Source organism: Cryobacterium fucosi (genome assembly GCF_004403515.1).
GTDB classification, from domain to species: Bacteria; Actinomycetota; Actinomycetes; order Actinomycetales; family Microbacteriaceae; genus Cryobacterium; species Cryobacterium fucosi.
In genome coordinates this window covers 1-53,917 of the sequence record NZ_SOHH01000071.1, presented here as the reverse complement: position 1 = coordinate 53,917, position 53,917 = coordinate 1, and the positions used below count along the sequence as shown (strand labels likewise).

Annotated in this window: 50 protein-coding genes; 13 read left to right on the top strand and 37 right to left on the bottom strand. The window is 69.3% G+C overall.

Annotated elements, in window-relative coordinates; translation table 11 throughout:
* Positions 1–1,091, bottom strand: a 1,091-nt coding sequence (locus E3T48_RS10550; protein WP_134524021.1) for a DEAD/DEAH box helicase, incomplete at its 3' end; no start/stop codon positions are given.
* 102 nt (positions 1,092–1,193) lie between these two features.
* On the opposite strand from E3T48_RS10550, the gene E3T48_RS10545 reads away from it, so the two are divergent.
* On the top strand, positions 1,194–1,427 hold the full coding sequence (locus tag E3T48_RS10545) for a sigma-70 RNA polymerase sigma factor region 4 domain-containing protein (RefSeq protein ID WP_134524014.1): 234 nt from the start codon (positions 1,194–1,196) through the stop codon (positions 1,425–1,427).
* Positions 1,427–1,759, top strand: a complete 333-nt coding sequence (locus E3T48_RS10540; protein WP_134524013.1) for a hypothetical protein — start codon at positions 1,427–1,429, stop codon at positions 1,757–1,759. The genes E3T48_RS10545 and E3T48_RS10540 overlap by 1 nt, the downstream gene beginning before the upstream one ends.
* 268 nt (positions 1,760–2,027) lie before the next feature.
* On the opposite strand, the gene E3T48_RS10535 is transcribed toward E3T48_RS10540, so the two are convergent.
* From E3T48_RS10535 to E3T48_RS10510, 6 genes are all read right to left on the bottom strand, one after another.
* Complete coding sequence (locus tag E3T48_RS10535; RefSeq protein ID WP_134524012.1) at positions 2,028–2,822, bottom strand: SseB family protein; 795 nt, start codon at positions 2,820–2,822, stop codon at positions 2,028–2,030.
* Positions 2,806–3,552, bottom strand: a complete 747-nt coding sequence (priA, locus tag E3T48_RS10530) for a bifunctional 1-(5-phosphoribosyl)-5-((5-phosphoribosylamino)methylideneamino)imidazole-4-carboxamide isomerase/phosphoribosylanthranilate isomerase PriA (protein WP_134524011.1) — start codon at positions 3,550–3,552, stop codon at positions 2,806–2,808. The genes E3T48_RS10535 and priA overlap by 17 nt, the downstream gene beginning before the upstream one ends.
* 55 nt (positions 3,553–3,607) lie before the next feature.
* Positions 3,608–4,240 carry an imidazole glycerol phosphate synthase subunit HisH gene (gene hisH / locus E3T48_RS10525; protein ID WP_134524010.1) on the bottom strand — a complete coding sequence of 211 codons (633 nt, stop codon included), beginning with the start codon at positions 4,238–4,240 and terminating at the stop codon, positions 3,608–3,610.
* Entirely contained in the window at positions 4,237–4,860 is a 624-nt protein-coding gene (gene hisB, locus E3T48_RS10520) for an imidazoleglycerol-phosphate dehydratase HisB (RefSeq protein ID WP_134524009.1), read from the bottom strand. The genes hisH and hisB overlap by 4 nt, the downstream gene beginning before the upstream one ends.
* On the bottom strand, positions 4,857–5,966 hold the full coding sequence (locus E3T48_RS10515) for a histidinol-phosphate transaminase (protein WP_134524008.1): 1,110 nt from the start codon (positions 5,964–5,966) through the stop codon (positions 4,857–4,859). The genes hisB and E3T48_RS10515 overlap by 4 nt, the downstream gene beginning before the upstream one ends.
* Before the next feature lie 76 nt (positions 5,967–6,042).
* A complete protein-coding gene (locus tag E3T48_RS10510) occupies positions 6,043–6,459 on the bottom strand; it encodes a LysM peptidoglycan-binding domain-containing protein (protein WP_241986762.1) in 417 nt (138 codons plus the stop codon).
* A gap of 281 nt (positions 6,460–6,740) precedes the next feature.
* On the opposite strand from E3T48_RS10510, the gene lexA reads away from it, so the two are divergent.
* Positions 6,741–7,445 carry a transcriptional repressor LexA gene (gene lexA / locus E3T48_RS10505; protein WP_134524007.1) on the top strand — a complete coding sequence of 235 codons (705 nt, stop codon included), beginning with the start codon at positions 6,741–6,743 and terminating at the stop codon, positions 7,443–7,445.
* 59 nt (positions 7,446–7,504) lie between these two features.
* Here the strand turns inward: lexA and metE are convergent, their stop codons facing one another.
* From metE to hflX, 3 genes are all read right to left on the bottom strand, one after another.
* Positions 7,505–9,838 carry a 5-methyltetrahydropteroyltriglutamate--homocysteine S-methyltransferase gene (metE, locus tag E3T48_RS10500; RefSeq protein WP_134524006.1) on the bottom strand — a complete coding sequence of 778 codons (2,334 nt, stop codon included), beginning with the start codon at positions 9,836–9,838 and terminating at the stop codon, positions 7,505–7,507.
* Complete coding sequence (locus E3T48_RS10495; protein WP_134524005.1) at positions 9,835–10,818, bottom strand: methylenetetrahydrofolate reductase; 984 nt, start codon at positions 10,816–10,818, stop codon at positions 9,835–9,837. The genes metE and E3T48_RS10495 overlap by 4 nt, the downstream gene beginning before the upstream one ends.
* Positions 10,819–11,265: 447 nt before the next feature.
* Entirely contained in the window at positions 11,266–12,804 is a 1,539-nt protein-coding gene (gene hflX, locus E3T48_RS10490) for a GTPase HflX (protein ID WP_134524004.1), read from the bottom strand.
* Between the two features lie 42 nt (positions 12,805–12,846).
* On the opposite strand from hflX, the gene E3T48_RS10485 reads away from it, so the two are divergent.
* Positions 12,847–13,458 carry a class I SAM-dependent methyltransferase gene (locus tag E3T48_RS10485; protein ID WP_134524003.1) on the top strand — a complete coding sequence of 204 codons (612 nt, stop codon included), beginning with the start codon at positions 12,847–12,849 and terminating at the stop codon, positions 13,456–13,458.
* A 24-nt stretch (positions 13,459–13,482) separates the two neighbouring features.
* Here the strand turns inward: E3T48_RS10485 and dapF are convergent, their stop codons facing one another.
* The 15 genes from dapF to dapA all read right to left on the bottom strand — a co-directional run bounded on the left by dapF (position 13,483) and on the right by dapA (position 32,038).
* The gene (dapF, locus tag E3T48_RS10480; protein ID WP_134524002.1) at positions 13,483–14,364 is read right to left on the bottom strand and encodes a diaminopimelate epimerase; all 882 of its coding nucleotides are present in this window, start codon (positions 14,362–14,364) and stop codon (positions 13,483–13,485) included.
* Between the two features lie 9 nt (positions 14,365–14,373).
* Positions 14,374–15,345 (bottom strand): tRNA (adenosine(37)-N6)-dimethylallyltransferase MiaA, encoded by a 972-nt coding sequence (gene miaA / locus E3T48_RS10475; RefSeq protein ID WP_134524001.1) that lies wholly within the window; start codon positions 15,343–15,345, stop codon positions 14,374–14,376.
* 4 nt (positions 15,346–15,349) lie between these two features.
* The gene (miaB, locus tag E3T48_RS10470) at positions 15,350–16,960 is read right to left on the bottom strand and encodes a tRNA (N6-isopentenyl adenosine(37)-C2)-methylthiotransferase MiaB (RefSeq protein ID WP_134524019.1); all 1,611 of its coding nucleotides are present in this window, start codon (positions 16,958–16,960) and stop codon (positions 15,350–15,352) included.
* A gap of 132 nt (positions 16,961–17,092) precedes the next feature.
* Positions 17,093–17,923 (bottom strand): regulatory protein RecX, encoded by an 831-nt coding sequence (locus tag E3T48_RS10465; protein WP_166789693.1) that lies wholly within the window; start codon positions 17,921–17,923, stop codon positions 17,093–17,095.
* 8 nt (positions 17,924–17,931) lie between these two features.
* Positions 17,932–19,062, bottom strand: a complete 1,131-nt coding sequence (recA, locus tag E3T48_RS10460; RefSeq protein ID WP_134523999.1) for a recombinase RecA — start codon at positions 19,060–19,062, stop codon at positions 17,932–17,934.
* A 275-nt stretch (positions 19,063–19,337) separates the two neighbouring features.
* Complete coding sequence (locus E3T48_RS10455) at positions 19,338–20,510, bottom strand: EAL domain-containing response regulator (protein WP_198417653.1); 1,173 nt, start codon at positions 20,508–20,510, stop codon at positions 19,338–19,340.
* 53 nt (positions 20,511–20,563) lie between these two features.
* Positions 20,564–21,772, bottom strand: a complete 1,209-nt coding sequence (locus E3T48_RS10450; protein WP_198417652.1) for a response regulator — start codon at positions 21,770–21,772, stop codon at positions 20,564–20,566.
* A 25-nt stretch (positions 21,773–21,797) separates the two neighbouring features.
* Complete coding sequence (locus E3T48_RS10445; protein WP_198417651.1) at positions 21,798–24,404, bottom strand: PAS domain-containing sensor histidine kinase; 2,607 nt, start codon at positions 24,402–24,404, stop codon at positions 21,798–21,800.
* A gap of 88 nt (positions 24,405–24,492) precedes the next feature.
* The gene (locus E3T48_RS10440; protein WP_134523997.1) at positions 24,493–24,711 is read right to left on the bottom strand and encodes a DUF3046 domain-containing protein; all 219 of its coding nucleotides are present in this window, start codon (positions 24,709–24,711) and stop codon (positions 24,493–24,495) included.
* A gap of 28 nt (positions 24,712–24,739) precedes the next feature.
* Positions 24,740–25,048 carry a helix-turn-helix domain-containing protein gene (locus E3T48_RS10435; RefSeq protein WP_134510496.1) on the bottom strand — a complete coding sequence of 103 codons (309 nt, stop codon included), beginning with the start codon at positions 25,046–25,048 and terminating at the stop codon, positions 24,740–24,742.
* Between the two features lie 168 nt (positions 25,049–25,216).
* The gene (locus tag E3T48_RS10430; protein WP_134523996.1) at positions 25,217–25,723 is read right to left on the bottom strand and encodes a CinA family protein; all 507 of its coding nucleotides are present in this window, start codon (positions 25,721–25,723) and stop codon (positions 25,217–25,219) included.
* Between the two features lie 5 nt (positions 25,724–25,728).
* Positions 25,729–26,328, bottom strand: coding sequence for a CDP-diacylglycerol--glycerol-3-phosphate 3-phosphatidyltransferase (pgsA, locus tag E3T48_RS10425; protein ID WP_134523995.1), 600 nt, complete (start codon positions 26,326–26,328; stop codon positions 25,729–25,731).
* Between the two features lie 3 nt (positions 26,329–26,331).
* Positions 26,332–29,181: an FtsK/SpoIIIE family DNA translocase gene (locus E3T48_RS10420; protein ID WP_134523994.1), complete on the bottom strand. Its 2,850-nt coding sequence runs from the start codon at positions 29,179–29,181 to the stop codon at positions 26,332–26,334.
* 174 nt (positions 29,182–29,355) lie between these two features.
* Positions 29,356–31,032: a ribonuclease J gene (locus E3T48_RS10415; protein WP_134523993.1), complete on the bottom strand. Its 1,677-nt coding sequence runs from the start codon at positions 31,030–31,032 to the stop codon at positions 29,356–29,358.
* Between the two features lie 28 nt (positions 31,033–31,060).
* Positions 31,061–32,038, bottom strand: coding sequence for a 4-hydroxy-tetrahydrodipicolinate synthase (dapA, locus tag E3T48_RS10410; RefSeq protein WP_134523992.1), 978 nt, complete (start codon positions 32,036–32,038; stop codon positions 31,061–31,063).
* Positions 32,039–32,156: 118 nt separating this feature from the next.
* Here dapA and E3T48_RS10405 point away from each other — a divergent pair, with 118 nt between their 5' ends.
* The 4 genes from E3T48_RS10405 (at position 32,157) to E3T48_RS10390 (ending at position 34,525) form a co-directional block, all read left to right on the top strand.
* On the top strand, positions 32,157–32,606 hold the full coding sequence (locus E3T48_RS10405; RefSeq protein WP_134523991.1) for a TlpA family protein disulfide reductase: 450 nt from the start codon (positions 32,157–32,159) through the stop codon (positions 32,604–32,606).
* Positions 32,587–33,108, top strand: a complete 522-nt coding sequence (locus tag E3T48_RS10400) for a DUF4395 family protein (RefSeq protein ID WP_134523990.1) — start codon at positions 32,587–32,589, stop codon at positions 33,106–33,108. The genes E3T48_RS10405 and E3T48_RS10400 overlap by 20 nt, the downstream gene beginning before the upstream one ends.
* Before the next feature lie 85 nt (positions 33,109–33,193).
* A complete protein-coding gene (locus E3T48_RS10395; RefSeq protein ID WP_134523989.1) occupies positions 33,194–33,619 on the top strand; it encodes an OsmC family peroxiredoxin in 426 nt (141 codons plus the stop codon).
* 15 nt (positions 33,620–33,634) lie between these two features.
* Positions 33,635–34,525: a TIGR01777 family oxidoreductase gene (locus tag E3T48_RS10390; protein WP_134523988.1), complete on the top strand. Its 891-nt coding sequence runs from the start codon at positions 33,635–33,637 to the stop codon at positions 34,523–34,525.
* 16 nt (positions 34,526–34,541) lie between these two features.
* Here the strand turns inward: E3T48_RS10390 and E3T48_RS10385 are convergent, their stop codons facing one another.
* Together E3T48_RS10385 and dapB are read right to left on the bottom strand one after the other, a co-directional pair.
* Entirely contained in the window at positions 34,542–35,003 is a 462-nt protein-coding gene (locus E3T48_RS10385; RefSeq protein ID WP_134523987.1) for a hypothetical protein, read from the bottom strand.
* Positions 35,000–35,872 (bottom strand): 4-hydroxy-tetrahydrodipicolinate reductase, encoded by an 873-nt coding sequence (gene dapB, locus E3T48_RS10380; RefSeq protein ID WP_134523986.1) that lies wholly within the window; start codon positions 35,870–35,872, stop codon positions 35,000–35,002. The genes E3T48_RS10385 and dapB overlap by 4 nt, the downstream gene beginning before the upstream one ends.
* Positions 35,873–35,935: 63 nt before the next feature.
* Here dapB and E3T48_RS10375 point away from each other — a divergent pair, with 63 nt between their 5' ends.
* Positions 35,936–36,442, top strand: coding sequence for a GNAT family N-acetyltransferase (locus tag E3T48_RS10375; protein ID WP_134523985.1), 507 nt, complete (start codon positions 35,936–35,938; stop codon positions 36,440–36,442).
* A 265-nt stretch (positions 36,443–36,707) separates the two neighbouring features.
* Here the strand turns inward: E3T48_RS10375 and E3T48_RS10370 are convergent, their stop codons facing one another.
* The 3 genes from E3T48_RS10370 to E3T48_RS10360 all read right to left on the bottom strand — a co-directional run bounded on the left by E3T48_RS10370 (position 36,708) and on the right by E3T48_RS10360 (position 39,915).
* The gene (locus tag E3T48_RS10370; protein ID WP_134523984.1) at positions 36,708–37,310 is read right to left on the bottom strand and encodes a histidine phosphatase family protein; all 603 of its coding nucleotides are present in this window, start codon (positions 37,308–37,310) and stop codon (positions 36,708–36,710) included.
* Positions 37,311–37,403: 93 nt separating this feature from the next.
* Positions 37,404–38,759 carry a M16 family metallopeptidase gene (locus E3T48_RS10365; RefSeq protein ID WP_134523983.1) on the bottom strand — a complete coding sequence of 452 codons (1,356 nt, stop codon included), beginning with the start codon at positions 38,757–38,759 and terminating at the stop codon, positions 37,404–37,406.
* A gap of 85 nt (positions 38,760–38,844) precedes the next feature.
* The gene (locus E3T48_RS10360) at positions 38,845–39,915 is read right to left on the bottom strand and encodes an aldo/keto reductase (RefSeq protein ID WP_134523982.1); all 1,071 of its coding nucleotides are present in this window, start codon (positions 39,913–39,915) and stop codon (positions 38,845–38,847) included.
* Between the two features lie 206 nt (positions 39,916–40,121).
* On the opposite strand from E3T48_RS10360, the gene E3T48_RS10355 reads away from it, so the two are divergent.
* Complete coding sequence (locus E3T48_RS10355; RefSeq protein ID WP_134523981.1) at positions 40,122–41,741, top strand: peptide chain release factor 3; 1,620 nt, start codon at positions 40,122–40,124, stop codon at positions 41,739–41,741.
* Between the two features lie 31 nt (positions 41,742–41,772).
* Here the strand turns inward: E3T48_RS10355 and E3T48_RS10350 are convergent, their stop codons facing one another.
* Both E3T48_RS10350 and E3T48_RS10345 read right to left on the bottom strand, forming a co-directional pair.
* Entirely contained in the window at positions 41,773–43,878 is a 2,106-nt protein-coding gene (locus tag E3T48_RS10350; protein ID WP_134523980.1) for a transglycosylase domain-containing protein, read from the bottom strand.
* 67 nt (positions 43,879–43,945) lie between these two features.
* A complete protein-coding gene (locus tag E3T48_RS10345; protein ID WP_198417650.1) occupies positions 43,946–45,652 on the bottom strand; it encodes a ribonuclease J in 1,707 nt (568 codons plus the stop codon).
* Positions 45,653–45,998: 346 nt separating this feature from the next.
* Here E3T48_RS10345 and E3T48_RS10340 point away from each other — a divergent pair, with 346 nt between their 5' ends.
* The 3 genes from E3T48_RS10340 to E3T48_RS10330 all read left to right on the top strand — a co-directional run bounded on the left by E3T48_RS10340 (position 45,999) and on the right by E3T48_RS10330 (position 47,297).
* The gene (locus E3T48_RS10340) at positions 45,999–46,502 is read left to right on the top strand and encodes a glutathione peroxidase (RefSeq protein ID WP_134523979.1); all 504 of its coding nucleotides are present in this window, start codon (positions 45,999–46,001) and stop codon (positions 46,500–46,502) included.
* A 205-nt stretch (positions 46,503–46,707) separates the two neighbouring features.
* On the top strand, positions 46,708–46,989 hold the full coding sequence (locus E3T48_RS10335; RefSeq protein ID WP_134523978.1) for a type II toxin-antitoxin system RelE/ParE family toxin: 282 nt from the start codon (positions 46,708–46,710) through the stop codon (positions 46,987–46,989).
* 11 nt (positions 46,990–47,000) lie between these two features.
* Positions 47,001–47,297: a HigA family addiction module antitoxin gene (locus E3T48_RS10330; protein WP_241986761.1), complete on the top strand. Its 297-nt coding sequence runs from the start codon at positions 47,001–47,003 to the stop codon at positions 47,295–47,297.
* Positions 47,298–47,455: 158 nt separating this feature from the next.
* Here the strand turns inward: E3T48_RS10330 and E3T48_RS10325 are convergent, their stop codons facing one another.
* The 5 genes from E3T48_RS10325 to E3T48_RS10305 are packed head-to-tail and all read right to left on the bottom strand — an operon-like array spanning position 47,456 to position 53,695.
* Positions 47,456–48,289 carry an HpcH/HpaI aldolase/citrate lyase family protein gene (locus tag E3T48_RS10325; RefSeq protein WP_134523976.1) on the bottom strand — a complete coding sequence of 278 codons (834 nt, stop codon included), beginning with the start codon at positions 48,287–48,289 and terminating at the stop codon, positions 47,456–47,458.
* The gene (locus E3T48_RS10320) at positions 48,286–48,771 is read right to left on the bottom strand and encodes a MaoC family dehydratase (RefSeq protein WP_134523975.1); all 486 of its coding nucleotides are present in this window, start codon (positions 48,769–48,771) and stop codon (positions 48,286–48,288) included. Before E3T48_RS10320 ends, E3T48_RS10325 begins: the two co-directional genes overlap by 4 nt.
* Before the next feature lie 12 nt (positions 48,772–48,783).
* Positions 48,784–49,950, bottom strand: a complete 1,167-nt coding sequence (locus E3T48_RS10315) for an acyl-CoA dehydrogenase family protein (protein ID WP_134523974.1) — start codon at positions 49,948–49,950, stop codon at positions 48,784–48,786.
* Positions 49,947–52,079 carry an acetyl/propionyl/methylcrotonyl-CoA carboxylase subunit alpha gene (locus tag E3T48_RS10310; RefSeq protein ID WP_134524015.1) on the bottom strand — a complete coding sequence of 711 codons (2,133 nt, stop codon included), beginning with the start codon at positions 52,077–52,079 and terminating at the stop codon, positions 49,947–49,949. Before E3T48_RS10310 ends, E3T48_RS10315 begins: the two co-directional genes overlap by 4 nt.
* Before the next feature lie 8 nt (positions 52,080–52,087).
* The gene (locus tag E3T48_RS10305; RefSeq protein ID WP_134523973.1) at positions 52,088–53,695 is read right to left on the bottom strand and encodes a carboxyl transferase domain-containing protein; all 1,608 of its coding nucleotides are present in this window, start codon (positions 53,693–53,695) and stop codon (positions 52,088–52,090) included.
* Positions 53,696–53,917 lie beyond the last annotated feature (222 nt).

Below are 53,917 nucleotides of genomic sequence, written 5' to 3'. Positions count from 1 at the left end.
GCGCTCCGGCCGCTGGCGCCCATGAGCTCGGCCGGCCGGCGGTGCGCCGCCTGCTCGGCGGCGCGGGCATCCGTTGCCGCCGTGGCCTCGGCCGTCTGATCGGTGCCCTCGTCGCCAGCCTCGGCGTCCCGCAGCAGCCCGGCATAGATCTCGTTGAAGCGTGCGGTGAGGCGTTCGGCCAGCCGCCGGGAGTTCGCGAACACGATGGAGGAGGAGTGCGCGAGCACCTCGTCGACGATCGCCTCCTCCACGTGCGGCCAGATCGACCCCGTCTGCGGTGCGGATGCCGCGGTCTGGCCCTCCCTCGGCTCGACCGGGCCGACCTGGCTCATGTCGTCCACGGGGACCACGACGCGCAGGTCGAACCGTTTCCCGGCGGCCGGGGAGACGATCTCCACCGCCGCGGAGCCGCCGAGGAATCGGGCGACCTCGGAGGCGGGGCGCACGGTGGCGGACAGCCCGATCCGCTGGGCCGGGGCGGCCAGCAGATCGTCGAGCCGCTCGAGGGAGACGGCGAGGTGCGCTCCGCGCTTGCTGGCGGCGACGGCGTGCACCTCGTCGATGATGACCGTGTCGATGCCGCGCAGCGATTCCCGCGCAGCCGAGGTGAGCATCAGGAAAAGGGACTCCGGTGTGGTGATCAGGATGTCGGGCGGCACCTTGACCAGGCGGCGCCGGTCGGCGGCCGGCGTATCTCCGGAGCGCACGCCGACGCTCACCCGCGGCGGTTCGAGGCCGAGCCGAAGCGCGGCCTGGGTGATGCCGACGAGCGGGGCACGGAGGTTGCGTTCGACGTCGACGCCGAGGGCCTTGAGCGGGGAGATGTACAGCACGGTCGTTGTGGGCGCCGGCACCGTTGCTGCAGGTGCGGCGCCGGTCGGGCCGGCTTCTCCTGCCCGGGAGGCCAGCCGGTCGATGGCCCAGAGGAAGGCCGCGAGTGTCTTGCCTGAGCCGGTCGGCGCCACGACGAGCGCGTGCGAGCCGCGGGAGATGGCGTCCCACGCGCCGAGCTGGGCCGGGGTGGGCGCCGCGAATGCCTCGCCGAACCACGCCCTGGTGGCCGGTGAGAATCGTTGCAGCACCTCGGTCATGGCACCATCATCCACGATCCGACTGACATCAACCACGAGCCGATCGACGAGAATCATCAACTTTGGTTGACAGACGATGGAATCATCAACTAGAGTTGATGCATGTTCGATTCGGCAGACATCCCCACCCCTGACCAGCCGGTGGAGGCCTTCGCCGCGGTCATCGCCCTGCGGCGACTCGCGAGCACCCTTGAGCGGTCCACCGTCGACCACGCCCTGACGCAGGGCTGGACCTGGAACCAGATCGGCCAGGCGCTTGGAATGACCGCCCAGGCCGCACACAAACGACTATCCCCCACTCGACGAACCGCACGCGACCAGAAGGGAACCACCTGATGGACTTCCGAAACAAGATCCGGGACATCCGCTTCATGAAGGCGCTGCTCACAGCGGCTGAAGCGGAGACACGCGAACTGGGCGAGGATCTGCAACGCGGCCGGACGCCGAAAGGTCCGTTTCAGACCTCGGGCAGCGCACAGCTCGTGTTCCAGCGGGCACTCGCGCTCTCCAAACTGGATCGTCCTCGCATGCTCAGGAGCGCCCATGTCGTTCACGCGGTCGCGGAGCTGGAGCAGGGGACCAGCAGTCGCGTCCTGGGCCGGCTCGGCATCGACCGGACCCGGCTCCAGGCCGCCGCCCGCGAGGCCGCGCGCACGCCAGGTCGGTGACCCTGGACCAAACGAATCAAGGAGTGCCGACCGGGGTCGACGGACTCGACCACCGCGGGCGAGGTCGGTGATCGAGCTTGTCGAGATCCGGGGTCTCGACAGGCTCGACCACCGACGGTAAGGCTCGACCACCGGCGGTAAGGCTCGACCACCGGCGGTAAGGCTCGACCACCGGCGGTAAGGCTCGACCACCGGCGGTAAGGCTCGACCACCGGCGGTAAGGCTCGACCACCGTGGGTGAGGCTCGACTGCCGCGGTCCCGAGCGGCCTAGGAGGACCCGCTGAGCTGCACCCGGAGGGAATCGACCTGGGTGGCGATGACATCGCTGGCCGACCAGCGCGCGGCGAGCCGGGCGAGGGTGGCGTCGAGTTCGGTTTGGGTGAGCCCGTCGACCAGTTCCAGCCGGACCGTCAGTTCGGGGCCGGCCAGGCGGGACTGCGGGTCCCCCGCACTGAGCTCGACGCCCAGGACCGTCAGCTCGGTGGCGATCGAGGCGGCGAAGGCATCCGCCACCTGCCTGCTGGCATAGCTGGGCGTCCACGGTTGCGACTGGGCGATGGCCCAGAGGGCGGGGCGCCGGATGACGAATTCGGTGTCGGTGGTCGGATCGAGCACGACCAGGTCCGTGTCTTCCTGGGCCGCCGCCAGCGCCACCCGCACCCCGTCGGACGGCACCGGACGGGCCTCGGGGTTCCAGGACCGCATCGCGGCCGCCGAGGAGAACACGGGCAGCACGCCGCGGCCGTCCGGGCCGGCCACGGTGATGATCGAGAGCTCCTGGGTCTTGTCGATGACGAGCCCGGTCGGGCCGACGCCGGCGTCGCCGAGCGCGGTCATGAGCGGGATGAGCAGCCGGGCCGTGCGGATGGCGTCGACGACGCTCTCCTCCCCTGCCTCGCGGGTCCGGAAAAGCGCGAGGGCGGCGAGTAGCGGCTCGGGCGCCGCCCCGTCGTCGGCCGCGTGGGTGTTCTCCTCGAATTCCCGGCCGGCCCACGGCTGCCCGGCGGAATCGGCGGGACCGGCCGGTTCGCCCGTGGAGCCGAGGTTATGCGCCGGCGACATCCAGTGCCTCGCCCAGGGTGAAGGCGCCCGCGTAAAGGGCCTTGCCCACGATCGTGCCTTCGAGGCCGAGCGGGACAAGCTCGCGCAGCGCGGCGATGTCGGCGAGGCTGGAGATTCCTCCCGACGCCACGACCGGGCGGTCGGTGCGTTCCATCACCTGGCGGAGCAACTCGATGTTGGGGCCCTGCAGGGTGCCGTCCTTGGTGACGTCGGTGACGACGTACCGGGCGCAGCCGGCATCGTCCAGACGGGCGAGGACCTGCCAGAGGTCGCCGCCGTCCTTGGTCCAGCCGCGTGCCGCGAGGGTCGTTCCACGCACGTCGAGACCGACCGCGACCGCGTCGCCGTGCTCGTTGATCACCCGGGCCGCCCATTCGGGGTCTTCAAGCGCCGCGGTGCCGAGGTTGATCCGGCTGACGCCGGCGCCCAGCGCGGCCGCGAGGGACGCGTCGTCGCGGATGCCGCCGGAGAGTTCGATCCGCACGCCGGGCAGCGAGCGGATCACGTTTCGGATCACCTCGGTGTTGTTGCCGCGGCCGAACGCCGCGTCGAGGTCGACCAGGTGGATCCACTCGGCGCCCTGCCGAGCCCAGTCGAGGGCGGCGTCGACCGGGTCGCCGTAATTGGTCTCGGTGCCGGCCTCGCCCTGGGTCAGGCGCACGGCCTTGCCCCCGGCCACGTCGACGGCGGGCAGGAGAACGAGACGCGGGGTGGGGGAATGCTCAGTCATGGGAGTCCTCAGATCGGGTGGGCGCGCGGCGCCCAGGGTCAGGCAACGGGACCGGCTAGTCGCGGAGCGAACCGAGCCAGTTGGAGAGCAGACGGATGCCTGCCTCCCCGGACTTCTCCGGGTGGAATTGGGTGGCCGACAACGGTCCGTTCTCGACTGCGGCGAGGAACGGGACGCCGTGTTCGGCCCAGGTCAGCCGGGGCTTCGGGAACGGCGGCATGACCTCGAGGGTCCATTCCTGCGCGGCGTAGGAGTGCACGAAGTAGAACCGTTCCTCTTCGATGCCCCGGAACAGCACCGAATCCTCGGCGGCCGTGACGGTGTTCCAGCCCATGTGCGGGAGGATGGGTGCCTCGAGGCGGGTGACGGTGCCGGGCCATTCGCCCAGACCCTCGGTGTCGACCCCGCGCTCGACGCCGTGTTCGAAGAGCACCTGCATTCCGACGCAGATGCCGAGGACGGGACGTCCGCCGGCGATCCTGCGGTCGACGATCTCGTCTCCGCGCACGGCCTTCAGCGCGGACATGACCGCACTGAACGCCCCCACCCCCGGAACGACGAGGCCGTCGGCCTCGAGAGCCACCTTCCGGTCGCCGGTCAGGGTGACCTCGGCCCCGGCCAGCTCGAGCGCCTTGACGGCCGAGTGCACATTGCCGGTGCCGTAGTCGAACACGACGACACGGCTCACAGCGCGCCCTTGGTCGACGGGATGCCGGAGACGAGCGGGTCGAGCGCCTTCGCCTGACGGAACGCGCGCGCGAACGCCTTGAATTCGGCTTCGGCGATGTGGTGCGGATCGCGGCCGCCCTGCACGGTGATGTGCACGGTGAGGCCGGCATTGAATGAGATCGCCTCGAAGACGTGACGCACCATCGACCCGGTGAAGTGGCCGCCGATCAGGTGGAACTCGAAGCCGGCCGGCTCGCCGAGGTGCACCAGGTACGGGCGGCCCGAGATGTCGACGACGGCCTGGACGAGGGCCTCGTCAAGCGGCACGAGAGCGTCGCCGTAACGGGAGATGCCCGACTTGTCGCCGAGCGCCTCGCGGATCGCCTGGCCGAGCACGATGCCGATGTCTTCCACCGTGTGGTGCACGTCGATCTCGATGTCGCCGCGGGCGCGAACGGTGAGGTCGGTCAGCGAGTGCTTCGCGAACGCTGTCAGCAGATGATCGTAGAAGGGGACGGAGGTCTGGACGTCCGAGACTCCCGTGCCGTCCAGGTTGAGCGTCAGGTCGATGCTCGACTCGCTGGTCTCCCGCTGAAGGTGGGCGACGCGGGGCGAGGATGTCGTGGAAGTCAGGCTCATTCCAACAGTTTATTGGGCTGGACGACGGAGTGCTGGCCGAGCCCGGCCAGCGCCGTGAGGAACACGCTCGTCTCCGCCTCGGTGCCGGCCGTCACGCGCAGGTGCCCCGGTATCCCGACGTCACGCACCAGGATGCCCTCCGCCAGCAGCGCCTCGAAGGTGCCCCTGGGGTCGTCCACCCCGCCGAACAGCACGAAGTTGCTCGCGCTCCGCAGGGGACTGTAGCCGAGCACGGCGAGCTCCGCCACGAGGCGGTCCCGCTGACCGCGGATGTCGTCGACCATGGCGAGCATCTCGGCAGTGTGCGCCAGGGCCGCGATTGCGGCGGCCTGGGTGAGGGCGGACAGGTGGTACGGCAGGCGTACCAGGCGGAGGGCGTCCGTCACCGCAGGGTCGGCGGCAAGGTAGCCGACCCGCGCGCCGGCGAACGCGAACGCCTTGCTCATGGTGCGGGAGACGAGGAGCCGCTCCCGCCCGGGCAGCAGGGTGAGGGCGCTCGGCGCGCCGGACGGGCCGAACTCGGCGTAGGCCTCGTCGACGACGACGACTCCGTCGGTCGCGTCGTACACCGCCGCGATCGTGTCGAGAGACAGCGGCGTGCCGGTGGGGTTGTTCGGGGAGCAGAGGAAGACGAGGTCGGGCGACACCGTGTCGACCCATCCTGTGGCGGTCGCCGGAGTGAGTTCGAAGTCGGCGTCGCGGGTGCCGGCGATCCACCGGGTGCCGGTGCCTGAGGCGAGCAGGGAGTACATCGAATACGTCGGCGCGAAGCCGAGGACCGACCGGCCCGGCCCGCCGAAGGCCTGCAGCACCTGCTGCAACACCTCGTTCGAGCCGTTGGCCGCCCAGATGTTCTCCCGGGTGAGACCGTGTCCGAGGTACCGGGCCAGCGACTCCCGCAACTCGGTGAACTCGCGGTCGGGGTAGCGGTTGATGGTGCGGATGGCCTCGGTCATCGCGGCGACGATGTCACGGGCGACGGCGTCGGGGATCCCGTGCGTGTTCTCATTCACGTTGAGAGCTACGGCCACGTGCAGCTGGGGTGCTCCGTAGGGGGTGAGTCCGCGCAGATTGTCGCGGAGGGGCAGGTCGTTGAGACTGGTCACTCCCCCAATGCTACCGGGGATGCCCGGGTGCCCTGGGGGGAGCAGCTCGGGGAGCCGCTCGGACCCCCGGGCGAGTTCAGAATCTGGCGGGCAGGGCCAGGCGCTGACCCGGCTGCACGCTCTCCGAGGGGAGCTGGTTCAGGCTCACGATCCCGGCGATCACGTCCCGCGGGTCGGAGGTGGGGGCGATGGTCTCGGCCAGCTGCCACAGGGACTGGCCCGACTGGATGGTGACGTAGTCGAAGACGGTGGCCGCGTCGGCGACGCCAGCGCCGACGTGCGTGCCCTCGGCGGCGGCGATTCCGCCGTTGAGGGCCAGGGCGAGTGCGACGGCGGCGAGGGGAATCGCTGCGAGCGTCGTGAACACGACGCGACCGCGTCGGGTGAGGTGCAGTCGGGTGCGGACGGGGGCCATGTCACTGGCCATGTCGGCGACGCCCAGGCCGAGTGCCCCGTTGCTTCCGATGGCGGTCATTCCCATTGCACTGCTCATGTCGTACCTCCTGTGTAAAAACGCATCCGGCTCTCGGCCGGGAGAGCCGGATGCGAACCTATGTTCCGAATGTATATTCGATTCTTCGAATAATCAAGGGAAATTTCCGGTGTTTCTCAAAAATAGTCACGACACACTCGAATGAATGTTTGTGAATCGTGCCTGGGATGGATACAGTTTCGATTGTCTGGATTGAATCAACCAGACACCACCGACATTCGGGTTGAGCGGCGGTTTCGACCGCCGCCCCGACCGGTTTCATTGAGACGAGGAGCGACATCGTGACGCAGGACACCAGCGGTTCCCGCGACAAGGGCGGCACCAGGCGGCGCAAGAGCCTCAGCGAGAAACAACTCGCCATCCTCGATGTGATCCAGCGCTCGGTGAGCCAGCGCGGCTATCCGCCGAGCATGCGGGAGATCGGCGACGCCGTCGGCCTGTCCTCGCTCTCGAGCGTCACCCATCAGCTCAACCAGCTCGAGCTGAGCGGTTACCTCCGACGCGACCCGAACCGGCCCCGCGCACTCGAGGTCCTGATCGAGATTCCGCATTCGCCGGAGGACGTGTCCGCAGGCGGTTCCGAAAGCTACCAGTCGGGCGTGCAGGTCGGCGATGCGGCCATGGTGCCGATGGTCGGCCGGATCGCGGCCGGCGTGCCGATCATGGCGGACCAGCAGATCGACGAGATATTCCCACTCCCCCGCCAGCTGGTCGGCAAGGGCGAGCTGTTCATGCTCAAGGTCGTCGGCGAGTCGATGATCGACGCGGCCATCTGCGATGGCGACTGGGTTGTGGTCCGCCAGCAGAAGACGGCCGAGAACGGCGAGATCGTTGCGGCCATGCTCGACGGTGAGGCGACGGTGAAGGTCCTCCGCCAGCGTGATGGCCACATCTGGCTGTTGCCGCGCAACAGCAACTTCGAACCGATCGTCGGAGACCACGCCGAGATCCTCGGCAAGATCGTGGCGGTGCTGCGCTCGGTCTGATCACCTGCTGCGGGAACGGCCCTGTCGGTTTTCCGGCAGGGCCGTTCTGCGTCCCGTGCCTACGCGGGGGCGTTCGCGCCGATGCGCGCGCGCACGGCACGGGTTGCCGTCACCATGTTGTGCAGCGATTCAACGGTCTCCGCATAGCCGCGGGTCTTCAAACCGCAATCCGGGTTGACCCAGACCTGTCGTTCCGGGATGGATTCGAGGGCCCGGTCGAGCAGCTCCGTGATCTCGGCGACGCTCGGCACTCGCGGCGAGTGGATGTCGTACACGCCCGGGCCGATGCCGTGGTCGAACCCGCCGGCCTCGATGTCCGCGACGACCTCCATCCGGGACCGCACGGCCTCGATGCTGGTGACGTCGGCGTCGAGGTTCCGGATGGCGTCGATCACCACCCCGAACTCCGAGTAGCAGAGGTGGGTGTGGATCTGGGTGGCGTCGGCCACCCCGGCCGTTGCGAGGCGGAAGGAGCCGACCGACCAGTCGAGGTAGTCGGCGTGGTCCTTCTTCTTCAGTGGGAGCAGTTCGCGCAGCGCCGGTTCGTCGACCTGGACGAGGCCGATCCCGGCCGCCTCGAGGTCGGCGATCTCGTCCCGGAGCGCCAGCGCCACCTGCCGGGCGGTGTCCCCCAGCGGCTGGTCGTCGCGCACGAACGACCAGGCGAGGATCGTGACCGGTCCGGTGAGCATTCCCTTGACCGGTTTCGCGGTCAGCCCCTGGGTGTAGGTCGACCAGTCGACCGTGATCGGTCGTGGCCGGGACACGTCGCCCCAGAGGATGGACGGTCGCGTGCACCGGCTGCCATAGGACTGCACCCAGCCGTTCTCGGTCACCTGGAAGCCGTCGAGCTGCTCGGCGAAGTACTGCACCATGTCGTTGCGTTCGGGTTCGCCGTGCACGAGCACGTCGAGGCCGATCTCCTCCTGCAGAGCGACGACCCGGGCGATTTCCGCCTCCATCAGGTCGCGGTAGTCGCCGGCGGACAGCGCACCGGTGAGGTGCCTGGCCCTGGCGCGCCGGATGTCCCCGGTCTGCGGGAATGACCCGATGGTCGTGGTCGGCAACAGCGGCAACCCGAGGGCGGCATCCTGGGCGACAAGTCTCGCCTGGTAGTCGCCACGGCTGAAGTCGTCGGCGGTGAGTGCTGCGGCCCGGGCGCGCACCGCGCCGTCTCGCACCCCGGGGGCGTTGCGCCGGGCCTCGAGCGCGACGGATGCTGCCGCCAGCTCGGCCGCGATGGCTGCCCGGCCCTCTGACAGGCCACGGGCCAGGGTGGCGACCTGTCCGACCTTCTGGTCGGCGAAGGCCAGCCAGCCGGGCAGCTCGTCTCCGAGCGCGCTCTCGTCGTTGACGTCGTGTGGAACGTGGAGGAGCGAGGTGGACGTGGACACGGTCACCCGCGGGGAGAGCTCGGCGAGCCGTTCGGCCTTGTCGAGGGCGCCGGCCAGATCGCCGCGCCAAATGTTGTGGCCGTCGATCACCCCGGCCACGAGGGTCTTCCCGGCCAGACCGGGGGCGTCGAGAGGGAGCGCCCCGCGCACGAGGTCGAGCCCGATCGCGTCGACCGGTGTCCCGGCGAGCACGGGGAGGGCGTCGTCGAGGCTGCCATAGGGCGCCGCGACGAAGATGGCCGGCCGCGTGGCAAGTCGGCCGAGGGTGTCGTAGGCCCAGCCGAGCGCGGCGACGGCCTCGGCCCTGGGCGCGTCAATGCTTTCGCTGACCAGGGCCGGCTCATCCAGCTGCACCCATTCGGCGCCGGCCTCGGCGAGTCGCTGGAGCAGCGCGGCGTAAACCGGGAGCAGATCGTCGAGGCGGTCCAGCGGGGAGAAGCCGGCGGGCGCTTCGTCGCTCGCCTTGCTGAGCAGGAGGAAGGTGACCGGGCCGACGATGACCGGGCGGGTGAGGTATCCGGCCGCCTTCGCTTCGGCGAACTCCCGCACGATGCGGTCGCTGGAGAGGGAGAAGACGGTCTCCGGACCGATTTCGGGGACGAGGTAGTGGTAGTTGGAGTCGAACCACTTCGTCATCTCGAGGGGCAGGTTCTCGCCCTCACCGCGGGCGAGGGTGAAGTACCCGGCCAGGTCGATGCATCCGTCTGCGCCCACCAGGGACGCGTACCGGGCGGGGACGGCCCCAACGGTGCACAGGGCGTCGAGCACCTGATCGTAGAAGGAGAACGAGCCCGGGATCGAGGAGTCGTCGGCGCCGAGACCCAGGGCGACGAGGCGATTCCTGGTGGCCTGGCGCAGTGCCGCCGCGGTGTCCTCGAGCTCGGCGGCGCTGATCGTGCCTGCCCAGAACGACTCGACGGCCTTCTTGAGCTGGCGGCGGGGGCCGATCCGCGGGTAGCCGAGGATGGTCCCGGAGGGGAAGACGGGTGAGGTGGTCATGCGGACTCCTTGACGAGGCGGGCGACGGGGGTGGACGGGTTGAGCAGACCGCAGCCGTCGAGCACGGCGAGCACGGTTTCGTGTTGGTTGAAGGCGTAGAGGTGGAGCCCGGGGGCGCCTCCGGCGATCAGCTCCCTGGCCAGGTCGGTGGCGTGACGGATGCCGATCTCCCGCTGGCCCTGGTCGGTGGGTTCGACCTCGAGCTGGATCGAGAGTTCGGACGGGAGGTCCTCCCCGGAGAGCTCGAGGATGCGCCGAAGCCGGGCCGGGCTGGTGACCGGCATGATCCCGGGGATGATCGGGAATTCGACGCCGGCCTGCCTGGCCCGCTGGATGAAGCTCAGGTAGTGGTCGGCGTGGAAGAACAGTTGAGTGATGGCCAGGTTCGCCCCGGCCGCCTGCTTGGCGAGGAGGGTGTCGATGTCCTGCTCGGCCGAGCGGGACCGAGGGTGGCCGTTCGGGAACGCCGCGACGGCGATCCGCACCTTCTCCCGCTCGGTTTTGACGTTCCGCGCGCCGGGCAGGCCGGGGATCACGGTCTCGCGGTAGGGCACCTTCTCGGCCTGAACCCGGTGGATGAGCTGCACGAGCTCGCCCGCGCTCCGCAGGTCGCCGAGGAGCGCCGCGCCCTCCGGCGTCCCCTGCGGCGGGTCCCCGCGCACCGCAAGGAAACTGCGCACGCCCGCATCGAGGAATTCGCGGATCAGCCGGCTTGCCTCGGCGTTCGAGGAGCCGACACACGTCAGGTGCGCCATCGGGTCGACGGTGGTGGTGCGGAGGATGTGGGTGAGCACGTCGAGCGACGATCGGCGTGACGATCCGTTGGCGCCGTAGGTGACCGAGATGAAGTCCGGGCCGGCCGCGGCGAGGCTGGCGATCGTCGTGTTCAGCGCGGAGGCCGCAGACTCCGTTTTCGGCGGGTAGAGCTCGAAAGAGAACGGGATTCGACCGGGACAGGCCGGGTCCGACGTCTTTTCCATGTGCACCTCATTCGACAGTTGCCCGCACCGGCGGGGGCCGGGCGGCCGCGGACCGCCAGGCAGGCCTGGCGGGTGTTCGCGGGCGGATGCCGGGCTCGGCTGTCGCTCCATGCCGCCAGGGTGAACCTCGGCGGCAACGATTGAATGAGACTCTAGCAACCCCGCTCGGGGGTCGCCGGACTGTGACTTTTTGTTTCGCGCCGTCCCGGTGATCGAGCCCGCCCCGGTGATCGAGCCCGTCCCGGTGATCGGGCCCGACCCGGTGATCGGGCCCGCCGAGATCCCCCGGCCCGGTCTCGACAAGCTCGACCACCGACTCCCTCGGCGATCGAGCCCGACCCGGTGATCGAGCCCGTCGAGATCCCCCGACCCGGTCTCGACAAGCTCGACCACCGGCGCCCCCGGTGATCGAGACAGTCCCGGTGATCGAGCTTGTCGAGATCCGGGTCAGGCGCTGACGGCGGGCCGCACGGCGAACGGGGTGAACTGGGTTTGGATACCCGGGGTGACCAGGGCGGTCACCTGGGTTCCCGTTTCGGCGTACTCCGTCGACAGGACCTGCCCCTGCTCGTGCAGAGCGGCGATCAGATCACCGCGCTCGTAGGGGATGAGCAGGGTGAGTTCGATCGTGGGGCGCGGCAGCCGTTCGGCGATGGCCGCGAGAAGCTCCTCGATGCCCTCCCCCGTGCGGGCGGAGACGAAGATGCCGTCGGGCCACAGGCCGCGCAGCACGAGCCGGTCGTCCTCGCCGACGAGGTCGCCCTTGTTGAAGACGACGATCTCGGGGATCTCCCTGGCGCCGACCTCGCCGATCACCTCGCGCACCGTTGCCAGCTGGCTCGCCGGATCCGGGTGAGAACCGTCGACGACGTGCACGATGACGTCGGCGTCGGCCACTTCCTCGAGGGTGGAACGGAAGGCCTCGACCAGCTGGTGCGGCAGGTTACGCACGAAGCCGACGGTGTCGGTGAGGGTGTACAGGCGCCCGTCGGCCGTTGTCGACTTGCGCACGGTGGCGTCGAGGGTGGCGAAGAGGGAGTTCTCGACGAGCACGCCGGCCCGGGTGATCCGGTTGAGCAGGCTCGACTTGCCTGCGTTGGTGTAGCCGACGATGGCGACGGATGGCACGGAGTTGCGCTTGCGGTTGGCCCGCTTGGCCTCACGGGCAGGCTTCATCTCGAGGATCTGCTTGCGGAGCCGGGACATCCGGGTGTGGATGCGGCGACGGTCCAGCTCGATCTTCGTTTCACCGGGTCCGCGGGAGCCCATGCCGGCACCGGCGCCGCCGACCTGGCCACCGGCCTGGCGGGACATGGAGTCGCCCCAGCCGCGCAGGCGCGGCAGCAGATACTCGAGCTGGGCGAGTTCGACCTGCGCCTTGCCCTCCCGGCTCTTGGCGTGCTGGCTGAAGATGTCGAGGATGACGGCCGTGCGGTCGATGACCTTGACCTTGACGACGTCCTCGAGCGCGCGCCGCTGGCTGGGGGCGAGTTCGGTGTCGGCGATCACGGTGTCTGCGCCCATCGCCTTGACGATCCCGGCGAGTTCCTCGGCCTTGCCCTTGCCGAGGTACGTGCTCGCGTCGGGCTTCGCCCGGCGCTGCATCAGCCCGTCGAGCACGGTCGCGCCCGCTGTTTCGGCGAGGGCGGCGAGCTCGCGCATCGAGTTCTCCGCGTCGGACACTGTGCCCTGGGTGTACAGGCCGATCAGGACGACGTTCTCGAGCCGCAGCTGCCGGTATTCGACCTCGGTGACGTCCTCGAGCTCCGTGGAAAGGCTGGGCACCCGGCGTAGCGCGTTGCGGTCCTCACGGTCCTGCTGCGCACCGTCGTGGCCCTGGTCGGACTCCGGCGTGGAGGAGTCGGCCTGCAGCGCCTGCGCGGAGCCGCTCCGGAAGAGCGAATAGCCGGCGGCTTTGCTGTCTGCGCTGGCCAGGACGCGCGCTACCACATCGTCGTCGTTGTCGTGCTCGGTTGGCTCAATCATTCCTTTAACCTTAGTTCCTCGAAGCACGATAGGTTCCCTACTATGGCCTCAGACCACTACTTCACCCCGGCACCCGACAGCGCCCTGAAACTCAGGCAGATCACTGTTTCGCTGGGCGGCGAGGACCGGCAGGTGACGACCGCCAATTCGGTCTTCAGCCCCGACCACATCGACACCGGAACCCAGGTCCTGATCGGCCACGCGCCGACCCCGCCGCCGGGCGGCGACTTCCTCGACCTCGGCTGCGGCTGGGGTCCGATCAGCCTGTACCTGGCCCTCGCCTCGCCCCGTGCGACCATTTGGGCGGTCGACGTGAACGAGCGCGCGCTCGACCTGGTGCGACTCAACGCGGAGAAGCTCGGGCTGACCAACGTCACGGCGGTGCTGCCGGACCAGGTGCCGGCTCATCTGAGCTTCCGCACGATCTGGTCGAACCCGCCGATCCGGGTCGGCAAGAGCGAGCTGCACAACCTCCTGCACACCTGGCTGCCGCGCCTGGAGCCCGACTCGGATGCCTGGCTCGTCGTGCAGCGCAACCTCGGCTCGGACTCCCTGCAGCGCTGGCTCGACGGCGACCTGCCCGACGAGTTCGGCACCAGTCGGCACGCCATCAGCAAGGGCTTCCGGGTGCTGCGCGTCAAGCGCCACGGCTGACGACGGCGCCCGCCCGGCACGTTCTCAGGCCAGCCGGAAGACCCCGTCGAAGACCAGCTCGGCCGGGCCGGACAGCGACACGTGCTCGCCGTCCTCGGTCGGGAACATCCGCACGCCGAGCACACCGCCCCTGACCTCGACCCGCCACTGGTTGGGCGCCCCCACCCCGGCCCAGTGCCGGGTCGCGAGGGCCGCCGCGGCGGCACCGGTGCCGCAGGACAGGGTCTCGCCGCTGCCGCGCTCGTGCACGCGCATCCGGATGCGGCCGACGCCGTCGACGACGAGGGGGTCGTTCGGCACCACGAATTCGATGTTCGCCCCGGCCGCGGGATCCGGGTCGAGCTGCGGAACGAACGTGAGGTCGGCGTTTTCCAATTCGGCGTCGTCGGCCAGGGCCACGACCACGTGCGGGTTGCCGACGTTGATGCCGAGGCCCGGGCGGGCGACTGCGAGGTTCTTCGCCCGCACGAGCGGTTCGCCGCCGTCGAGCTTCCACCGGCCGAGGTCGACCTGGTAGCCGGATCCGCCGCGCTGCACGTCCCGCACTCCCCCGCGGGTTCCGATGCTGAGGGTCTCCCCGCCGGCGAGCGTAGCCAGGCCCTGCTCGAGCAGGAACCGGGTGTACACGCGGATGCCGTTGCCGCACATCTCCGAGACGGTGCCGTCCGCGTTCGCGTAGTCCATGAACCATTCGGCCTGCTCGTCTTCGGCCAGCGCGGCAGCGCCCGCGTCGAGGCTGCGGGACCGTACGGCACGGATGATGCCGTCGCCGCCGATGCCGAACCGGCGGTCGCAGACGGCGCGGATCTGATCGGGGGTGAGGTCGATCCGGCCGTCGGGGTCGGCGAACAACACGAAGTCGTTGCCCGTGCCATGGCCTTTGGTGAAGTTCAGATCCAGTCCCATGGGTCCAGTTTAGGAGGACGGCGCCGCCGGCGTCCCGCTGTCGATCCGTTCGAGGGCCTGGTGCACCCGGTCGGCGGCGGCGGACTCGATCCAGTGCGTGTGCGGGGACCGCTTGAACCAGCTGACCTGCCGCCGGGCGTAGCGCCGGGTGAACTGCTGGGTCTGCTCGATCGCCTCGGCGCGGCTGAGGGTGCCGCGCAACTGGCCGAGCGCCTGCGCGTAGCCGATGGCCCGGCTGGCGGTCACCCCGGTTTCGATCCCCGCGGGGATCAGCGCCTCGACCTCGTCGGGCAGGCCGGCATCCCACATCGCGGTGACGCGCGCGTCGAGGCGGGACGTGAGCTCCTCCCGGGGCGAGCGCAGGCCGACGGTCACGCTCGGCCGCCAGTAGACCGGTTCGCCGGGAAGCGCGGCGGCGTGCGGGGCTCCGGTCAGTTCGACGACCTCCAGCGCCCGCACGAGCCGGCGACCGTTGCTCGCGCCGATCCGCACGGCGGCGGCCGGGTCGACGGCCTTCAGCCGGGTGTAGAGCGCGCCGGGGCCCAACTCGGCCAGTTCGGCCTCCAACCGCGCCCGGAGCACGGGGTCGGTGCCGGGGAACTGGAAATCGAAGACGACCGCCGACACGTAGAGGCCGGAGCCGCCGACGAGGATGGGCACGGCGCCCCGCCCGATGATCTCGGTGATGGCCGCCCTGGCCTCCACCTGGTACCGGGCGACGGTGGCCTCATCGGTCACCGCCAGCACGTCGAGGAGGTGGTGCGGGATGCCGCGGCGCTCGGCCACCGACAGTTTCGCGGTGCCGATGTCCATTCCCCGGTACAACTGCATGGCATCCGCGTTGACGATCTCCACGGTCCGGCCGCGCGCGACAAGCCGTTCCGCGAGGTCGAGGGAGAGTTCGGACTTGCCGGTACCGGTCGGCCCGACGATCACGACGAGTCCCGGGTCTGCGTCCGCCCCCGTGTCGACGTCGTCCACCCGGTTAGCGCTCCCCGTCGGTGACGTCGTAGATCGGCATCGTCGAGACCGCGCCGCGCTCGGCGGCAGGAATTCCGGCGGACGGCAGGCCGAGCGTCGGCATTCCGAGCGAGACGGCGCCGCCGGTCGCGGCTGCCCCGCCGTGGCTGGGCACACCGCAGGCCTCGGCCTCGGCCCGGTCCCACGCGTCGCCGGCGCGGGTGCGCCGGATCCGGAGCGGGGAGCCGTCGAGGGAGTCGGCGATCAGGTGGAACGGCGCGGCCTGGGTCACGGTCACGGTGACGACATCGCCGGGTCGCGGCAGCTCGGAGCCCGCCGGGACGTCGAAGTGCACCAGCCTGCTGTCGGGGGCGCGGCCGCTCAGGCGATGGGTGTCGGCGTCCTTGCGGCCCTCGCCGTTGGCGACCAGCAGCTCGACCTCGCGGCCGATCACGGCCTGGTTCTCCTCCCAGGAGATGCGTTCCTGGAGCGCGGCGAGGCGTTCGTAACGGTCCTGGACGACCTCCTTGGGCACCTGGTCGGCCATGGTCGCGGCGGGGGTGCCCGGCCGGATCGAGTATTGGAAGGTGAACGCGGTCGCGAACCGGGCCTGTTCGACCACCCGGAGGGTTTCCTGGAAGTCCTCTTCGGTCTCGCCGGGGAACCCGACGATGATGTCGGTGCTGATTGCCGCGTGCGGCATCTGCGCCCGCACCCGGTCGAGGATGCCGAGGAAGCGGGCGGAGCGGTAGGAACGCCGCATCGACTTGAGGATGCGGTCGGAGCCCGATTGCAGGGGCATGTGCAGCTGCGGCATGACCGCCGGGGTGTCGGCCATCGCGTCGATCACGTCGTCGGTGAACGCGGCGGGGTGCGGGCTGGTGAAACGGATGCGCTCCAGCCCCTCGATCCGCCCCGCGGCGCGCAGCAGCTTGCCGAATGCGAGACGGTCGCCGAACTCGACGCCGTAGGAGTTGACGTTCTGGCCGAGCAGGGTGACCTCGATGGCGCCGTCGTCGACGAGGGACTGGATCTCGGCGAGGATCTCGCCGGGGCGGCGGTCCCTCTCCTTGCCGCGCAGCGCCGGGACGATGCAGAAGGTGCAGGTGTTGTTGCAGCCGACGGAGATGGACACCCAGCCGCTGTAGCTGGAATCGCGCTTGGTCGGCAGGGTGGACGGGAAGGTTTCCAGCGCCTCGAGGATCTCGAGCTGCGCCTGGCCGTTGTGACGGGACCGTTCGAGCAGACTCGGCAACGACCCCATGTTGTGCGTGCCGAACACGACGTCGACCCAGGGGGCCTTCGCCAGGATCGTGTCCTTGTCCTTCTGGGCGAGGCAGCCGCCGACGGCGATCTGCATGCCCTCGTGGCGGCGCTTCACCGAGGCCAGCTGGCCCAGGTTGCCGTAGAGCTTGTTGTCGGCGTTCTCCCGCACGGCGCAGGTGTTGAGCACGACGATGTCGGCCTCCTCGCCGGCGGAGGGAACGTAACCGGCCGCCTCGAGCGAACCGCTCAGGCGTTCGGAATCGTGCACGTTCATCTGGCAGCCGAAGGTGCGCACCTCGTAGGTGCGCGCCCGGCCGTCCGCGGCGCGGGCTGCGGTCGACGGCGCGATCAGGGTGCGGGTGCGGGTCATCGGGTCGTCCCCCGTGCTCGCTGCCGGTGGGCTCAGCGTCACGGCGCCGGAGAATGGGGGTGCGGGGGTGCTGCGGGTCATAGTGGCCTCAGTTTACGCGTGGAACCCTGAGCGCGGGAAAGACCGGCCAGGTCAGCGGAACCGCACGCGGGATGTTCCCGCGGAACCGGAACCGGAACCGGAACGGGACGCCAGGGCCGCCTTCACGGCCAGCCGCACCGTGGACGAGGCGTAGCCCTTGCGCATGAGGAACCCGGTGAGTCGACGGTCGATCGTCTGGTCGTCGAGGCGGCCCAGCTGCTGCACCCGCTTGCAGGCCAGTTCGATGGCGCGCTCCTCCTCGTCGTCCGGCAGCTCTTCGAGCTTCTCGAGGATCAGGTCGTGGTCGAGCCCGCGTCGGCGCATCTCCGTCTGGACCCCGGACCGGCCGAGACCCTTGCGTTCGTGGTGGCTGTGCAGGATCTGGTCGGCCAGCCTGCCCTCGTCGATGTAGCCGAGTTCGGCGAACCGATCGATGACCTCGTCGATCTCGTGTTCGGCGATCTCGGTGCCGGCGAGAATCGTGCGTGCCTCGGTGGCCGAGAGCGAGCGTGCGCGCAGCCGCTGCAGCAGCACCTGCTCCGCATGCTCCCGCTCGACCGCCTCGGCGGCTGCGGCTGCCTCGGCGGCCACCGCGACGAGGGCATACTCGTCCACGGGGTGCGAGTCGTCCACCTGATGGGCCTCCCCGGTTCCTGCGGAACCGGTCGGTGAAGCCCCGGGCAGGTAGGTGACCGGTGCCAGCATCCGGTCGGGCGCGGCGGCCGAACCCGGTTCCGATCCCGGTTCCGATCCCGTGGCCGCACCCGACGCGGCTGCCGCGTCGACCGGTTCGGCGGACAGCGCCTTCGCCGCGACCCTGGCCTTGCTCTTCGCGCGGGCCGCGCTGATCGGGGTGACCTCGTCGGACGGTTCGAAGTGCACCATCGAGGCTACGCCCCCTTGCGGGCTGCGAGCCTCGCCGGGGCGGACTTGGCGTCCACGCCGGCTTCCTTGGCCGCGGCGTCCGCGGCTGCGGCAGCTGCGGCGTCGGCCGCGATCTGGGCCTTCTTCGCCGCGGCACCCTCGGGGCCGACGCCGAGCTTGAAGAGGATCTTCTTCTCGATCTCGTTGGCCATGTCGGGGTTCTTGAGCAGGAAGTTCCTGGAGTTCTCCTTGCCCTGGCCGAGCTGGTCTCCGTCGTAGGTGTACCAGGCTCCGGACTTCTTGACGATGCCCTGGTCGACGCCGAAGTCGATCAGGCTGCCCTCACGGGAGATCCCGATGCCGTAGATGATGTCGAACTCGGCCTGCTTGAACGGCGGCGCCATCTTGTTCTTGACGACCTTGACCCTGGTGCGGTTGCCGACAGCTTCGGTGCCGTCCTTGAGGGTTTCGATCCGGCGGATGTCGAGTCGGACCGATGCGTAGAACTTGAGCGCCTTTCCGCCGGCGGTGGTCTCCGGGCTGCCGAAGAACACGCCGATCTTCTCTCGCAGCTGGTTGATGAAGATCATGGTGGTGTTGGTCTGGCTGAGGCCACCGGTGAGCTTGCGCAGCGCCTGGGACATCAGGCGGGCCTGGAGTCCGACGTGCGAATCGCCCATCTCACCCTCGATCTCGGCGCGAGGCACCAGCGCGGCGACGGAGTCGATGACGATCAGGTCGATCGATCCGCTGCGCACGAGCATGTCGGCGATTTCGAGCGCCTGCTCGCCGGTGTCGGGCTGGGAGACCAGGAGGGCGTCGATGTCGACGCCGAGCTTCCTCGCGTATTCGGGGTCGAGGGCGTGTTCCGCGTCGATGAAGGCGGCGATTCCGCCGCCCTTCTGCGCGTTGGCGATCGCGTGCAGGGTCAGGGTGGTCTTACCGGAGGACTCCGGGCCGTAGATCTCGACGATGCGACCGCGCGGGAGTCCGCCGATGCCGAGCGCGACGTCCAGGGCGATGGAGCCCGTGGAGATGGTCTCGACGGGGGCGCGTTCGTCGCTGCCCAGACGCATGACCGAGCCCTTGCCGAACTGGCGGTCGATCTGGGCGAGCGCGGTGTCGAGTGCCTTCTCGCGGTCTGCTGCTGATGCCATGGTGGACTCCTTCGGTCGTGCGTTTCGGCGCCTATAGGCTGTCGACCGCGGCGGCCGGGAGGACCCCGGTTGCCGTTCTCGACAAGGCATTCGCTGTCTGTCTCTGACGAAAACCGACTGTACGCCGCACCTCCGACACTGGCCGGAAGCTGCGGTTCAGGTGGACAATTCATCGTCGACGTCTGCTGTTGAGGAGCCTAGCAACATCCGAACAGATATTCGAGACTTCGGTCGTCAACGGTTGTGGCGTGTCGGAGTCGGGACGCCGCCTCGGCTCAGCGCAGCAGGTCCTTGACACGCTCATTCCAGATGGTGTTCCAGCCGGCCAGATCCGCGGCCGGCATGGGCCGGGCGATGAAGTAGCCCTGGGCCAGATCGCAATTCGTCCGGCGCAGAAGGTCCCAATCGTCCTGATCCTCCACGCCTTCGGCGACGACCTCCATGCCGAGCTGCTTTCCGAGGCCGAGGCTGGCGGCGTACATCGCCAGCGCGGTCGTGTCGCGCCAGGCGCCGTGCACGAAGCTGCTGTCTATTTTCAGTTCGTCGAAGGGGATGTCGCGCAGCTGGGTGAGCGAGGAATGGCCGGTGCCGAAATCGTCGATCGACAGACCGAAGCGTTTGAGCCGCAGCCGCGTCAGTACTTCCAGCGGCGCGCGCCGGTCCAGCATGAGACGACTCTCCGTCACCTCGAGGATGACGTCCTGCGGGGCCACGGCCGCTGCGGCGGCCGCCCCGGAAACGAAATCCGCGAAGTCCACGGTGGAGAAGTTATCCATTGAGATGTTGATCGCCACCCGAAGGCGCAGCCCCAGCTTCAGCCAGGCCGCGGCGTCCGCCATGGCGCCGGTCAGCACCACCCGTGTCAGGCCGTCGATCAGGCCGTGCTCTTCGGCCACGCCGATGAATTGGTCGGGGAAGACCAGGCCATCTGTGGGGTGCCGCCAGCGCACGAGCGTCTCCACCCCCACGACTGCCCCCGTGGCCACGGCGACCTTGGGCTGGTAGTAGTTGACCAGTTCGTCGCCTGCGATGGCGGCGCCGAGTTCGCCTGCACCGTAGGACTTCACCGTCGCCGCCTGCGCGGCAGCCGGCCGCCACTTGCCCACCATCGCAGCCATGGTGGCCAGGGGGACCGGCTTGCTGAGGTGACCCAGCACGGTGATCCGGTGCGCCTGAATCAGGTTCACGGCCATGTGCAGCATGCGCTCGTCTTCGCCACTGACCAGGATGACACTGCCGGAGTAGTCGAGGTCCACCAGCTTCCGGACGAATTCAATTCCATCCATCCCCGGCATGTTGAGGTCGAGCAGGATCAGATTGGGCGGGTTGAGGGAATCGACCAGCTCCAGCCCGGCCGAACCCGAATCGCAGCTCGCCACCGAGGTGAATCCCAGCCCGACGAGCATGTGGGCGAGAAGCTTGTTCATGAATGGCTCGTCGTCGAGCACGAGGATCCGGATCGCCGAATCACCCCCGGCCACCGCGTCGCGTGAGAGGCCCACTAGGCAGGCCAGGAGTCCAGGAACGCGTTCACGGCGCGCAGTTCGTGCTCGAATGCGGGGAGCAGCGCGGTCAGGGAGTCGGTGTTGCCCGACTTGGCCACCGTCTCGATTTCCGAACAGAGTTCGCCGAGTGCCAACGCGCCCACGGCGCGCGCCGAAGACTTCAGTTTGTGCGCTTGCTCGCCTGCCGTGAGCGCCCGACGATCGTCACACGCGTCCCTCAGTTCCCCCGCTATCTCGGCGGTGCTGACCCGGAAGTCCGTCAGAAAGTCGAGGATCACCGCCGGATCGCTCCCGACCAACCGTGCGAGCACGGCCACGTCGACCGCCCGGTCGACGGTGGTCAGGTGGTCTGCCCCCGCGCTGGATCCCGAACCCGATCGGCCGGCCGGCAGCCACTTGTCCAGAATCGCTTTGAGGCTCGCGAGTTGCAGGGGCTTACTGAGGTATTCGTCCGCACCGACCGCGCGCCAGCGGGCCTCTTCGTGTGCGAGGGCATTCGCGGTCAGGGCCACAATCGGGATGCGGGCCAACCCTCGCTCCTGCGCACGGATCGCGGCCGTCAAGTCGTACCCATCCATCTCCGGCATGAGCACGTCGCTGATCAGCAGAGCGTAGGTGCCGCTCCGCCAGCATTCCAAGGCCTGCCTTCCGTCGTCGGCCACATCGGCTGCATAGCCGAGCGAGGCCAATTGCGTCACGATCAGCTTCTGGTTGGTCAGGTTATCCTCGGCGACCAGAATGCGCGGGGTATCGCGCGCGGCCGGATGCGACGATGCGAGTCGGGCGGCACCGTCGCCGACATCCGATGTCGGCTCGTGCATGCGTTCTGACTGGCCTCCCGCGGGCGGCCGGGTCCCGACGAGGAGACGATCGATCGCGTCGTACAACGCCTCGTAGCGCAACGGCTTGGTGATGTAGTCGTCGCAGCCGGCCACGCGCGCCTTTTCCTGATCCGCCTTCATCGCCATCGCGGTGAGCGCTATCACGGGAACGGATGCGGTGGCCGGGTCCCGCTTCAGCAGCGCGGTCGCCGCCAGGCCGTCCATTCCCGGCAATTGGATGTCCATCAGGATGAGATCGGGCTGCTCGTCACGCGCGAGGGTCAGGCCCGTCTCCGCGTCGATGGCGCACAGCACCGTGTGCCCGGCGTGGGTCAGCAGGAGGGTTGCCAGCTTCATGTTTGCGCGATTGTCTTCAACGATCAATATCCTGGCGATGGCTCGGGCTCCCCTATTGCGGCAGCAATGCGCGCCGGACCTCGGCGACAAAGTCGATGTGAGTGAACCCGGATTTCTCGACGGTGCGGACCACTCGGCCGGGATTTCCGTTCAGCGCGGCACGGTCCAACGCCGTGATCTGTTTGGCAGTCACCACCAGAATCGGTATCTGCGCCGTATCCGGATTGCTCTGAAGGGCCTTGACGACGTCGAACCCGCTCACGTCCGCCATGATCAGGTCGAGCAGAACCAGATCCGGGCGGAGCCGCTGTGCGAGTGAGATCGCCTCGCGTCCGCCGTACGCCCGCACGACGGTGTACGCCGAGGTCGGCAGGAGCGCGGCAATCACCTCAACGGCCTTCGGATCGTCATCCACGACGAGCACCGTGTTCGTGTGTTCCGGGGCAGGCTGCCCGTCCCGAGCGGTGGCCCGACGTAATTCCTCCGGCAGGGTGGCGGTTCCGGCGGCCTGGGGCGTACCGGGGGCCTGATCCGGCGTCCGCAGCGGCAACCAGACGGCGAAGAGTGAGCCCTCTCGTTCTGCGCTGGCAACTGCAACGGTCCCCCCGTGCAGCTCGGCGAGTCGTTTGACCATGGCCAGGCCGAGCCCCGTGCCCTCGAATTTGCGGGCGAGGCTGCTGTCGATCTGGCTGAAGGCCTTGAACAGCTTCAACATTCCTTCGGTCGAAATGCCGAGGCCGCTGTCGCCGACGCAGATCTCGAGGAATTCCAGGGACTCGCTGTCGACCAGGGGGAAGCCGTGCACGGGCCAGGCACCGGGCAGTGTCCCGACGGTGGCGCGCGGCACCCGCCGCGCGTGCAACGTCACGCGCCCGCCGGCGGCGCTGAACTTGACGGCATTGGACAGCAGGTTGTAGACGATCTGCTTGGTTTTGCGCAGGTCCAGCTGGAGCACGCCCAGGTGATCGTCGGTTTCGCTTTCGAGCTGGATGCCGTGGGCCGCCGCCTTCTCCCTGACGATTGTCAGGCTGCCCGCGAGCAGGCTGCCCACGTCGACCGTCTCCAACTCGAGCGCCATCATGCCGGCCTCCACCTTGGACAGATCGAGGATGTCGTTGATCAAGGAGAGAAGGTGCTGGCCGCTGGTGAGGATGTCGCCGATGTACTCGGATTGGGTGTCAGTCATGTCGCCCACCAGGCCATCCTTGAGCGCCTCGGAGAAGCCGATGATGGCGTTCAGGGGCGTGCGCAATTCATGCGACATGGTGGCCAGGAACTCGGACGTCATGCGGCTGGCGTGCTCCAACTCGATGTTGGTCTCCTGCAGGGCCCGCTCGAACAGTTTGCGTTCGGTCACGTCGCGCGCGGCCGCGAACACGCCCTGCAGCTTCCGGTCGCGGTCGTGGAAGGTGGCGGCGTTGTACGAGACCACCGTTTCCTCACCGTTCTGGGCCCGCACGGTCAGTTCATAGTTGCTCACCTTGTTCTCGGTGAGAACGCGGGTGATCGCGGCGTCGGCCCGAACCGGGTCGGTGAAGAAATTCTTGCAGGGCGCCCCGATCAATTCGTCGCGGGTTCGCCCCGTCAACGCCATCATTTGCTGGTTCACGTCGGTGATGATGCCCTGCGGATCCGTCGTCATGAGCGCATCGATGTTCGACTCGATGAGCGAACGGGTGTAGAACTGCTGGTCGCGCAGTCGCTGATCAAGCATCGCCTGGGTCGCCTCGACCTGCTTGCGGGCCGTGTTGTCGGTGCCGATCAGCAGGTAGCCGATGATGTTCTCCTGCGGGTCGCGCAGCGCCGTGACCGAGACGATGGCGGGGAACCGGCTGCCGTCCTGGCGGACGTAGGTCAACTCGTAGATGTCCTCGATCCCCCGGGACGCCTTGAACACCAGCGCCTCGAAACCCGGCGTGATCGGCGTGTCCAGCTCGAGGCTCAGGGCCGTTGCCCGCGCGATGAGTTCCTGCGGATCCGAGATATCGGCCGGCGTGATCCGGTTGACCACGTCCGATGCCGCGTAGCCCAGCATCCGTTCGGCCCCGACATTGAAAATCTGAATCACGCCGTGCGCGTCCGTCGCGATGCTGGAAAAATTGGCGCTGTTGAAGATCGCGTTTTGAAGGGCGCCCGCCTTCACGAGTTCGTCTTCCGCCAGTTGGCGGGCCGTGTTGTCGGTGCCGATCAGCAGGTAGCCGATGATGTTCTCCTGCGCATCGCGCAGCGCCGTGACCGAGACGATGGCGCCGAACCGGCTGCCGTCCTTGCGGACGTAGGTCAACTCGTAGATGTCCTCGATCCCCCGGGACGCCTTGAACACGAGCGCCTCGAAACCCGGCGTGATCGGCGTGTCCAGCTCAAGGCTCAGGGCCGTTGCCCGCGCGATGAGTTCCTGCGGATCCGAGATATCGGCTGGCGTGATCCGGTTGACCACGTCCGATGCCGAATAGCCCAGCATCCGTTCGGCCCCGACATTGAAGATCTGGATCACGCCGTGCGCGTCCGTCGCGATGCTGGAAAAATTGGCGCTGTTGAAGATCGCGTCCTGGAGTGCGCCCGTTTGGAGAAGTGTGTTTCGGCGACGGAGTTTCTTGGCCGCGTCCGGTCCACCCGGCCTTTCGCCGCCACCCACAGCGGGACCGATTTTCGACATCATTTCCTTCCGCGCCACGCCAGGGATCGATTTTTTATATCACGGACTGGCGTCCGCACGGCGCAGCCTCGCGGTGAAGGCCGCCTCCCATCTATCGCGGAGCGGGAAGCCCGGCGCCGTACCACCGGCTCCTAGGCACGTCCGTCTCGGCGCAGAGCGCCAGCCACACGTCGCGCGCCGGAACACCGCCGGCCAATGCCTGGTCGGCGGTGCGCCCGAAGGCGGTGAGGATGAGGTCGCGGGTGAGTACGCGGCCGTAGCCCTCGCCGAACTCGTCCTTCAGGGCTTGGCGGAACTCACTCAGCCGCATGCCGGAACCACCTGGCTCGGAGGCCTGGTCAGCGGACCATCAGTCCGGTGTCGAAGTTGGCGACGAGTTCATCGGGGACGGTGTCGGGGAACCTGTCGATTCCCTCGATGACCGCGAGACGGTCGCCGACCTCACGCATGATGACCGAGATCGGGGTCTCCAGCGCGTCTGCGACAGAGGCGAGAATCTCGGAGGATGCTTCCTTCTGACCGCGCTCAACCTCGCTCAGGTAGCCGAGGGCCACGCTGGCCTTGCTCGCAACCTGACGCAGAGTGCGCCCTTTCTGCAGGCGGAAGTCCCTGAGCACATCGCCGATTTCCTGTCTTACAAGAATCATCGGAACCTCCTTCTCGTACCTTTTAAGTACCGCTTGTGAACTACGGTCGTCTGGTGTCCGGTGTGGCGGATGGCCTACAGTACTACATTCATCCGACACCCTGAGACTACCGACGACTACTGGGCTTTTCTTGTGAATCTGTACGGTGTAACCGCCGTGTCGCGGGAACTATTCCGGGCGGGAACGGGCTATCAGGGTGTGCACAGCCTCGATCGCCCTGGCCACGGTCTGGGCACGGATCGCCGCCCGGTCGCCCGTCAGGCGGAGCGGAATCGCCCACCCCTCGCTGCCGCGGGACAGCCCGAGGAAGACGGTGCCGGGACTCTGCCCGCCCTGCGGGTCAGGACCGGCGACGCCGGTCGTCGCGACGCCCAGGTCGGCGTCCCGGCCTGCTACCGCCAGCCTGGTCCGCACCCCGCGGGCCATCTGGATGGCCACCTCCGGATGCACCGGACCGTGTTCGGCCAGGAGCCCGGCGTCCACGCCGAGCAGGGTGTGCTTGAGCTCGGTCTGGTAGGCCACGACTCCCCCGTTGACGCAGAGGGAGGCGCCGGGGACCCGGATCAGCTCGGCCGTCAGCAGCCCGCCGGTGAGCGATTCGGCGACGGCGATCGTGAGGCCGCCCTCGGTCAACTCCCCGATCAGGGCGGCCGTCGGGTCAGGGGAGGCGGTCATCGGCGTCAGCTCGCGGCTGCGGCGCCGCGGTTCTCACGGCGGGCCGCGAGGAGGTAGTCGATCCCGGTGACCACGGTCGCGACCAGTGCCGCCGCCATGATCGACCAGTTCAGCCAATAGACCCAGTCGCCCAGCAGCAGCCAGAGCGGCACGAGGGCCAGCGAGATCGCCACGGACTGCAGCACGGTCTTGAGCTTGCCGCCCCGCGACGCGGGGATGACCCGGTCCCGCAGCATGACGAAGCGGAAGACCGTGATGCCGATCTCGCGCACCAGGATGACGATGGTCACCCACCACCATAGTTCGCCGAGGATGGACAGCGACACGAGCGCCCCGCCGGTGAGCACCTTGTCCGCGATCGGGTCGAGCAGTTTGCCGAGGTCGGTGACCTGGTTGTTGCGGCGGGCGATCGCGCCGTCGATCCCGTCGGTCGCGATGGCGAGGATGAACAGGACGGCGGCGGCCCAGCGGAGGGCGCCGTCCTGGCCGGCGTCGGCCAGGAGCAGCCAGATGAACAGGGGCGCCAACAGGATGCGAACGATCGTGATCAGGTTGGGCAGGTTCCAGTTGCCGGCGCGCGCGACGGGCGTGAGTGGTGTGGCCATCGGTCATTCCCTGTCGGTCAGTTGCCAGGCATCCTCATCGGGGGCAGCCTCCTCTTCAGGGTACCCCTCCGACATCTTCGCGACCGGGTCGCCGGCGTACCGGGAGTCGGGGGCGCTGTCGGCCTGGTGTGCGGCGGCGGCCTGCGCGTTCGCTGTGGCCGCATGGTGCTGTTCGTCCGAGCCGCGCAGCAGTGCGAGCACGCTCGGCAGCTGCTCGACCGTGACGAGCACGTCGCGGGCCTTCGACCCCTCGGACGGGCCGACGATCTCGCGGGACTCGAGCAGGTCCATCAGGCGGCCGGCCTTGGCGAAGCCGACCCGCAGCTTCCGCTGCAGCATCGAGGTGGACCCGAACTGGGTCGACACGACGAGTTCGGCCGCGGCCAGCAGCACCTCGAGGTCGTCGCCGATGTCGGAGTCGATCTCCTTGCGCGGGGCGACCATCGAGACATCCGGCCGGTAGTCGGGGCGGGCCTGCTGGGTGACGTGCTTGACGACGCGCTCGATCTCGGCCTCGTTGACCCAGGCTCCCTGCACGCGGATGGCCTTGGACGCCCCCATCGGCAGGAACAGGGCGTCACCCTGGCCGATCAGCTTGTCGGCGCCGGGCTGGTCGAGGATGACCCGGGAGTCGGTGACGCTGGTCACGGCGAAGGCGAGGCGCGAGGGGACGTTCGCCTTGATCAGGCCGGTGACGACGTCGACGCTGGGCCGCTGGGTGGCCAGGACGAGGTGGATGCCGGAGGCGCGGGCGAGCTGGGTGATCCGCACGATCGAGTCCTCGACGTCGCGCGGGGCGACCATCATCAGGTCGGCGAGCTCGTCGACGACGACGAGGAGGTACGGGTAGGGCTTGAGCGTGCGGGCGCTGCCGGCGGGCAGCACGATCTCGTTGTTCACGACGGCCTTGTTGAAGTCGTCGATGTGGCGGAAGCCGAAGCTGGCCAGGTCGTCGTAGCGCATGTCCATCTCTTTGACGACCCACTGCAGGGCCTCGGCGGCCTTCTTCGGGCTGGTGATGATGGGCGTGATCAGGTGCGGCACACCGGCGTAGGCGGCGAGCTCGACCCGCTTCGGGTCGATCAGCACCATCCGCACGTCGCTGGGCCTGGCGCGCATGAGCAGGCTGGTGATCATCGAGTTCACGAAGCTGGACTTGCCGGAGCCGGTGGAACCGGCCACGAGCAGGTGGGGCATCTTGGCGAGGTTGGCGATGACGAATCCGCCGCCGACGTCCTTGCCGACGCCGATGGTCATCGGGTGGGTGCTGTTGGTCGCGGTGCCGCTTCGGAGCACGTCGCCGAGGGTGACGATCTCGCGGTCGGTGTTGGGGATCTCGATGCCGATGGCGCTCTTGCCGGGGATGGGCGAGAGGATGCGCACCTCGTTCGAGGCGACCGCGTAGGAGAGGTTCTTGCTCAGGGCGGTGACCCGTTCCACCTTGACGCCGGGGCCCAGTTCGATCTCGTACTGGGTCACGGTCGGTCCGCGGGAGAACCCGGTCACCTTCGCGTCGACCTGGAATTGGCGGAGCACCTCGGTGATCGATTTCACGATCTCGTCGTTCGCGGCCGAGCGGGCCTTCGCCGGCGGGCCCTTGGTCAACGTCGTGTTCGACGGCAGCTGGTAGGGGGCTGCGGGTTCCGGGGCCGCGGGTTCGGGGCGCGGAGCCAGGGCGGCCGCGTCGAGTTCGTCGAAGCCGGGCAGCACCTCGGTGAGCCCGGTCGGGTCGTCCGCGTACAGGCCCGTCGCCGAGCCCCGCTGCACGTCGATCTCGCCGGTGAAGCGTTTGATGGCGTCCTCGGCACGCAACAGGTCCTCGAGCACCTCGGTGCCGTAGTGGTCCTTGTCGCCGCCCGCCGACGGCTGCGCGCTCTCCAGCGCGGTGTCGAAGCTGCCGCGGCCGTCGCCGCCGAGCAGGGTGCTCAGCGGGTCGGATGCCGGCGGGTCGGCCTCGTCGCCGGGATGCGCATCCGTGCTGACCGGGCTGCTGAAATCGGGGTCTTCCTCGCGCTTGCTGGTGTTGCGCCGCCACCAGGGCAGGGCGCTGGTGTCCTCGTCGACGCCGTCGAGCGGGACCTGCACGGTCTTCTCCAGCTTCGCCTCCCTGGCGGCCGCGCGTTCCTCGGGGTCGGGGAGCTGCGCGCCGAACAGCCAGGCGTACAGCTCGCGGCTGCGCGCGCCGATCCGGTTCGGCGGGGTCTTCGTGATGATGAAGAGGCTCAGGGCCAGCAGCAGGATCACGACGATGGTGGCCCCGATCGCGGTGGTCAGGTAGATCAGCGGGGCGGCGATCATCCAGCCGATCACGCCGCCGGACAGGGCGAGCACCTCCATGCCGTCGCTGGGCGCGGGCTGGCCGCCGAAGATGTGGCAGAGGCCGGACACCGATACGAGCAGCAGGGACAGGCCGATGCCGATCCGCCCGTTGTCGTGCACCGAGCTGGGCTTGCGGAAGAGCCAGACCGCGAAGAGCAGCATGATCACGGGCAGGGCGAACGCGACCCGGCCGAACAGGCCGCCGAAGGTCCAGGCGTCGAGGATCTGCGCGACCGGGCTGTTGATCAGGAACCACTCGATCACGGCCCCGGCGATGGCGAGGAGCACGAGGAAGAACGGCAGCCCGTCACGGCGCTCCTCTTTGGAGAGCTGTTCGGGGCCGAGGGCGCGGGCGGCGCCGCCGGTGACATGGGCCAGCGCCATCCAGAATCGGGCGAACAGGCCGGGGCCCGGGTCGCCGGCCGTGAACTTGACGGTCTTCTGGGTTGCGGTCTTCCGGGCGGGCCCCCGCGCCGTCGTGCCGCGCGCAGGCGAGGTGCGCGCGCGCCCGGTCGACTTAGTGCTCGTAGCCATGGAATCTACGGTACCGTCGCCCTCCGACATCCGGGTCACCCCACGCCCACCCGATTTCGTTCGGGAGGTTCGGAAGGTTCGGAACGTTCGGGATGGAGCTTTTCGCGACACGCCGTGCCCGGCGCCCGCGAAACCCGCGGGTCGCGAATTTCTCCTGCCGGAGCGTCGCCGCGGCTACGCCTCGATCACCAGGGGGACGATCATCGGTCGGCGGCGGAAGGCCACGTTCACCCAGCGGCCGACCGTGCGCCGCACGATCTGCTGCAGGGCGTGCGTGTCGCGCACCCCGTTCTGCGCGGCCTCGGCCAGGGCGGCCTCGATCTTGGGCCGCACGGCGTCGAAGACGGAGTCGTCCTCGGCGAATCCCTTGGCGTGGATCTCCGGGCCGACGATGACCTTGCCGGTGGAGGCGTCGACCACGATGATGATCGAGATGAACCCCTCCTCGGCGAGCGTGCGGCGATCCTTGAGGTCGGCATCGGTGATCTCACCGACGGTCGACCCGTCGACGTAGACGTAGCCCAGGTCGAGCTGGCCGACCTTTCGCACCACGCCGGCGCGCAGGTCGAGCACGGTGCCGTCCTCGGCGAGGATCACGTTCGCGTCCGGCACCCCGGTCTCGACCGCGAGCTTGGCGTTGGCGACGAGGTGGCGGTACTCGCCGTGCACGGGCAGCACGTTCCTCGGCTTGAGGATGTTGTAGCAGTAGGTCAGTTCGCCGGCGGCGGCGTGCCCGGAGACGTGCACCTTGGCGTTGCCCTTGTGCACGACGGTGGCGCCGAGCTTGGTCAGCCCGTCGATGATCCGGTAGACCGCGTTCTCGTTGCCGGGGATCAGGCTGGAGGCGAGGATGACGGTGTCGCCGAGACCCACCTCGACCTGGTGGTCCATGTTCACCATCCGGCTGAGCACGGCCATCGGCTCGCCCTGCGACCCGGTGGACATATAGACGATCTTGTCGTCGGGGATGCTGCCGGCCTTCTTGAAATCGACCAGGACCCCCTCCGGCACCCGCAGGTAGCCGAGCTCGGCGGCGATGGTCATGTTGCGCACCATCGACCGGCCGAGCAGCGCCACCCGGCGGTCGTTCGCGTAGGCGGCGTCGAGCACCTGCTGCACCCGGTGCACGTGGCTGGAGAAGCTGGCGACGATCACCCGGCGCGGGGCGCGGGCGATGACGTCCTCGAGCACCGGCCCGATCAGGCGCTCGGACGGGGTGAAGCCGGGGACATCCGCGTTCGTCGAGTCGACGAGGAAGAGGTCGACGCCTTCGGTGCCGAGCCGGGCGAATTCGCGCAGGTCGGTCAGCCGGTGGTCGAGCGGGAGCTGGTCCATCTTGAAGTCACCGGTGTGCAGCACGGTGCCGGCGACGGTCTTGATCGCCACGGCGAGGGCGTCGGGGATCGAGTGGTTGACGGCGACGAACTCGAGGTTGAACGGGCCGAGGCGTTCCTTCTGGCCCTCCTTGACCTGCAGGGTGTACGGGGTGATCCGGTGTTCCTTGAGCTTCGCCTCGATGAACGCGAGGGTCAGCCCCGAACCGATCAGCGGGATGTCGCGGCGCAGTTTGAGCAGGTAGGGCACGGCGCCGATGTGGTCCTCGTGGCCGTGAGTGAGCACGACCCCGAGGATGTCGTCGAGGCGGTCCCTGATCGGGCTGAAGTCGGGCAGAATGAGGTCGACGCCCGGCTGGTGCTCCTCCGGGAACAGCACCCCGCAGTCGACGATGAGGATCTTGCCGTCGATCTCGAACGAGGTCATGTTCCGGCCGATCTCGCCGAGACCCCCGATCGGGATGACCCGCAGCGTGCCCGGTTCGAGTGGGGCCGGATCGTAGACGTCGATGGGCATGGGCCCTCCTAGGGGGTCGGTGGCGTGACTAGCGTGTTGTTCCGGCGATCCTGGGCAGCGCGCCGCCCGCGGCGGCGTTGCGGTCTGGGCGGAAGTTGGTGAAGTCGACCCCGGGGATGTTCTTGACCAGGTCGATCTCGTCCTCGATCTGGGCCGCCTCGAAGTCCTCCGGGCCGACCAGGGGCAGGCGCACCCGCGGGCTGCCGATCCGGCCGAGGCCGTGCAGGATGTACTTGACCGCGACGGTGCCGGGCACGTGGGTCATGCAGGCCCGCACGAGCGGTTCGAGCTGGCGGTGCGCGGCAGTGGCCGTCCTCAGGTCGCCGGCGTTGACGGCATCCACCATCTGGCGGTAGGGCGTGGCCGCGATGTTCGCGGTGACGCCGATCAGGCCGGTCGCGCCGATCGACAGGTGCGGCAGCACGTTCGGGTCGTCGCCGGAGAAGTAGAGCAGGTCGGTCTGGTTGAGCACCCGGCTGACCTGGGCCAGGTCGCCCTTGGCGTCTTTCACGGCGAGGATGTTCGGGTGCTTCGCGGCGCGAAGGATGGTCTCGTAGTTGATCGGGACGCCCGTGCGACCCGGGATGTCGTAGAGGATCACCGGCAGGTCGGTGGCGTCGGCGATCATCCGGAAGTGGGTGAGGATGCCCGACTGGGTGGGCTTGTTGTAGTACGGGGTGACGATCATGTTGCCGTCGGCGCCGGCCTTCTCGCTCTGGCGGGCGAGCTGCATGGCGTGCGCGGTCTCGTTGGACCCGCCGCCGGTGATGATCTTCGCGCGTCCGGCCGCGACGTCCTTTCCGACCTCGACCAGCCGGATCTTCTCCGGGTCGGTCAGGGTGGACGTCTCCCCGGTGGTGCCGCTGACCACGATGCCGTCGGCGCCGGCGGTGATCACGTCGTCGATGTGTTTCGCCACTCCCGCCCAGTCGACTTCGCCGTCGGCGGTGAAGGGAGTGACCAGGGCGACGAGGACCTGGCCGAAGGGGTTATAGGACGTAGTCACGGATTACAGGCTATCGGTCGCTGTGCCGGATCGCACGCGGGGCCGTTGCGGCCGGGCATCCGCCGTAATCTGTCGTCACACTCCCCCGGCCCCGTCGGCGCGCCCGTACCGTTGTGTCATGGACCCGATTCTCGCCCTCGGCAGTGTGTTGGCGCTCGTGGCCGCCGCGAGCGGCCTCGGGCTGGCCTGGCGCGCCCGACAGGGCCGCATCACCGACGTGGCGGACGCACCCGCGCTGACCCCGGCGGATGTCGCCAGCACCGTTTCGTTCGGCGCGGAGGCAACCCTGCTGCAGTTCTCCACGGAGCACTGCTCCCGCTGCCCCGGCACCCACCGGATGCTCGCCGCGGTGGCCCGGTCCCGGCCCGGCGTCGTGCACGTGGAGGTGGACCTCACCCATCGGGCCGACCTGGCCCGCCGGTTCCAGGTGTTGCAGACCCCGACCACGCTGATCCTCGACCGGGCGGGGCGGGTGCAGGCCCGGGTCGGCGGCACCCCGCACCGGGCCGGCATCATCGCCCACCTCGACGACCTCCCCGGGAGCCTCCATGTCACCCTCGCCCGCTGAACCAGGTCAGGCCGGAGCCGCGCCGGACGCTCCACGCACGCGCCGGCCGGACCTCGACCCGCGCGGCCCGCGGTTCGGCGCCGGGATCACGGCCGTGCTGCTGCTCGTGGTGGTCTTCCTGTCGCTGACCGGGGCATCCGTCGCCGCGCTCTCACTGCTCGCCGTGCTCGCCGCCCTGTTCGCCTGGGGCGCGTTCGCGGGTGCCGGCCGGCACCCCTGGGGTCTGCTGTTCAAGCGCGTCGTGCGGCCCAGGCTGAACCCGCCGCGTGAGCTGGAGAACCCGGCCCCGCCGACCTTCGCCCAGGGCGTCGGACTGCTGGTGACCCTCGTCGGGGTGCTGCTCGGCCTGGTCGGCCTGGCTCCGGCCGTGGGCATCGCTGCCGCAGCGGCGTTCGTCGCAGCGTTCCTCAACGCCGTGTTCGACTACTGCCTCGGCTGCCAGCTGTACCTGCTGCTGGTGCGTTCCGGCCTGCTCGGACGTGATCAGGCCACCATCAGGTAGCGGCCTCCCTGCCGATTCCCAGACTGGTCGGCCACCGCCCGAAGCCCCCATGGCTAGGCTGGGGGTTGACTCAGGAGGTAACACCATGGCATTGACCAGCGAAGCAACCACCGTCTGGACCGGCGATCTGAAGTCCGGCCAGGGCATCGTCTCCCTCGACTCATCGCACGCCGCCGAATTCCCGGTGACCTGGCAGGCCCGCTCGGTCGGCAGCCCCAACACCGTCAACCCGGAGGAACTCCTCGGAGCGGCGCACGCCTCCTGCTTCTCGATGACCCTGGCGAGCAGGCTCAGCGCCGCCGGACACGCGCCGGAGAGCATCCAGACCACTGCGGCCGTCACCTTCGAGACCGGGGTCGGAGTTGTCGGCAGCCATCTCCTCGTCAGCGCCAGCGTTCCCGGCCTGACCGAGGCGGAATTCGAGGCCTTCGCCGCGGACGCGAAGGCCGACTGCCCGATCTCCCAGGCGCTGGCCGGCATCCCGATCACGATCGAAGCCGAGCTGGCCTAGCCGGGCCGGGCGTTCATGCGAGTCCTGATCTCCGGCGCCTCCGGCCTGATCGGCACCGAGGTCTGCCGCCAGCTCGGCGCGGCGGGCCACACCGTCGCGCGCCTCGTGCGCCGCGACCCGCGGACGCCCAACGAGTTCCGCTGGAACCCGGCCGCGCTGACCCTGGACGAGGCCGCGCTCGGGCAAGTGGATGCGGTGATCAACCTGTCCGGCGCATCGCTCGCCCGCCTGCCGTGGACCTCCGGCTATCGCCGGCAGATCCTCGAATCGAGGGTGCAGGCCACGCGCACGCTGACGGACGCCATGCGGCGCAGCGCCCGACCGCCCGCCGTGCTGCTCAACGCCTCCGCGGTCGGCATCTACGGTGACCGTCCCGGCGAGGTGCTCACCGAAGAGTCCGCACCGGGCGCCGACTTCCTGGCCGGCGTCGTCGAGGCTTGGGAGGCCGAGGCCAGGCGCGCGCCGGAGCAGACCCGGGTGGTGACGTTCCGCACCGGGCTGGTCGTCGCCCGCGGCGGCGCGCTGCGACCGCTGCTGCCCCTGGTCCGCCTCGGCGTTGCCGGTCCGCTCGGCCGCGGCACCGCGCACTGGCCGTGGATCAGCCTGCACGACGAGGCCGCCGCGATCGTGCACCTGCTCGGTTCGACCCTCTCCGGCCCGGTGAACCTGGTCGGGCCGACCCCCGCGACCTCGAACGACGTGATCAAGGCCGTTGCCACGGCGCTGCACCGCCCGTTCAGGATCCCGGTGCCCGAGCTGGTGCTGACCCTCGCCCTGCAGGACGCCGCGCGCGCGCTGCTGCTCGCCGACCAGCAGGTCGATTCGGCCCTGCTGCAGAACGACGGGTTCGTCTTCGCCCATCACACCGCGGGCGAGGCCGTCGAGTGGATGCTCGCCCAGGCCTGACCGTTCGCAGCGGATGCTACCGGGGCGGAACGGCTGCCCCTTCGGAGCGTTCGAGTGTGATCGCGGTGCGGATGGCGCCGCGGGCCCGGCGACGATCACCCGACGCGTCGTAGGCCAGCCCGAGGCGGAACCAGGCCCGCCAGTCGCCGGGGGCGGCATCCACCTCCGCCTTGAAACGGGGGAACTCCGCATCGGCGGCGTCCCGGAGCGGTCGTCCGCTCGGACGGGTCGGCAGGTCTTCGACCGGAAGCCCGCCCTCGCTGTCGAGGCGGCGCACCAGGCGCTCTGAACGGCGGCCGAACCGGAGTTCGAGCACGAGCGCCCAGACCCCGATCAGCGGCAGGATGATCAGCGCCACTCCGATCAGGATGCCGACCGGGTCACCGCTCAGGACGAACAGGACCGCGCGCCAGCCGACGAGGACCAGGTAGAACGCGAGGAGCAGGGCCATCGGGACGACGGCCAGGCGGCCCTTCATTCGCCGGTCCCGGACTCGTCGCGACCGGGGCCATCGCGACCGGGGCCATCGGGACCGGGGCCATCGGGAACCGAGTCGTCGGGAACGGAGTCGTCGGGACCCGGCTCGGCCGGGGCATCCGGCCGGCCGGGCTCCCCGAGGCCGAGGTCCACGATCTGATCCAGTCCGACCGTCACGCCGCGGGCGGACACTGCCGCGGCGAGGGCGAGCAGGATGCCGCGCTCGTAGGCCGCAGCGGAGAGGGTGTTGTGGCTGATCGTGAGGGTCTCCCCCGTGCCGCCGAAGATGACGTCCTGGCGGGCGAGCAGCCCCTCCAGCCGGAGGCTGTGCACCGGGACGCTGGAGACCTGCTGGCCGCGGGCGCGCTGGTCGATGTGCGGGGCGGAGACCGGTCCGAGGCCGGCCCTGGCCCGCCCGATCAACTCGGCCGTGCGCACCGCGGTGCCCGACGGCGAGTCGACCTTGCCGGCCTGGTGCGCCTCGACGATCTCGATCGAATCGAAGAATCGGGCGACCATGGCCGAGAGCGCGGTGCCGATGACCGAGCCGATGGAGAAGTTGGGGATGATGACCACACCGGTGTCGTCGCGCCCGGCGACACGGCGGGCGAGGGCGTCGATCCGCTCCTGCGACCAGCCGGAGGTGCCGACGAGAACCCGGAGCCCGTTGTCGACGGCGAAGTCGACCACGCCCTGGCTGGCCCGGGGAACCGTGAGGTCGATCACGACGTCGGCGCCGAGCATCTCGGCCAGGTCGCTGGCGGAGTTCAGCCCGGCGACGAGTTCGTACCCGTCCGTCTTCTCGATCAGTGCGGCGACGAGGCGGCCCATCGTTCCCGTTACGCCGACGATGGCCACCCGTGTTGTCATGGGTCCAATCTACCAAGGGCGGCGGGCCCTTGCCGCAGCGACCGGGCGAAGTAGCCTTGACCCATGCCCGATTTCCCCGCCCCGGCCTTCAGCGACGTGTCGGTGACGGATGCCGGCTCGATCGTGCTGCTCACCCAGTACTTCAGCGACCGGGAGTCGAGCTTCCCGCCCGACCAGGGCGCCTACCGCACGACGTTCCCGACGCCGGACCAGTTCCTGCCGCCACGCGGGCTGTTCCTCCTGGTCAGCGAGCAGACCAGCGGACGGGAGCGGGCGTTCGTCGGCTGCGGCGGCATCCGCCGGATCGAGGATTCACCGGCGGGACGGGTGCGCTACGAGGTCAAGCACCTCTGGCTGCAGCGGCAGGTGCGCGGCCGAGGCTGGGGCAGGGCTCTGCTCGCCGAGCTGGAGCGGCGCTCGCTGGCCTTCGGCGCCGACGAGCTCGTGCTCGACACGAACGCGAGCCTGACGGCCGCCGGGGTGCTCTACGCGAGCGCCGGGTACGAGGATTGCGGGCCCTACAACACCAACCCGAACGCCACGAACTGGTACCGCAAGGCCCTCGCCTGACACCCGGCGGCCACGCACTCGGTGATTGAGTCTGTCGAAATCGCACCGACCGGGTCTCGACAGGCTCGACCACCGGGTCTCGACAGGCTCGACCACCGAGGCAGGCTCGACCGCCGGGGCGGGCTCGACCGCCGGGGCAGGCTCGGTGATTGAGCCTGTCGAAATCACACCGACCGGGTCTCGACAGGCTCGACCACCGGGGCCCGGCTCGACCACCGGGGCCCGGCTCGAGCGCCGGGGTGGGCTCGAGCGCCGGGGCAGGAGGCTAGAACAGGAGCGGGTCGGGCAGGCCGGTGCGGAGCTCCACGGGGAGGTGCCCGGTGTCGTTGTGGGTGACCATGGTCCAGGGCCGGCCCGGTTTCTGGTGCAGCACGGTCAGGCCGCAGTTGGCCTGGTTGATGCTGATCCAGCGCCAGTCCGGCGCGCCCAGCACCTCACGCACGAACCAGGCGATGACGAAGTTGTGGGTGATCAGCAGGTCGTGGTGATCGCCGCGCCTCGGCTGGAGGAACTCGGCGACGGCGTCCTCCATCTGGGCGCTCCCCGCCTCGATCTCCGCCTCGGTGACCGCCCCGAAGAACGGCGCGTAGGCCGACGGGGTCTCCGGCGCCTTGCCGGACGGGATGCAGTCGAAGAGCAGCGCCGACGGTTCGGGGGTGAGCGCGGGCAGGCGCTGGGCGATGATCTTCGCCGTCTCCGCGGCCCGCTGCAGCGGCGAATGGTACGCGGCCGTGAACGGCACCCCGCCGAGGCGCTCGGCGATCAGTTGCGCCTGGCGCTTGCCGCGCGCGGACAGCGGGCCGTCCGGCAGGCCGTGTTCGGCATCCTGCTGTTCACCGTGGCGCACGAGGTAGATGTAGTGGGGCAAGGTTCTTCTCTTTCGATTCACTTCCACCGGGCCAGGGAAGCCGACGGCCGGCGCAGGGTGCCGGCTTCCGCGCCGGGGTCGGTCAATGGGGAGTCAGGAGCGGATCGGGTCAGGCATGATTGCCGCGAAGGCGTCGGGTTCCAGCGCGCCGACGGCCGCGATCGACAGCGGGCCGGCGACCAGGTCGTAGGCCAGCTGCTGCACGTCCGCGGCGGTGACCAGCGCGAGGCGCCGGAGCGCCTCGTCGAGGTCGACGAACTCGCCGAGGGTGATCTCGGAGCGGCCCAGCCGGGACATCCGGGTGTCTGAGTCTTCGAGGGCGAGGGCGGATGCCCCGGACAGCTGGCCCGACGCCCGCTTCATCTCGTCGGCGGTGACGCCGTGCTCGGCGAGCCGGTGCAGCTCGCTGAGCATGAGCTCGGCAACCTGGCCGGCCTTCGCCGGCGTGCAGCCGGCGTACATGCCGAACAGCCCGGCGTCGGAGTAGCCCGGGGCGAAGGAATAGACCGAGTAGGCCAGGCCGCGCTTTTCCCGCACCTCCTGAAACAGTCGGGAGGACATGCCGCCGCCGAAGATGGAGTTCAGCACGCTCATGGTGACGCGACGGTCGTCGCTGGCGAGGAGACCGGGGAACCCCATCAGCAGGTTGGCCTGCTCGAGGGGTCGCGGCACGATCGTGAGCCGGGCACCCTGGCTGATGCTCGCCGGGTTGCCGGAGCGACGGCCGACGGGGGCTGCGTACTCGCTCAGGTCCCAGCCGGCCAGGGCCAGCGCGCGGGTGACTGCCGCGACGAGCACATCGTGGTCGACCGCCCCGGCCACCGTGACGACGAGGTCCTGGGGCCGGTAGTTGGCCCGGTAGTGCTCCTGCACGGCGGTGTGGGTGGCGTTGCGGATCGTGTCGGGGCTGCCTCCGATCGGCCGGCCGAGCGGATGGTCGCCCATCACGGCCTCGAAGAACCGTTCGTTCGCGACGTCGGACGGGTCGTCGTCTGCCATGGCCAGTTCTTCGAGGATCACGCCGCGTTCGTTCTCGAACTCGACCGGGTCGAGCAGCGACGAGGTGAGCATGTCGGTGAGCACTTCGACCGCCATCGCCAGGTCGCGGTCCTGCACCTTGGCGTAGTAGCAGGTGTATTCCTTGGCGGTCATGGCGTTGTGCTCGCCGCCGACGGAGTCGAAGGCGACCGCGATGTCCAGCGCGGTGCGCTTCGCCGTGCCCTTGAACAGGAGGTGCTCCAGGAAATGGGTCGACCCGAAGTGGCCGGGCTCCTCATCGCGGGAGCCGACCGCGACCCAGTAACCGATGGTCAGGCTGCGGCTGCCGGGCACATGCTCGCTGACGATGCGCACCCCGCTCGGGAGCACGCTGCGGCGCACGAGGGACTCCCCGGCCGCTCGGAAGGAGAGTTCGGCCAGGTCCAGGGGAAACTCAACGGCACCGTTCATATCTCCCCCACCCTACGTCACCGCGCCGACCCGGCGGAGGCCCGACTCGCGCCCGCGGGCGACCCGCTCCCCTGCGGGGCGCGCGCTACGCCGACACCCGGTCCAGGTCCACCATGTCGCCGCGGGTGAGACGGATGCCGGCGGCGGCCACGAGCGCCTCCACCTGGTCGGGGTGGCTGGCGCTGGCCACCGGGGCGAGGACCTGGCCGCGGGCGAGGAGCCAGGCGATCGCGATCGTCGCCGGGGCCACGGCGTGCTCCTCGGCGATGCGGTCGACGACCGCGAGCATCCGCAGGCCGGTGCGGGAGAGGTATTTGGCGGCGCGGGCCGCGCGGGTCGTCTTCTGCAGGTCGGCCTTCGACCGGTAGCGGCCGGCCAGGAAGCCGTGTGCGAGCGCGAAGTACGGCAGCACCGACATGCCCTGCGCCTGGGTGACCAGGGCAAGCGATGACTCGAACGGCGCACGGTGGAGCAGGCTGTACTGGGTCTGCAGCGCCGCGAACCTGGGCAGGCCGTTGGCGGCGAGCACCCGGGCCTCCATCAGCCGTTCGGCCGAGAAATTGGATGCGGCGAGGTAGCGCACCTGGCCGCTGCGGATGAGCACGTCGACGGCGCCGAGGCTCTCCTCCAGGGGAACGGTCGGGTCGTCGAAGTGGAAGTGCAGCAGGTCGATGTAGTCGGTGCCGAGCCGGTCGAGCGAGGCCTGCACGGCGCCGATGATGCTGCGCGACGACAGCCCGGGATTGTCCCGGTTCTTCCCGATCTTGGTGGCGATCACGGTGTGCTCGCGTGCGCCGCGGGACCGCAGCCAGTTCCCGACGATCACCTCGCTGCGCCCGGAGGTGTAGCTGTCGGCTGTGTCGAGGAAGTTGCCGCCGAGGTCGCGGTGCCGGTCGAGCACGCGGGCACTGGTCTCCCCGTCGGCCGTCCAGCCGAACACGCTCGTGCCGAGGGCGAGCGGGTGGACAGTGAGGTCGGTGTCGGCGATGGTGCGGCGCAGTGAACGCGGGGTCGGCAGGGACTGGACGGAGCCGGGGACCGGCACGGGAAGGGGGACGGGACGGGAAATGGCCGGCGGGCCCTGCAACGCTGCCGGTCCGGTGGGCGGCGCGCTCGCGGTCCGCGTGCCGTATCCGTGCGTGGCCGGTCGGGGCATCCGTCATTCCCTCCGCTCACTGCCGACAATAACCCCCACACCCACTCAGGCAAAGGACACGCCCGAACCGTTACCAAACCGTGGGGCCTCAACCGCGAAACGCCCCCGCTCGCGGGTCAAGTTAGAGTTGGAGGGGGACGATTTTGACCTGGCCGCCGCAGAGGCGTCGCCTCCGCCTGCCCGAATCGCCCGTGAAAGAAGGATCCATGACGCAGCCCACCGGCCTGTCCGCGCCCGAGGTACTGACCGAGGCTCGACGACGCCGCACGTTCGCCGTGATCTCCCACCCCGACGCGGGGAAGTCAACGCTCACCGAGGCGCTGCTACTGCACGCGCGCGCCATCACCACGGCCGGGGCCACCCACGGCAAGGCCGGCCGCCGTGGCACGGTGTCCGACTGGATGGCGATGGAGCAGGCTCGCGGCATCTCGGTGACGAGCGCGGCGATCCAGTTCGAGTATCGCGACGCCGTGATCAACCTCGTCGACACCCCCGGCCACGCCGACTTCTCCGAGGACACCTTCCGCGTGCTGTCGGCCGTCGACGCCGCCGTCATGCTCGTGGACGCGAGCAAGGGTCTCGAGGTGCAGACCATGAAACTCTTCGAGGTGTGCCGCCAGCGCAACCTCCCCGTGATCACCGTGATCAACAAGTGGGACCGCCCGGGCGCGGAGGCGCTCGACCTGATGGACGAGATCCGCCGGCGCACCGGCCTCATCCCCACTCCCCTGACCTGGCCGGTCGGGATCGCCGGGGACTTCCGCGGAGTGATCGACCGTTCCAGCCACGAGTTCGTGCGATTCACCCGAACCGCCGGCGGCGCGAAGGCCGCCGCTCCCGAACGGGTCAGCGCTGCCGTCGCCGCCGCCGACGAGGGCGACGCCTGGCTGACCGCGACCGAGGAGTCGGAGCTGCTCGCCGAGGAGAACCAGGACCACGACGAGGCCCGGTTCCTGGCCAACGAGACCACCCCGGTGCTCTTCGCCGCCGCCGTGCTGGGCTTCGGGGTGCAGCACATCCTCGACACGCTCGTCGACTTCGCTCCGGCCGCCGAGGCCCGCGAGGACGCCTCCGGCAGCCACCGGCCCGTCGGCAGCGCGTTCTCCGGCTTCGTCTTCAAGGTGCAGTCGGGCATGAACGCCTCGCACCGGGATCACGTCGCGTTCGTGCGCGTCTGCTCCGGCCAGTTCCGCCGCGGGATGATCGTCACCCACGCGGCCAGCGGGCGGCCGTTCGCCACGAAGTACGCGCAGCACCTGTTCGGTCGCGAACGCGAGGTGGCCGACGAGGCCTGGCCCGGCGACATCGTCGGCCTGGTCAACGCCTCGGCCCTGCGGGTGGGCGACTCGATCTTCGAGGGCGACCCGGTCGAGTACCCGCCGCTGCCGATGTTCGCCCCTGAGCACTTCCGGGTGGTGCGCTCGGCCGACACCAGCAAGCACAAGCAGTTCCGCCGCGGGATCGACCAGCTCGACCACGAGGGCGTCATCCAGGTGATGCGATCCGAGCTGCGCGGCGACCAGGCCCCCGTGCTCGGCGCGGTCGGCCCGATGCAGTTCGAGGTCGTCGAGGAGCGGATGACCCACGACTTCGGCGCCGCCATCCGTTCGGAGGCCCTGCCGTACCAGATCGCCAGGCGCACCGACCGGGAGAGCGCCGAGATCCTCGGCCACGACCGGCAGGTCGAGGTGCTGATGCGCTCGGACGGGACCCTCCTGGCGCTGTTCAGCACTGTCTGGCGGCTGCGCAACACGGTGCGCGACCACCCCGAGCTGCTGTTGGAAGACCTCGCCACGGGCAGCCCGGAGGTTGCCGCCGCCCACTGACCCCCGCTCCCGCGTGGCGAAGCGCAGCAGGTCAGCGGGTCATGCTCCGCGGCGGGTCGGGGAACTCGTCGCCGCCGAATTTCTTGTTGGCGGCGCTCATCACATCGGGCCACATCCGGTGCCGGGCGGATGCCGCCTCGCCATTGTCGAAGTACGTTTCCCGCTGGTCTTCCCCGGTGCCGGCCACGGTGACGACGCCGACGACGGTGGCGACCTTGGTGCTCGCCCCGGCCATCCAGGTGTCCTTGTTCTCGTCGGTGGTGCCGGTCTTGCCGATCATCGGCACCTCCGGGTCGGTCCGCCAGTTCGAAGTCGACCCCGTGCCGCTGGTCATCACCCGCTGCATCGCATAGGCCATCGCGGCGGCGACGTCAGGGGTGACGGATTGCGTGCAGGCCGACTTCGGGGCGGGGATCTCCGCGCCGTCCGGCCCGACGATCCGGTCGATCAGGATCGGGGTGCAGGTGGTCCCGTTGTTGGCTATCCCGGCGTACGCGGCCGCCATCGTGAGGGGTGCGATCTCGTTGGTGCCGAGAACCGACGCAGCACCCTGCTGGAGCGGGTCCCCGTCGGCCCGGTGCACCCCGAAGGCCTCAGCCGTCTTGCGGATGCCGCACAGGTCGAGTTTCTTCGCCATCCCGATGAATCCGGTGTTGATCGAACTGATCGTCGACTGGAGGGCGGAGTAGTATGACCCGTTCTCGTAGGATGCGTCGTTGTTCGGGTCGAAGCTCGTGCCGTATTCCTGGGGCCCGCTGCAGCTGTCCTGGAACACGCCCCAATCCGAGCGCTGCCGGGAACTGACCGAGTCGGCCAGGGAGTTGCCCTCCTTGAGCCATTCGGCCAGGGTGAAGACCTTGTAGGTCGACCCGGTCTGGAATCCCTTCGACCCGCCCTGGGCATAGTCGGTGTTGAAGTTGATGCCGGTGGCATTGGGGTTGGCGGCGGCCACGGCCGGATCCTGGGTGTAGTCCTTGTTCTGGCTCATCGCGAGCACCCGCCCGGTGCCGACGCCCACGCTCGAGATGACGCCGCCGACATCCCAGTCCTCGTAGGACTTCGGGACGTTCTCGGCCATGGTGGTCTCGGCGGCAGACTGCAGGTCGAGGTCGAGGGTCGTGTACACGTCGTAGCCGCCGAGCCGGAAGTTGGCCAGCCGGGTGGCGCGATTCGCGCCGAATGCCGGGTCGTTGCGCAGCGTCCGCAGCACCAGATCGCAGAAGTAGGCGCTGCCGGCCGCGGTCTGACAGCCCGTGCTCGGCTCGGTGATGGCAGGGGTGATCGGCTCATTGAGCGCGGCATCGTGGTCGGCCGTGCTGATCTTCTTGTGCGTCAGCATCTCGCCGAGGATGTAGTCCCGCCGCTCCTTGTTGGCCGCGTAGCCGTTGGCCACACCGTTGGTGGCGCTCTCCGGCTTGTCGAGCTGGAACTTCACCGGGTTGTTGACGATCGCCACAAGGCTCGCCGCCTGCGACAGGGTCAGCGCGGCGGCCGTCGTGTTGAAGTAGTAATTGGCGGCCGCTTCGATGCCGTAGACGGACCCGCCGAAGCCGGTGATGTTCAGGTACTGCCGGAGGATGTCGGCCTTGGAAGACTTCTTCTCCAGGCCGATCGCGAGGCTCATTTCCTTGAGTTTGCGGTCGGGGCTGGTCTCCGTGGCAGTGTCGTAGCAGCCGGTTCGTTTCTTGTCGTCGGCCAGGGTTTCGCACTTCTGCACGAGAACGTTCTTCACGTACTGCTGGGTGATCGAGGACCCGCCGCGCGCCGTCCCGGTCACCAGGGTGGACACGAGCCCGGCGACGGTCCCCCAGATGTCGACGCCGCCGTGGTCATAGAAGCCGGGATCCTCGGCGGAGGTCGCCGCGTCCTTCACGAACGGGCTGATCGCATCCGAGGCGACCTCGACCCGGTTCTGGTCGTAGAACGACGCAAGCAGCTGCGGCGTGCCGTCACTCCTGGTGGCGTAGACGTTGCTCTTCTGCGACAGTCGGCCGATGACCAGGTCGTCCGGCAGGCTCACGACGAAGGCGACCACGGTCGTCGCGAGCAGCGCCACGATGACGCCGACGGAGATCAACACGGTCGACCGGCGACGCGTTCGACGCGCCTTCTTACGGCTGGGCAGTTCAGTACTCATGGGGCAACATCACTTCCGGGTTCGGCGAAGACGGCGGCCGCCGGGCTGGGCGCCCGGCGGCATCCGCTCACGCGTCGACGACGACCGAGGTGATCACCGGGATGCGGCGGTACTTGCGCTGCGTCCACCGGGTCACGCTCTGGGTGAAGATCTCCTCGAGCTCCGGCCCGTCGACGATCTTGATCTTGTTGGCTGCGCGGAGTGCGTCGTCGATCGACTTGGTCGCGCCGGCGATCCATTCCCTGTCCTGCACGAAGCCGCGCGCGATGAACTCGACCGGTTCGGTGAGCACACCGGTGCGGGTGTCCAGGATTCCGAGGATGGTCACGGCGCCGTCGTTGGAGAGCTGCAGGCGGTCGGCGAGGGCTTCCTCGGTGGCGCCGCTGCCGACGGTGACTCCGCCGTTGCCGGTCATGCCGTCGACGAAGACGAGTTCGCAGGCGACGCGGCCGGTGATCCTGGCCAGGCCGTCGATGAGGTCGACGACGACGCCGTCCTCGACGATCAGCACCTGCTCCTCCGGGATGCCGGTGCGCACGGCCAGTTCGCCGTTGGCCTTGAGGTGGCGCCATTCGCCGTGGATCGGCATGACGTTCTTGGGCTTGACGAGGTTGTAGCAGTACACGAGTTCGCCTGCGCTGGCGTGGCCGGAGACGTGCACCCGGGCATTGCCCTTGTGCACGACGTTCGCGCCCCAGCGGGTGAGGCCGTTGATGACCCGGTAGATCGAGTTCTCGTTGCCCGGGATCAGCGAGCTGGCCAGGAGCACGGTGTCGCCCTCGCCGATCTTGATCTGGTGTTCCCGGTTCGCCATCCGCGACAGCGCGGCCATCGGCTCGCCCTGCGAGCCGGTGCAGATGAGCACCACCTTATCGTCCTTCATCCGGTCGAACGCCTTGACGTCGACGATCAGGCCCTTGGGCACCTTGAGGAATCCGAGCTTCTCGGCGATGGCCATGTTGCGCACCATGGAGCGGCCGACGAAGGCGACCTTGCGGTTGTGCCGTGCGGCGGCGTCGATGACCTGCTGGATGCGGTGCACGTGGCTTGCGAAGCTGGACACGATGATCCGGCGCGGCGCGGTGCGGAAGACGGAGTCGATGGCCGGGCGGATGTCTTCCTCGGTCATCGTGAAGCCGGGGACCTCGGCGTTGGTCGAGTCGGTCATGAACAGGTCGACGCCCTCCTCGCCGAGCCTGGCGAAGCCGGGCAGGTCGGTGAGGCGGTTGTCCAGTGGGAACTGGTCCATCTTGAAGTCGCCGGTGGCGAGCACCAGGCCGGCTTCGGTGCGGATCGCGATGGCGAGCCCGTCGGGGATGGAGTGGTTGACGGCGAGGAACTCGAGGTCGAACGGGCCGGCCTTGCGGCGCTGCCCTTCCTTGACCTGGACCAGTCGCGGGACGATGCGGTGTTCTTCCATCTTGGCGCTGAGGAAGGCGAGGGTGAGCTCCGAGCCGATGATCGGGATGTCCTTGCGCTCGCGCAGGAGGTACGGCACGCCGCCGATGTGGTCTTCGTGGCCGTGGGTGAGCACGATCGCCTCGATGTCCTGCAGACGTCCGCGGATGGCCGAGAAGTCGGGCAGGATCACGTTGATGCCGGGCTGGGTCTCTTCGGGGAAGAGGACGCCGCAGTCGACGATGAGCAGTTTGCCCTTGTGCTCGAAGACGGTCATGTTGCGGCCGATCTCGCCGAGACCGCCGAGGGGGGTGATGCGAAGGCCGCGCTTCGGCAGTGCCGGGGGCGTGGACAGGTCAAGCTGGTGCTTGGTCAATGAAACTCATTTCTCAGGGTGAGACCGCGCGCAAGGCAGTCAGGTCTCGGTAGGGGGACCGGCGTGCGGCCCTGGTGAACGGGTGGTGCAAAGTCTGGATTCGCGCCTCGTCCTGGGGAACGTGCCCGGGCTGGCCGCCCGAGGGGCAACGGCGCCCGGGGCCGACGCAGTGGTGGCGGCGGCGCGACCTGGCGGCTGCCGATGCCGGCCAGGCGCGATGACGGCGACTCTCCAGTCTACCGCACCGGGCCGCGAGCGACGGGCCGAGGGGCCGGTCGCGCTCCCCCGTCACGTTCCCTCGGCTGCTGCCCAGCCATCTCCGAGGGTGCACCACTAGCCTCGTGGGATGGCAGCCACCGCACTCTACGAAACCCCGCTCACCCTCATCGACGGCACCGAAACCACCTTCGGGCAGTTCAGGGGAAAGACGGTCCTGGTCGTCAACGTCGCCTCCAAATGCGGGTTCACCCCGCAGTACGCCGGCCTTGAGGCACTGTACGAGAAGTACGCGGATGCCGGACTGGTCGTGCTCGGCCTGCCGAGCAACCAGTTCATGGGGCAAGAGCCCGGCGACGAGGCGTCGATCGAGGCATTCTGCCAGCTGAACTTCGGTGTGACCTTCCCGCTGACCGAGAAGGTGGATGTGCGTGGCAAGCAACAGCATCCGCTCTACGCCCAGCTCACCAGGTTCAAGAGCGGCCTGCTGCCCGGCCTGATCAAGTGGAACTTCGAGAAGTTCCTGGTGAGCCCGACCGGCGAGATCGTCGACCGGTTCGCCTCGACCGTCGAACCGGAGTCGGACGAGATCGTGCGGGCGATCGAGAAGACCCTCGCCGCCAGCGCCGCCTGACCATGCCTGCGTGACTGCGCGAAACCGGCGATAGTGGGTGCCGAGCGTCCTCGCGATGCGCACGATGCTCCGGCCAGGAGCGTGCGAGACATTGCTCCGAGACTCGACCGAACGCGAATCTCGCCGAACAGCGGCCTGGGTAGACCGTGCACTTTCTTGACGGCCGCCTCTTGAAGACAATAACGCTGCGCGTTATGCTTGACGTGTGATCCAGTCGTTCGCGGAGAAGGACACCGAGCACGTCTGGCAGCGTGCTCACGTGCGCAAGTTCAGCCCCGACCTGCAACGAGTTGCGAATCGCAAGCTACTCATACTCGACGCCGCTGAAACCATCAACGATCTGCGTGTCCCACCTGGAAACCGACTCGAACAGCTGCAAGGCAACCGCAAGGGCCAGCACAGCATCCGTGTCAATGACCAATGGCGCATCTGTTTCACCTGGACGTCCGCCGGACCAACGGATGTCGAAATCACCGACTATCACTGAGAGGAGCTATCGTGGCTACCGCACACGAGTCCATTCACCCCGGAGAGATTCTTCTCGACGAGTTCCTGAATCCGCTGGGCATCAGTCAATACCGGCTCGCCCGGGCGATCGCGGTGCCCCCGCGCCGAATCAACGAGATCGTTCACGGCAAGCGGGGAATCAGCCCGGACACGGCGCTTCGCCTGGCACGAGCATTGGGCACATCCGATCGATTCTGGATGAACCTCCAGACCCGATACGACCTTGACATGCAGGCGTCTGTCCACCAGGAAGAACTCAAGCAGATCAAGTCTCTCCTGAGCGCATAGCGAGGCCGGATGCGCTGCCCGCCGCGCTGGGTTCCCGCACCGGAGATCTGACGCGTGCGGGAGAAGGACCCGCGTCCCGGCGGATCCTTCCGCACCGAGATCAGACAGGACGGCGTCACGTTCGGCTGAAGATGTGCGCTTTCCCAGCCATCGGGGGCTCAGTCGGTCACGGCCCCGCTCGGGTCGGTCGGCGCCGCCCGCCGCAGCACCGCCTCGGCGTGCCTGAGGAGCGGCGAGTCAATCATCCGGCCCTGGTACGCGAACACGCCGTCCTCGCTCGCGGCCGCTTCGAGGAGCGCCCAGGCCGCGGCCACCTCGTCGGCCGTCGGCCGGTAGGCATCCCGGATCACGGCCACCTGGCTGGGGTGGATGCACGCCGTGGCCCGGAAGCCGCTCGCCACGGCGTCGGCGACCTCGGCCGCCAGGCCGGCCAGATCGGGGATGGCCAGGAACACTCCGTCGACCGCGGCCTTCCCGTGTGCCCCGGCGGCCAGCAGCACGGCCGACCGCGCGTGCCGGGCGATGGCCCGGTAGCTGCCGTCGGCGAACCGGCTCGAGCTCCCGCCGAGCGAGGCCACCAGGTCGTCCGCGCCCCACATCAGGGCGACGACGTTCGGTTCGGCCGCGATCGAGGGAGCCGCGAGCACTCCGGCCGCGGTCTCGCAGAGAGCGACAACCTCGAACCTGGCCAGCTGGCGCAGCTGCGACGCGTCCACGGTCTTGGGCAGCATCACGATCCGGTACGCGGTCTCCGCCAGGGCCGCGAGGTCGAGGGCGAAGTCGGGGGTGCCGACCGGGTTGACCCGCACGATGGTGCGTTCCGGGTCGAGCGGATGCCCGATCAGCGCACCCCTGGCCCTGGCCCGGTTGGCGGGCAGGATGGCGTCTTCGAGGTCGATGATCACCGCGTCGGCCCGGTCGGCCGCCTTGCGGTACCGGTCGGGGCGGTCGGCCGGGCAGAACAGGAGCGCCGGCCCGAGGTCGAAGCTCATGGGGCTGCCTCCTCGCACCAGACCAGCACCGTGCGCACGGCCGTGGCCACGACGTCGCCCGACTGGTTTCGGCCGGTGTGACCGAGCGTGACGACCCCCTGGCCCGGCCGGGACGCGGACAACCGCTTGCCGGTCACGATGGTCTCCGAGTAGAGCGTGTCACCGTGGAACAGCGGATGCGGGAAGGTCACCTCCGCGAAGCCGAGGTTGGCCACGATGGTGCCCTGGGTGAGCTGGGCGACCGAGCTGCCGACCAGGGTCGACAGGGTGAACATGGAGTTGACCAGCCGCTGCCCGAACGGCTGGGTTGCCGACCAGGCCGCGTCCAGGTGCAGCGCCTGCGTGTTCATGGTGAGCGTGGTGAAGAGCACATTGTCGGCCTCGGTGACCGTGCGGCCCGGCCGGTGCAGGTAGCGCACGTCGGGGTCGAACTCCTCGTAGTACAGGCCGCGCTGTTCGATGCTGCGGCGTTCGTCGGTCATCCGTGTCCCTTCCTAACCCGTGAAGCCCAGCGCCCGGGAGATGACCATGAGCTGAACCTCGGTGGTGCCCTCGCCCAGTTCCAGCACCTTGGAGTCGCGGTAGTGCCTGGCCACCGGGTTCTCGTTCATGAACCCGTAGCCGCCGAAGATCTGGGTGGCGTCGCGGGCGTTGTCCATCGCCGCTTCGCTGCCCACCATCTTGGCAATGGACGCCTCCATTTTGAAGGGCTGCCCGTTCACCATTTTCAGCGCCGCGTCCTGCCAGGCGAGGCGGGCGGTGTGCACCCGGGCCTGCATCCGGGCGATCTTGAAGGCGATGTGCTGGTTGGACCCGATCGACCGGCCGAACACGTTGCGGCTGTTCGCGTAGCGGATGGATTCCTCGAGGCAGCCGGCTGCGGCCCCGGTGCAGAGCGCGGCGAAGGCGATCCGGCCCTCGTCGAGCGTCTGCACGAAGTTCGCGAAGCCGCGGCCTCGTTCGCCGAGCAGGTTCGCCTCCGGCACGCGCACGTCGTCGAAGACGAGCGGGTGGGTGTCGGAGGTGTGCCAGCCGACCTTGTCGTAGGCGGGGAGCGCGGTGAAGCCGGGCGTGGGCGTCGGCACGAGGATCGCCGTGAGCTCCTTCTTGACCGAGCCGTCCGGCCGGGTCTCTACGCCGGTGACCGCGGTGACGGTGACCAGCCGGGTGATCTCGGACCCCGAGTTGGTGATGAACTGCTTGGTGCCGTTGATCACCCATTCCCCGCCGTCGAGGGTTGCGGTGGTCCTGGTGCCCGCGGCGTCCGACCCGGCCTCCGCCTCGGTCAGACCGAACGCGGCGAGCGCCGACCCGCTGGCCAGGCGCGGCACCCACTCCTGCTTCTGTTCCTCGGTGCCCCGGCGGTACACCGGCATGATGCCGAGGCCGACGCCGGCCTCGAGGGTGACCGCGATGCTCTGGTCGACGCGCGCGAGCTGTTCGACCGCGAGGCAGAGGGCGAAGTAGTCCCGGCCCTGCCCGCCGTACTCGGTCGGGAACGGCAGTCCGAACAGGCCCATCTCCCCCATCTCGGCGATGATGCCGTAGGGCAGGGCGCGCTTGGTGTCGTACTCGTAGGCGGCGGGAGCGACGACCGTGTCGGCGAAGTCGCGCACCATGGCCTGCAGCTTCCGGTTCTCCTCGGTCAGTTCGTAGCTCATTCTGGGGCTCCCTTGTCTGCGTTGACGGTGGTGGTGTCCGGCCCTGGCACACCCGGTTCGGGCGCGGCGGTGACGGTGGCGACGATCTGGTCGAGTGTGACCAGGTCGCCGGGTTTGAGGGTGACGGTGAGGATTCCCGCGGTGGCCGCGGTGAGCTGGTGCTCCATCTTCATGGCCTCCACGGTGAGGATGGCCTGCCCCACGTCGACGAGGGCGCCGTTCTCCGCGTGCACGGCGACGACGGTGCCGGGCATCGGCGTGCGCACGTCGGGGTCGGCCGCGCCCGCGACCTGGCCCAGGCCGGCGAGTTCGTCGGCCAGGGTCTCCGCGCCCGTGCGGTGCACGAGGTCGGCCGAGAAGCCGTCGCCGCCGATCCAGAGCCGGGCGCCGTCGGCGGCGATGGAGAGCATCCGCAGGACCCCGTCGACCTCGACGCCGAAGGCGCCGTCGGCGGCGATGGAGAGCATCCGCAGGACCCCGTCGACCTCGACGCCGAAGGCGCCGTCCCGGGCGTGCGCCGGGGCGAGGCTCGCCGGCACGGCCGGCCGTCCGTCGATCGAGACGGATGCCCCGCTCGGCGAGCCCTCGACCGCCACGGTGACCGACTCGGTCGCGCTCGTGGCCAGGACGTACCGGGCGGGCAGGTGCGGGCCCATCCGCCACCCCGTCGGCCGGGACCAGGCCAGGTCGGAGCCCGGCGGAACGGACCAGGCGGCCCGGTGCAGGAACAAGGCGGCGGCCGCCAGCACGTGGTCGTCTGCGGCGCGAAACGCGAGCCCGGGGAGCTTGCGCTCGATCAGGCCGGTGTCGAGGCGGCCGGCGGCCACGTCGGCGTCCTGCACGAGCAGCCGGAGGTACTCCAGGTTGGTGCGCAGGCCGAGCACGAGGGTGTCGGCGAGCGCGCGGTCGAGCCGGGCCAGCGCACCGGCCCGGTCGGGAGCCCAGGCGATCACCTTGGCGAGCATCGGGTCGTAGTCGGCGGACACGACGAGACCGGCCGTGAGGGCGCTGTCCACCCGGATGCCGTCGCCGGTGGCCTCCCGGAGGGCGAGCACGGTGCCGGTGGTCGGCAGGAAGCCGCGCTCCGGGTTCTCCGCGTAGACCCGGGCCTCGATCGCGTGCCCGGTCAGCACCACGTCCTCCTGGCGGTGGGCCAGCCGCTCCCCCGCGGCCACCCGCACCTGCCATTCGACCAGGTCGATGCCGGTGACCAGCTCGGTGACGGGATGCTCCACCTGGAGCCGGGTGTTCATCTCCATGAAGAAGAACTCGTCCGGCGACGCGTCGGAGACGAGGAATTCGACCGTGCCGGCGCCGGTGTAGTCCACGCTGCGGGCGGCCGCGCAGGCGGCCTCGCCGATCCGGGCCCGGGTGGCGTCGTCCAGGAGCGGCGACGGCGCCTCCTCGATCACCTTCTGGTGCCTGCGCTGCAGCGAGCATTCGCGTTCGCCGAGGTGGATGACGCCGCCGTGGGCATCGGCGAGCACCTGCACCTCGATGTGCCGGGGGGCGACGACGAAGCGTTCGATCAGGAGGGTGTCGTCGCCGAACGCGGCCGCGGCCACCCGCCGGGCGGTCACCAGTGCCGCCGCGAGGTCGTCAGGGCGCTCCACGAGTTGCATTCCCTTGCCGCCGCCACCGGCCGACGGCTTGATCAGCATCGGGTAGCCGATGCCCGGCGCCGCGGCGATCAGCTGCGCGTCGGTCTGGCCGGGCAGGGACACCCCGGGGATGACGGGTACGCCGGAGCCGGCGACGTGGTTCTTCGAGCGGATCTTGTCGCCCATCACCGTGAGGGCGTGCACGCCCGGCCCGATGAAGACGACGCCCGCGGCGGCGCAGGCCTCCGCGAAGGCCTGGTTCTCGCTGAGGAAGCCGTAGCCGGGGTGGATCGCCTGGGCGCCGGTCGTGCGGGCGGCCGCAAGGATGGCATCGGAGTTCAGGTAGCTCAGCTGGGCCCGGGCCGGGCCGAGCCGCACCGCGACATCCGCCAGCGCCACATGCCGGGCGCCGCGGTCGGCGTCGCTGTAGACGGCGACCGAGCGGATGCCGAGCCTCGTGAGGGTGCGGATGATGCGGCAGGCGATCTCGCCGCGGTTGGCCACGAGCACGGTGTCGAAGGTCGTCATGATCGCTGTCACATCCGGAAGAGACCGAAGGCGGTCTCGGGTAGCGGTGAGGCGGCGACGACGCCGAGGGCGAGGCCCAGCACCGTGCGGGTGTCGGCGGGGTCGATGACACCGTCGTCCCAGAGCCTCGCCGTCGAATAGTACGGGCTGCCCTGATGGTCGTACTGCTCGGTGATCGGCGCCTTGAACCTGGCCTCTGCCTCCGCCGACCATTCCTCGCCGGCGCCCTCGAGCTGCTCGCGTTTGACGGTGGCGAGCACGGCGGCCGCCTGCGGCCCGCCCATCACCGAGATGCGGCTGCCGGGCCACATCCAGAGGAACCGCGGCGAGTACGCCCGGCCGCACATGGAGTAGTTGCCGGCGCCGAAGGACCCGCCGATCACGACGGTGAGCTTGGGCACCCGGGCGGTGGCGACCGCGGTGACCATCTTGGCGCCGTGCTTGGCGATGCCGCCTGCCTCGTAGTCCCGCCCGACCATGAAGCCGGAGATGTTCTGCAGGAAGACGAGCGGGATGCCGCGCTGGTCGCAGAGCTCGATGAAGTGGGCGCCCTTCTGCGCCGACTCCGAGAAGAGCACGCCGTTGTTGGCGACGATGCCGACGGGGTGGCCGTAAAGGTGCGCGAAGCCGGTGATCAGGGTGGTGCCGTAGTCCTTCTTGAACTCGTGGAACTCGCTGCCGTCGACGAGCCGGGCGATCACCTCGTGCACGTCGTAGCGGCCCTGCACGTCGACGGGGACGACGCCGTAGATCTCCGCCTCGTCTGCCGCGGGGGCGACGGCGGGCCGCACGGTCCAGGCCGGGGCGAGGGGGCCAGGCAGGGTGCCGACGATGTCGCGCACGATCTGCAGGGCGTGCCTGTCGTTCTCGGCGAGGTGGTCGGTGACACCGGACGTCTTCGCGTGCAGTTCGCCGCCGCCGAGCTCCTCCGCGGTGACGATCTCGCCGATCGCCGCCTTCACCAGCGGCGGCCCGCCGAGGAAGATGGTGCCCTGCCCGCGCACGATGACCGTCTCGTCGCTCATCGCCGGCACGTAGGCGCCGCCCGCGGTGCAGGACCCCATCACCGAGGCGATCTGCGGGATCTTCGCCGCGGACATCCGGGCCTGGTTGTAGAAGATGCGGCCGAAATGGTCGCGGTCGGGGAAGACGTCGTCCTGCATCGGCAGGAACGCTCCGCCGGAGTCGACGAGGTAGACGCAGGGCAGCCGGTTCTCGAGGGCGATCTCCTGTGCGCGGAGGTGCTTCTTGACCGTCATCGGGTAATAGGTGCCGCCCTTGACGGTGGCGTCGTTGGAGATGACGAGCACCGGGCGGCCGTGCACGAGGCCGATCCCCGCGATGATCCCGGCGCCGGGGCTGGCGTCCTGGTAGAGCCCGTTCGCGGCGAGCGGGGAGATCTCGAGGAACGGGCTGCCGGGGTCGAGGAGGGTGTCGATGCGTTCACGGGGCAGGAGCTTGCCGCGGGCGAGGTGGCGTTGCCGGGAAGCCTCCGGGCCGCCGAGGGCCGCGACGGCGAGCCGGTTCCTGAGGTCGGCGACGAGGGCGCGCTGGGCCGCCTCATTCTCGGCGAATGCCGGGCTGGTCGGGTCGATCCGACTCGCGAGTGTCTCCATCGACAGCTTCCCGTTCGAGCATGCCCGCCGCGCGGCCCCCGGTGTTTCACAACAGGAGACAGCTCGCCGGACATCCGATACAGTTAGTGATCCCTAACCGAAAATTCAGGTTAGCGGTTCATAACTGAGAAGTCCAGACCCTGCCGGAAAGGAGCCGCCCGTGGCCGCTGCCATTCCGCCCGCGCCGCCCGCGCCGCCCGCGCCGGCGCCGGCGTCGACGCC

Excerpts from the sequence above, each read along its gene's own strand:
- E3T48_RS10545 (WP_134524014.1), top strand. The coding sequence starts at position 1,194 with ATGTTCGATTCGGCAGACATCCCCACCCCTGACCAGCCGGTGGAGGCC.
- E3T48_RS10540 (WP_134524013.1), top strand. The coding sequence starts at position 1,427 with ATGGACTTCCGAAACAAGATCCGGGACATCCGCTTCATGAAGGCGCTG.
- E3T48_RS10535 (WP_134524012.1), bottom strand. The coding sequence starts at position 2,822 with ATGTCGCCGGCGCATAACCTCGGCTCCACGGGCGAACCGGCCGGTCCC.
- priA (WP_134524011.1), bottom strand. The coding sequence starts at position 3,552 with ATGACTGAGCATTCCCCCACCCCGCGTCTCGTTCTCCTGCCCGCCGTC.
- hisB (WP_134524009.1), bottom strand. The coding sequence starts at position 4,860 with ATGAGCCTGACTTCCACGACATCCTCGCCCCGCGTCGCCCACCTTCAG.
- E3T48_RS10510 (WP_241986762.1), bottom strand. The coding sequence starts at position 6,459 with ATGAGCAGTGCAATGGGAATGACCGCCATCGGAAGCAACGGGGCACTC.
- metE (WP_134524006.1), bottom strand. The coding sequence starts at position 9,838 with ATGACCACCTCACCCGTCTTCCCCTCCGGGACCATCCTCGGCTACCCG.
- E3T48_RS10495 (WP_134524005.1), bottom strand. The coding sequence starts at position 10,818 with ATGGAAAAGACGTCGGACCCGGCCTGTCCCGGTCGAATCCCGTTCTCT.
- hflX (WP_134524004.1), bottom strand. The coding sequence starts at position 12,804 with ATGATTGAGCCAACCGAGCACGACAACGACGACGATGTGGTAGCGCGC.
- E3T48_RS10485 (WP_134524003.1), top strand. The coding sequence starts at position 12,847 with ATGGCCTCAGACCACTACTTCACCCCGGCACCCGACAGCGCCCTGAAA.
- dapF (WP_134524002.1), bottom strand. The coding sequence starts at position 14,364 with ATGGGACTGGATCTGAACTTCACCAAAGGCCATGGCACGGGCAACGAC.
- miaB (WP_134524019.1), bottom strand. The coding sequence starts at position 16,960 with ATGACCCGCACCCGCACCCTGATCGCGCCGTCGACCGCAGCCCGCGCC.
- recA (WP_134523999.1), bottom strand. The coding sequence starts at position 19,062 with ATGGCATCAGCAGCAGACCGCGAGAAGGCACTCGACACCGCGCTCGCC.
- E3T48_RS10445 (WP_198417651.1), bottom strand. The coding sequence starts at position 24,404 with ATGATGTCGAAAATCGGTCCCGCTGTGGGTGGCGGCGAAAGGCCGGGT.
- E3T48_RS10440 (WP_134523997.1), bottom strand. The coding sequence starts at position 24,711 with ATGCGGCTGAGTGAGTTCCGCCAAGCCCTGAAGGACGAGTTCGGCGAG.
- E3T48_RS10435 (WP_134510496.1), bottom strand. The coding sequence starts at position 25,048 with ATGATTCTTGTAAGACAGGAAATCGGCGATGTGCTCAGGGACTTCCGC.
- E3T48_RS10430 (WP_134523996.1), bottom strand. The coding sequence starts at position 25,723 with ATGACCGCCTCCCCTGACCCGACGGCCGCCCTGATCGGGGAGTTGACC.
- pgsA (WP_134523995.1), bottom strand. The coding sequence starts at position 26,328 with ATGGCCACACCACTCACGCCCGTCGCGCGCGCCGGCAACTGGAACCTG.
- E3T48_RS10420 (WP_134523994.1), bottom strand. The coding sequence starts at position 29,181 with ATGGCTACGAGCACTAAGTCGACCGGGCGCGCGCGCACCTCGCCTGCG.
- E3T48_RS10415 (WP_134523993.1), bottom strand. The coding sequence starts at position 31,032 with ATGCCCATCGACGTCTACGATCCGGCCCCACTCGAACCGGGCACGCTG.
- E3T48_RS10405 (WP_134523991.1), top strand. The coding sequence starts at position 32,157 with ATGGACCCGATTCTCGCCCTCGGCAGTGTGTTGGCGCTCGTGGCCGCC.
- E3T48_RS10400 (WP_134523990.1), top strand. The coding sequence starts at position 32,587 with ATGTCACCCTCGCCCGCTGAACCAGGTCAGGCCGGAGCCGCGCCGGAC.
- E3T48_RS10395 (WP_134523989.1), top strand. The coding sequence starts at position 33,194 with ATGGCATTGACCAGCGAAGCAACCACCGTCTGGACCGGCGATCTGAAG.
- E3T48_RS10390 (WP_134523988.1), top strand. The coding sequence starts at position 33,635 with ATGCGAGTCCTGATCTCCGGCGCCTCCGGCCTGATCGGCACCGAGGTC.
- E3T48_RS10385 (WP_134523987.1), bottom strand. The coding sequence starts at position 35,003 with ATGAAGGGCCGCCTGGCCGTCGTCCCGATGGCCCTGCTCCTCGCGTTC.
- dapB (WP_134523986.1), bottom strand. The coding sequence starts at position 35,872 with ATGACAACACGGGTGGCCATCGTCGGCGTAACGGGAACGATGGGCCGC.
- E3T48_RS10375 (WP_134523985.1), top strand. The coding sequence starts at position 35,936 with ATGCCCGATTTCCCCGCCCCGGCCTTCAGCGACGTGTCGGTGACGGAT.
- E3T48_RS10365 (WP_134523983.1), bottom strand. The coding sequence starts at position 38,759 with ATGAACGGTGCCGTTGAGTTTCCCCTGGACCTGGCCGAACTCTCCTTC.
- E3T48_RS10360 (WP_134523982.1), bottom strand. The coding sequence starts at position 39,915 with ATGCCCCGACCGGCCACGCACGGATACGGCACGCGGACCGCGAGCGCG.
- E3T48_RS10355 (WP_134523981.1), top strand. The coding sequence starts at position 40,122 with ATGACGCAGCCCACCGGCCTGTCCGCGCCCGAGGTACTGACCGAGGCT.
- E3T48_RS10350 (WP_134523980.1), bottom strand. The coding sequence starts at position 43,878 with ATGAGTACTGAACTGCCCAGCCGTAAGAAGGCGCGTCGAACGCGTCGC.
- E3T48_RS10340 (WP_134523979.1), top strand. The coding sequence starts at position 45,999 with ATGGCAGCCACCGCACTCTACGAAACCCCGCTCACCCTCATCGACGGC.
- E3T48_RS10325 (WP_134523976.1), bottom strand. The coding sequence starts at position 48,289 with ATGAGCTTCGACCTCGGGCCGGCGCTCCTGTTCTGCCCGGCCGACCGC.
- E3T48_RS10320 (WP_134523975.1), bottom strand. The coding sequence starts at position 48,771 with ATGACCGACGAACGCCGCAGCATCGAACAGCGCGGCCTGTACTACGAG.
- E3T48_RS10315 (WP_134523974.1), bottom strand. The coding sequence starts at position 49,950 with ATGAGCTACGAACTGACCGAGGAGAACCGGAAGCTGCAGGCCATGGTG.
- E3T48_RS10310 (WP_134524015.1), bottom strand. The coding sequence starts at position 52,079 with ATGACGACCTTCGACACCGTGCTCGTGGCCAACCGCGGCGAGATCGCC.
- E3T48_RS10305 (WP_134523973.1), bottom strand. The coding sequence starts at position 53,695 with ATGGAGACACTCGCGAGTCGGATCGACCCGACCAGCCCGGCATTCGCC.